This is a genomic window from Pseudoalteromonas atlantica, from assembly GCA_007988745.1.
Lineage (GTDB): Bacteria > Pseudomonadota > Gammaproteobacteria > Enterobacterales > Alteromonadaceae > Pseudoalteromonas > Pseudoalteromonas atlantica.
In genome coordinates this window covers 1-57,671 of sequence record BJUT01000021.1, presented here as the reverse complement: position 1 = coordinate 57,671, position 57,671 = coordinate 1, and the positions used below count along the sequence as shown (strand labels likewise).

Below are 57,671 nucleotides of genomic sequence, written 5' to 3'. Positions count from 1 at the left end.
CAAACTCTATTATACGTTTTATACCAGTTATCACGGTGAGCCTTGTTACCGCGAGTAAAGGTTGAAGTCATAGCACCTAAATGACGAGTACAACCAGAGACGCCAGTTGCAACAACCCCAGCAGCAAACATTTTGAGAACTGAGCGACGAGATATATTTTTATTCATAATTTTCAATCTCACACATTGAATATTGTTAACAGTAAACAAAAGATATATGTTTTCGTTAAAAATATCAGCATTTGTTTTCATAAAAACATTAAGAAATTATATAAACTTCATTCAAATGTAAGATTACATGTTTTGAAGACCCTATTTCACCCGCAATAACACACGGTTCAACATTGATTTAGTCCCTTATATTTAAAACGTTTGCTATTTACTCACGCACCAAGATAAAACATTTAACTAAACGCTGAGCACCCAACTTTATGCTTTGCCTTATTATTGCACTAATTAATGGTTGCTATTTGATCACAAAAAAATGTAACCTAAGTAAATTGTTGACAATTAACATTAAACTTAACTTGTTATGTCATTCCTAAATAACTATAAAATAAAGACACGAATTTTAATGCTAGTGCTTATTCCATTACTAACTACAGGGCTTATATCAGTTGAAAAAGTACGATCTTCTTTGGCGCAGCAGCAGAGGCTCGCTTATCGACAAAACGCGCTAACAAATACTAATCAGTTTAGACAATTCATTACTGAGAACCAGCAGCCAGTTAAGCAATTTCCGACCTTGAATAACCACGTAGAAATAATCGATAAACAATTAAGCGATCTGCAAATAGTCAGACAAGTAGCTGATGAAAAAAATCACCTAAGTAAAGCATACATAGCGCAATTTGGTCGAGAAGTTGAAACGATGTATGAAATTAACAATCTCATCCGCAAACTATTAATGACATTGAGTGAAATTGTGGTCATCACCAGTAGTGTCGAACGCTCATTTCACGATAGCTTTATAAATACTGCAAGCAATACACAATTAGATGTATACACATACGGAGAAATTTTCAGAAGTGCGACCGCAGTGCAAACTTATAATGGCCTATTTTATAATTTTGCCACTGCAAATGCACAATCTGCGTTTACTCAAATGACGCAAAACGTGAGCTATTTAAAGTCTGAAGAAGTGACGCTACAAACCCGTGAAAACATCTATCAAACAATCAATAAACCGCTAAATATCGCTGGCATTTATTGGCCAGAGGTTGTTAAAAATGTGTCAGCCATACAACAGCGCACCATTGAAATGTACTTAAAGAGCTGATCGACATGGCCCTGCAAATTGCCACAGCCACAGAAGAACAAACATCGGTGTCTAATTTCATCAATGAGCAAATAACCTTAATCAACACTGATGCTCAATCTGTAGCAAGTACTATCCAAAGTAACCTACAAACGGTCGATAACTTAGCTAATATTGTTGAAAACTTAGAAAGCTACATTTATGAGTTTACTTTGGCTACGCCTACACCAACACCTTATAAGGAGTATTTTCTATGAGCAATACAGTATTTAAACTCAGTGCTATCTCCATTGCACTTTGCATCACAGCTTGCAGTAATCAAGATACCAGCATGCAAGCTAAACCTAAAATAATGTTCGATGATGTCTCTGTCGAAGTGGGATTAACAACTGATAAAAATTGGAAGTACGGCGGCCCATCCTTATCTGATTTAAATAACGATGGCCTCTATGATTTATTACTAACTAATCATGACTCTACGCCTGTTCAGTTATTCTTATCAAATAGTGATTTTAGTTTTACCAAGCAAGCTGATATTTACTCACGAGTTGACTTACACGGCATGGCCAGTGGCGATTACGATAATGATGGCGATAATGACATTTTATTATCATTAGGCGGCGGTAATGGCCTTAGCCCGCAACCACAGCGGTTATTACAAAACAACCAAGGTCAATTTACTGATGTTACAGCGCAAGCTGGCTTATCAGAAATGGGAGCGCGAGGACGTTCTGTTCGGTGGATTGATCTAGATAACGATGGCGACTTGGACTTTATGCAAGTTAACGCTGAAAAAATGGTGACAGAGCAAAGCCCCCGTAACATTTTATTTGAAAATAACGGCAATGGTAAATTCGATTATCACCCTTCCCCCGTCTTTGAAAATTTAAATAGCGAGCGCGTGCTGATCACTGATTTTAATAACGATAACATTCCTGATATTTTCGGCTTTAATGGTTACAGCCCGTTAGTAATTTTACAAGGCAACAATGATTTTAGTTTTACCGATGTCACAGCTAAGGTGTTGCCACAATCACTCGATACAACGGGTACTTTAACTCTCGCCCATGCCGATATCGATAATGATGGAGATATGGACTACTACCTTGCTAGGGGCAAATTACATTACACCATCGCCAATAATAGTATTTCATACAATGACCAACTAAAGCGTTTAGACTTACGAGACGAAGGCAATAAAAGTCATGATGGCTTGAGCCTAACAACACAGGGGGATTTGATTCTAAGTGATTTTTATCATTTTCCTCGGGGCAAAAAAATGAAAGCTATGCCAGTCTTTTTAGGTGCCGAACAGGTACCCATCAATACGCCAGTTTCAGATCAAAGCATCGCTGCAGATCAAGCCCAAGGATTTGCAAAAAATATCAATAAAACAGGCTGGTATATTGGTCATTTAGGTAACAACAAATGGCGGGTAGAATGGTATTTAGCGGATAATTTAGCATGGGATGTGCGCGCTTCGTTCAAAAATGTCACTAGCTATAACACAGATTGGACACCACAAGATCTGGCATTAAGTGATATTTTACTACGTAACGATAAAGGTCAACTTACGGATATATCAGCGCAATTACCAAAACAAACTATTGATAATAACTGGGGCGTGGTGCCGGGTGATTTTAATAATGACACTTTAATTGATTTCGTGGTGTATCGATTTGGCCATTTAAAACAACGCGTGGCCGATGTGATGCTTATTAACCAAGGCAATAACCAATTTACTAGCCAGCTATTAAATTCAGCCACCAGCGAGTTAAATCAAGATTCTCATGGCGATATGGGCGCAGCATTTGATTACAACCATGACGGTAAGCTTGATCTGCTCAGTGGCGATGACGACAACGGTCGTTGGCACTTGTATAAAAACACCTCAGCGATGCTTAATAACCATTACAGCTTAGTGCGTATCGGATATTCGCCATCAGGGATTGATGCAATGGGGGCTAAGGTTGAAATAAAAACGGCCCAAACGACCCAATATCAAGTTGTCGGTTCGCACAGTGCAAACCACTCACAAAGTTTAATGAACATTACCCATTTTGGCTTAGGGAGTGATGCTAACATCAAGGCGATTAATGTCATTTGGCGTGATGGCAGCAAACAAGTATTGCGTAATCAACCCGCAGACCGTTTAATCGATATAGGTAATATAAAATACTGATAAAAAGCCCCAATTTTGGGGTTTTATAATATTTAACAGCTGTTTTATCCCATAAGGGTTATCACTTTTTCCAACTTAAATTTGAAGTACCTTCAAAGCAATGATGTCGATTATTGATAATAGTTAAGTCTCTATTAAGCAAATAAAAATTACGCTGAGCCTTTGTTAATGCAACAAGGTAAATATCATCAAATATTTTAATTTGGATTTCATAATCAATGCATTGGCTTAATCTTTTACCTTGCCTGTCGCTGCCCATTCCACCCCACGGCGCATAACATTTATAAAGTGCTCATCTTCGAATACTTCAATGCCATGCCCTAACGTCGTGTGAAACACTCGACCTTGATGATACTTGACCGTCATCAGCACAAGCTCATGGCGTCCAAATCCATTGAATTTTTTATCGTCAAATGCACTTGCTAACACAGTTAAAATTGGCAAACACTTGCTCATTGAATTCATAATTTGCGCCTAATTTCCATGTCGTTTGATTACCAAAATCTTTGGTGTTGTCGTATCTAATACCTGAGAAAACCGTTAATCTATCCACTTGCCACTTGGCATCTACAAAGCCTGCGAGGTTTTCTCTATCTATGTCATATTCGCTAGGCAGATCAAACACAACCATTTGTCCCATATCAGTAAAGGTATGCATTTGCGTACTGCCGTTGGTTTCACCCGATTCTGATTTAAAATCAATACCCACAGTGACCAGAGCATGGTTAAACTGCAACCCATTTAAAAATCGTAATTTGTAGTACGAGTAGTCGTTCTCAGAGTAGCTTGGTGGCGCTGAAAAATAAGGTGCTATACCTGGTGATTTTAAACTATCTGACGAGCTGAAAACTTCTGCCTGCAATGCTAACTTATGACTTTGTGAAAGCACTTGATTATGACGTACACTACCTGAATATACTTGGCCTTGTTTGTCATCTTTTATCGAGTCTTGAGCATATAAAATGCCGCCACTTTGGTCTGCAAGCGCTTTTTGTTGATAATCGCTGAAACGAACACTCAACTTAGTCTCACTGTCGTTATTATATCTAATGACACTGTGTGCATTCAGTTCAATAGATTCTTGCTCATCACCAGTAGTCGAGTCGTCACTATTGATTGCCGTTACACCTATTTCTGCGCTATCGAACGCGACTGTCGCCGTCGCGGTTTGTGAACCATTATCAAAGGCACCGGCCGAAACCAAGGTGTTACTGGCATCAGCATCATAGGTAATAAAATTGATCACACCAGCAATGGCATCAGAACCATAAATTGACGATTGTGCGCCTTTAATCACTTCTACACGTTGAATCAAGTCTTTCGATAGCGTACCTAAATCAAAACTGCCGCCACGACTGTCCAATGGGTTATTTATTTGCACCCCATCTATCTGAACAATAACGAAGTTTGTTTCAGCACCACGTAAAAAATTTCTTGGCTTACACCTGATTTTTCAACTCGAATTCCTGGCACCAAGGTTAATATATCGAGTGCCGACAACCCTGCGATAGTGTCTATTTGGCTCTTTTCGAGTACGAATAGTGAACTCGGTTTTTGATTTGCTTTTACGGGATAATAATTACCGTAAACTTGCAGCTGCTCAATCTGCGCGTTAATCGACGCGACAAAGATAAATGACATTATTGTCGCACGCATCATTAATTTCATTTGATAAAACATTACAACCCTATTTTTTATAACTAAACCAAAAAACCCGCAGCAATACTGCGGGCTACGTACTTAGGCAAAATAGTTAGAAATTAATACGGGTATTAAGTCTAAATGTACGTCCGGTATGGTATTGATAAACCGTACGTGATTTAGTGGCTTCACCTTCAAGTGGGCTCCCTTCATCAAAGGTTACACCACCCGCTTGTAAGAAACGGCTAGTGAAATATTGTCTAACGCCTTCATCTGTTAGGTTAGCGACTTGAATAGAAACACTGATATTATCATTCACTTTATAACTAGCTGAGAAATCAAGTGTTTGACGGCCTTCTTCCCAAAGCGAACCATTCTCCCATGAGCGTTGAACTAACTGATCAGTTGTACCTTGATACGATAAACGTAACTGGTGACCGTTTTTCTCCCAAAAGCCGGTTAAGTTGTAGCTATGCTCAGGGGTATAAGCCACCGCAAGTGATGGAGCTTTGATATTACTGTCAATTGACGACACTTCTTGCTCATATTCACTGTCTTGATATGTATAGTTAGCCTGTAGACCTAAACCAGACCAAATCCCAGGGAGTGAGTCATATGTTTGCATGTACTGTAATTCAAGACCTTTGATTGATGCACCTTTACCATTTTTAATACGTGTTGTATTAAACTTGGCACACATTTGCTCTAAATCACCTGAGTACATCCAATCTTCTTGATAATCTGTGCTACCTTGAAAGCGCTTAGGCATACACCCTTCTAAGCTATCTTGACCAGCAATCAGTACGAGATCATTTGGATCATAGGTTTCGCCTTCTGTTAAACCTACATCACGTAAATCATCCATGTAAGTAACGATAGTTTCTGACTCTTCAAAGTTCGTCATATCTTTATAAAATAAAGTAGCCGCTAATAAACCTGAGTCATTAAAATACCACTCATAAGATAAATCGAGGTTAATTGACTCTAAGGGATCTAGCTTAGGGTTAGTCAGGGTGATCGAGTTATTACGATTATCGCCGCCCCATTGGGTTTCGGATACTTTAAAGCCAGGGCGAAGCGAATCAATTTGTGGGCGTGCCATGGTTTTTGATGCCGCGAACCGAATAATAGTGTCTTCACTGTATAAGTAATTAACATTTAAGCTTGGTAAAAATACATCATACTCGTGCTCATCAGTTACACTGAAAGAACGTAAGCTTCGGTCCTCAGTTGGTAATAAATTACCATTTTCATCAAACTTGCGTTCGCCATACACATAGTTCTTCTCTGTTGATACATCAGAATGACGCCATAACCACCATTCAGATTCATTCGGATTACCTTGAATAGCATTTGGATCATGGCATGCACCTTGGTCAGCAATAACAACATCATCTGTTTTGTCATTTGTACCTAATGTATCATAACCTAAACCATCAACCCGTGACCAGCGTGCTTCTTCATCATAGTTAGTACCATAAAAACGCGTAGCTTCACATAGTGGTAGGCTGGTATCACGTAACTCAGCTAATTTAAATGGGTCCATTAAGCGACCAGCATTTGACGGGTCAAACGCAAATTGCACACCTGAAGCGCCTTGTACTTCAACTTCAGTTCTCACATAGCGAACACCCACATCACCAGTAATCTTGCCGTCCATTAACTCAAAGTTTAGCTTTGTATAGAGCGCTAAATTATCTAATTCTGTATTACGGGTATTTGAATCATCTGTATTAAATGCAACTTCGCTACTACCTTGAGCAACTTCAAATGCCTTAAATGCTGAAAACTGATTCCAACCATCTGTAATGCTATCACGGCCATAGCCAAGGCCCGCCATAAAGTCATCAACAGGGAATTCTCCACCATCGGTTATCATTTCCCCAGTAATATCACGCAAGCCGCTTCCCAGTACTGCAGGATTGCCAGTGTAAGGATTCAATACTACGACCCCTTCACCTACCGTACTAAATGAACCTACTTGCGCATCGACATACTTAGTACGATTAGACCACTTAGCACCAAACTCAATCGAACGAAAATTATCTGAATCAAGCACGTAGTCAAAGTCGATAAATAATGATTTTTGTGTATCTTCAACTTCATTTAATGTACGGCTCATATATGAAAGATGCTGGGCTCTTAACTCATCCGGGTTAAAGCCGGTTGTACTATAGTTATCCCACACATTTAGAGGATCACCAAAGTTATCATTTGGGCCATAATCAATTAAACCCTCACCTGAAACTAAAGTACATACCGAGCTACTGGTACAATCATAGCCCACAGGCTCTATATCTTCTGGCGGTACGTTATTTATTATCCACGCATTAATATTGCCAAAATTTTGTAATGCCACATACACAGAGTTATTTGGAATTTGCTCTGTTTTTGAGTAACCAACACCCGCATCCATAGTCAAGGAGTCACTAAAATTATGCTTCATATCTAAAGAGAATATTTGATTCTTGTTTTCAAAATCACCTTCAGATTGTACTAAGCCACCATCTCCAAAACGATTTACAAATTTTGTGAATGTATTGGTTTCTAAATCAATGGTACGCCAATCTGCTTCTGGATCTGTGAATATAGCAGGACCTGTGCCACCTAAGCCTGGATCAACACCTTCCACTAAGTTTCCATACTGATTCGAGCGAGTATTAATGCCATGCATTGAGTTTTTTATATCTTGGTTACCGATAATCGCATTAAAATTAAACTCCGTTTTTTCTGAAGCTATCCACTGCAATCCGATATTAAAATTAGTTCTATTACTTTCACTTTCATGGTATTCATATTGCGTTGTTTGAGGCGCTATACCTACAACATTTTCGACAATATTACCGTTGGTATCTGTTGCAAGAGGCGACTCTGTTGCAAACCACTGTGTTGCAGAGTATTGATCTTTACGATACGCATTGGTTTCTTTGACAGCCGTAAAAACAAAACCAAAAGTATCGTCAAAGAATTTTCTTGAAAATGTGCCCGAGACTTTATAGTTATCTTCTTCTGATAAGTCGTTATAACGACCTTCAAGCGTCATGGTGTTTATTTCATAATTTAAATCAAGTGGCTTGGTTGTGGTCAAATTAATATTCGCACCTAATGCACCTTCTTCATGATCTGCACTTGGGGTCTTTACGACTTCGATTTTTGATAAGATATCTGATGAGTACTGAGATAAATCGACACCTTGGCTATAGCCCGTTGAGCCGAGCTGTACACCATTCATACTAATATTATTTTGCTGAGAGTTAGCACCACGAACAGTCACTCGTGCGCCTTCACCATCTACTGTCTGTACTGACACACCCGTTACACGTGAGAGTGCATCGGCAATGTTTTGGTCTGTCGATTTACCAATATCCTCAGCGTTAATTGAATCAACTACGTTTTCAGCAAAACGTTTATCATTAATTGATTTTTTACACTTGCAGCTAATCCACTTACTTCAATAATTTCAATATCATCTTCAGCTTTTGTTTTTTCATCTTCTTGTTGTTGTGCATAAATCAAATTCGAAGCAAATAGCGCTGCTGTCAATGCGCTGAGTTTAAATGTCTTCTTTATTATCGTCATGTGTGTGTTCCCTGTTGAAGGATTTATTATGTTGTCAGATTGTTATTTTGTAAACATAGTATGAACAGCAACTCATTGTCAACTGTATTTTGTTAACAATATAAAGTTAATTCTAAAAAAGCGAAGCTGCTTTCACGCTTGCTTCGCACTCTTTATCACGGTTTCGCTAAATTAAAGGGATTCAACGTTATTTATAAAGTCAGTTAAATTATTTGTTAAATTTTTTAACATAAGGCCAACCTGCAAATTGTTTACCCGTTGCAGGGTCGGTGCGCCACTCCCAACACTCTAATTGATAGTGTTGCTGCTTGTGATTGACCTTGATAATGCCATAGCCTTCACTTTTGAGCTCTCGGTCGGCCAAAAATTTGCCCCAGCTGTTATTTTGTTTAGCAAACTCTAGGTGGCTAATTTTTGGATTTGCCACCGCTAATACACGCATTTTATTACCAAAGGTATCAATAAATTCTCCCGTATTTCTATCCTTATTGCGTTGATTTGTGAGCGCTGGTTTAGGCTCAAACCAACGCTGCCAAAATGCGGCACTGGCAGGACCGGCAAAAAATAAACTACCATCATCGTAATCTTCAATGCCTTGATAAGCTAACAAGCCTAAATGCTGATCACCGGCAATAACCAACGCATTGGCTTCACTGACCAACTTAACTGCCCTGGTTCTACCATCCGCTGGGTAACCATTTGAATCAAAGTCAATAAGAGCTTCCCCTTTTTCATCTGTCTGTGGTGACCCCCATATTGATGCCGTAATACAAATTTTAGGTTTACCTGGGTGCATGCTTTGCCAAGCTTTTAAAAATTCCTCTTGGCGTTGACCTAATAGTTCACCCGTTGTTGCAAGTTTGTCTGCTTTATAATCCGGTGGAGATTTAAATTTACGATCCTCTACAATGGCAAAACTAATTCCACCATATTCAAATGTGGCGTAAGCCACTGGAATGCCATATTTAATTGGTGTAGGGTCGTACGGATCCGGGTTATGCCCATGTTGAATGCGATAAACCATTCTGATCAAATCTTTATCCCATTTAAAGCCACCATCTTCTTCTTTTGCTTTATCTGAGTTTTCACCACCATCTCCCCACAAGTTACCTTGCAATACGTCGTGGTCATCAGCAAGGATGATGGTTGGTTTGTCTTTTATGCTGTCGGCAAACGCCCAATACCATAAATACCATTTATATAGGGTATCTAGCTTGGCATCAGGTGTGTGGCGGCCATACCGAGTTGGGTAAGTTTCATAGTATTGGTCACCACAAAAGACATACATATCGGGATTATGATAAGCAGTATTTTCTATCAGTTCAGTATGGGGAAATAAAATATTGTCTTTAGTGTAGCGTCCAAGTTCTCGCTCTGTGGCGATAAGCTTAGTGTAATAGGTATTATCAAGGCTTTTCGATGTAGGTATAATGCAAGAATACAGTGCAATAGCAAACTCTTTACTATTTTGAGGGTCCTTCGCCACGGTGCCGTGGTATAAACTATCGCGCGCATTATTTGGGTCAACTATACGGTATGAGTGAGTGTGCAAATAATCCCAGCCAGTGACTCTAAAGCGCGCTACGTAGCCATCTTCAATCTTTGCATTGGCAGCTAATCGCCAATTTTTATCACCTTGCGTTTTATATTCTAAGCTTACGGATGGCAAAGCCTGTGTATCAAGCGGCATTAATTGGCACGTTAACTTTAGTACCTCCTTATTTACTGTATACATGCAACCTACAACGGGTCCTAATGTATTACAAATATTTTTAGTTATTTTTGCTCCACCAGTTTGAATCTCACTAAAACCCCAACGCGCGCCATCTCCTAGGGGTTCAGAGGAGCTTAATAAAGAAATGCCGCCTTGTAATTGCTCGCTTGGTACTTTGTGAAGTAAAGCAAAACCAAGCTCTTGACCACTCTGTGCATCAGTAGCCACTAAACGTATATCAAAATACTCGCTTTCTATGGGATCTATATGGCAATCAAGCGTTATTTTCTTTCCATCTTGATACTGCTTTAAGGTGAACAGGTCTCTATTAATTGTCTCAAATTTAAGTGGTTTATTTTCATCATCAAAGCGACGAAACGAAAGCTTACCACTGCTTTCAAATGCTGCAATTATCCCGCCATTGACTCCTCCCGCTCGCTGAACCACTGCAGCTCCTTTAGCGGTTAACTCCCCTTTTCCAACGCCAAGTAAAAATCCACAGAACCCATTTTCACCCGGGGTTAAATTACGTACGGTGGTTTTTAGGCGAGCGCTTTGTAAAGAGCTATTGAGCTGCCTAGTTAATAACGAGACGGTGCGTGCTTCAAAGCTTTTACCTTCTCGTATACATATGAGCTCATTCCCTTCGCGCTGCCAATCTTGAAGTCTGTTTCCCCAAAAATGCGCTCCTAACCATACTTGCTTACTCAGCATGTTGTTATCTATAGGTGCTGTTGATACTAAATCTCCTCTGTAGGAGGCAAATAGCCCAGCACAGCCATTTAACATACTTGAGCCAATTAAGCCGGCACTGAGTTTTAAAAAACTTCTACGCTTCATTTAATCACCTGTATTATTGCGTGTGAGTTAAACTGCGTTGTATAAAAAGTGTTTATACAAAAGGGAGTTATACACCTAAATAGCCATTAGGATTATTGCTTTGCCAACGCCATGTATCTTTCATCATATCTTCGAGAGTATATTTGCATTGCCAGCCTAAAACAGACTGGGCTTTAGATGAGTCAGCCCAAAAAGATGCTAAGTCGCCATCGCGGCGCTTTCCGATCTCAAAGTTTATATCAACTCCGGTATGTTCAATAAACGCTTTTACTATGCCAAGCACAGAATAAGGAATACCAGTGCCTAAGTTAAACGCTTCATATAAGCTGTGGTGTTGCTCGCCAAGCCACTTAAGAGCTTTAATATGACCATTAGCTAAATCACTAACGTGTATATAGTCACGTTCACATGTACCATCTTCTGTAGGATAATCACCACCAAAAATAGCGAGTTTATCAAGTTTACCTACAGCTACCTGAGCAATAAAAGGCATTAAGTTATTGGGAATGCCTAATGGGTCTTCTCCTATTTGGCCGCTAACATCTGCACCTATAGGATTAAAATATCGCAAACTTGCCACTTGGAGAGCTGTGTTAGAGGCAACGATTTCTTGCAAAATTTGTTCGATCATTACTTTGGTTTGCCCATATGGGCTTGCCGCGCGCCCAAGCGGTAAATCATCGGTATACGGGACAGAAGCACCTTGACCATAAACCGTAGCTGAAGAGCTAAAAACTAGCTTATTAACGTTATATTTAAGCATGCACTGGCATAAGTTTAAGGTAGATACCAAGTTGGTATAGTAATATTCAAGTGGTTTTTTTATTGATTCGCCAACCGCTTTTAAGCCAGCAAAGTGAATAACGGAATCAAACTTGTGCTCGCAAAACGTGGCAGATAACTTGTCAGTATCGAGTAAACTAGCATGAATAAATTCTACTTTGCGCTTTGCTAAGGCCTCTACGCGAGTAAGCGCTTCACGACTTGAGTTACTTAAATCATCTATTACAACTACATCAAAACCATCTCTTAATAAGCTTAAAACAGTGTGGCTGCCAATATAGCCCGCCCCACCTGTTACCAGTACTTTGTCCATTTGGCTCTCCTTATGCACTAATAAGTGATACACCTGTTGAAGGTACGCTTGTGTATATTGTTTCTTTTAATCCAGTTTGCTGCTCGTACTGCGATTCAATAGCGTAAATTACATCCTTTACTAAAACCTTAGGAACAAATGCAACCACACACCCACCAAAACCACCGCCCGTCATTCTTACGCCGCCATATGTATTAATTACATTTGCAATAATATCCACAAGAAAATCAATTTCTGGTGTCGTGATTTCGAACAAATCACGCATGGATTCATGGCTTTGCATCATCAGTTTGCTTAATGCTGTGGTGTCGTTATTACTAAACGCGTCCATTGCCTCTAGAGTTCGCGCATTTTCATACACTATATGCTCAACACGTTTTGCAACATCTGCTTTTAAGGTATGCTTTTGCGCCTCAAACTCCTCAATACTAACCTCACGTAAGCTTGATTTAGCTAAGGCCTCAGCACCTTCATAACACTGCTCGCGGCGTAAGTTGTATTCGCTATCTAGCAAGCCACGCTTAACGTTAGAGTTAATCATCAAAATGCTCATGCTTGGGTCAATACCCACTTCAATTAAATCAAGTGAGCGGCAGTCAATACCCAGTGCTTGCCCCCGCTTACCACATGCTGAAATAAGCTGATCCATTATCCCGCAGTTGCATCCCACAAAATTGTTTTCTGCAGCTTGCGCAATTTTGGCTATCTCTTTTCGCTCAATAGACAAATCACATAAATGATTAAACGCATAGGTAATACCCACCTCAAGGGAGGCCGAAGAACTAAGGCCTGCGCCCTGGGGTACATCACCGCTGATACAGATATCGCTACCACTTAGTGTATAGCCGCTTTTTTGTAATTCATTTACTACACCGCGCACGTAGTTACTCCACGTTTGAGTGCTGTGGCTATTAAGCTCAGTATTAATAAAAAACGAATCTGTTTGATTATTACAATCTAGTGCAAGTACATTTACTTTATCGTCATCTCGCGCCGACACCGCAATAAAAGTGGCGTATTCAATAGCGCAAGGTAATACAAACCCGTCATTATAATCTGTATGTTCACCAATTAAATTGACACGCCCAGGAGCTTTAACTATAAAGTCTGCTTCGCGTCCATAGTGATTAATAAAAGCTAAACGTACGCTATGCTCAACATTCATTTCTTGTTCTCTTTATAATGAGTGAGTGATTGTTTTTTTAATATAGTTGCGGCTTGCTCTGGGGTTATATCGCGCTGCGCTTCAGCCATCATTTCATAACCCACCATAAACTTTTTAACAGTTGCAGAGCGTAACAGTGGCGGGAAGAACTGGCCGTGTAATTGCCAACATGAGTCATCTTGGTCATCATATGGCGCACCATGCCAACCCATTGAATAAGCAAATGAACATTGAAACAAATTGTCATATTTGACTGTGATTTGTTTGATCACCTCAGCTAAACTCGCTTGCTGGACTGTTGTTAAATCAGTCATTCTGGTTATCGCAAAGCGCGGTAATAGAAGCGTTTCAAATGGCCACGCAGCCCAATAAGGCACAACCACTAGCCAGTCATCATTGATGCAGACAACGCGCTCCTGTAATTCCACTTCTCGTTTGGCATAATCAAGCAATAAGTTTGACCCATGCTGATGGGTGTATTGTTGTAAGTTAACCTGCTTACGCTCGACTAAGCTAGGTAGCTGGTGTTGCGCCCAAATTTGGCCATGCGGGTGCGGATTAGAGCAACCCATTACAGCGCCTTTGTTTTCAAACACTTGTACCCAGCGGTAGGTCTGTGATAGCTCTTTACATTGCTGCTGCCACGTTGCCACCACATTGGTAATTTCAGCCAAAGACAATTCAGGCAAGGTTTTCGAATGATCCGGCGAAAAGCAGATTACTCGTGCAGTACCGCGCTCAGTTTGCATACTAAATAATGGATCATCAAACGCAACACCAGGTACATCTTCACGTAGTGCAGCAAAGTCATTGGTAAAAACAAACGTCCCTTCATAATCAGGGTTTACTTCACCATTGATCCGAGTATTGCCTTTACATAAAAAACAGTTTTCGTCATAGGCAGGTTTGATTTCATGATCGACACTCTCTTCTTGGCCCTGCCAAGGGCGTTTAGCTCTATGCGGTGAGACCAATACGGATTCCCCTAATAAAGGGTTAAATCGGCGGTGTGGGTGTTCAGTAGGGTCAAATTGGCTGTTTTGATTATTCATTACTGAAAGCCTTAATTACTATTTTGAAATGTGCCGGCATCAAGCACTTGCTTACGCGGTGTAAAACGGCAAATATAATTCCAATTCCAACTAGCATCATATTTATGACACAGCCCCCAGCTAAGACCTGGCGCAGGGTTTTCATCAAAACCTTTGCTTGGGCGGTATAAACCAATGGCTTCAGGCCCGCCTTTAATATGCGCCATTATTTCAAAGTTAATACCGTCTTTTGCAAATTGAATGGTATTTTTTTCAGGGCCGTCGGTTGTCAACAGGCTGGCAATTCCGCCTCTGAAGTTCCATACCACCACTTCATGACCACTGTTAGAGATAGGGTTAAACTCTGATTTTACATACGGGCCCATTACGTCATCAGCAATTGCAACACCATGTTTGATTTCACGCCCGCCAAAGTTCATCCCCTCTCCTTGCGTTTCACCTTTGTAATACAAGTAAAATTTATTTTGGAAAAACACTAAACATGGATCGTGTACTTTATGGCTATCAAAACTGCCTTTTTTACTAACGGCAAAGCGGTTGTCTTCATACCCAGACCACACACCATCTTTACTTGGGCTAACGATTGGCGCAGCTGACTTGTACCATGGGCCAAAAGGAGAATCGGCCTGAGCAATGGCAATATGCTCGTATTGACGGTTGGTATAAGGTGTTTCAACTGTTTGATAAACCAAATAATACTTACCTAGATGAGCAAATACTTCAGGTGTAAATACGGCACGATCATCATATTCACCGGCTTTACCACGTGCAATAGCAACGCCTTGCTCTTGCCACGTAATACTGTCTTTCGATGTGGCATGCCACACTTGTGTTAAATCCCACGGAAATACTTTTGCCTCGGGATCATTTGCATTAAAACCTAACGTTTCGCCTTCGCCTTTGGTGTACCAACAATGGTAAAGCCCATCTATATATAAAACTGATGACGGATCACGGCGAATAACCCCTTCTTGATAAGCAAAATCACCTTTTAATGGTGTTACATCAAACTCTGTTAACCATTGAGGACCTCGGCTGTCATAGCCTCTTTCGATTGCTCGGCGGCTCGCTAAACTTAATTTTTGTTGATTATCAGACATGTCTATTCCTTACTTTGCACTGTTTAATTTAAGCGCTTGGTAAACCTCAAAAGGTAAAATGGCGCCTTGATGTTGCACAACGTGTGAGGCAACTTTATCAGCCATGTGTAATGCGGTTTGTGGTTCATGAAGAGTCATTCTGGCCGCTAAGTAAGTGCCGGCAAAAGAGTCGCCTGCCGCGGTGCTGTCAACTTGCTGTGGCGCAGGATTAAATGAGCACTGTGCCGTTAAGCTATTTTCGCAAAACACCTGCATGCCTTTATCACCGGCTTTTACTATCACTTCATTAACAGCAAATTGTTGGCAATACTGGACTATTTCGCCAATATCCGTGTGGCCAAATAAGGTGTGGTGGTCATCAAGCCCAGGCAATACGAGATCACTGATTTGGTATGCGCGCTCTAACCAGTCAATTGCATGCTCTTTTGATTGCCACATACGGGCACGGTAATTAGGGTCAAACGCAATGGTGCAGCCTTGTCGTTTTAAACTAGCTAATAAATCGAGCAATGCTTGTTTAGATTCATCATCAAGAATGGCTAAACTAATACCACTAAAAAACACCCAATCATTCGCGCCTAAACCTAAATCAAATGGCTTGGCAGCAAACAGTTGCATCATATGTTTAGCAGCAGATTGATTGCGCCAATAATCAAAACCACGCTCACCTTGTTGATCTGTTGAAATCGCGTAGATCCCCACATTATGCGTAGCCGTTTTTATTACTTGCTGAGCGCTAATGCCTTCTTGTTGCCATTTTTTCAGCATGTTGACACTTAATACGTCTTCACCAACCGCTGTAAATAATTCACAATTTAGCTGCTGTGCAAAACGCTTGGCGTAAACTAAAGCGTTATACGTATCTCCGGCAAACGATTGCTTGCATTCACTGATCCCTTGAGGAACCAGCTCCACCATACATTCGCCTATCGCTAATAAAGTACTCACACACCCTCCAATACTTTTTTAGCTGATACACCGGCTAATTGCTCTTCAATTTCTTCAATCGACTTGTTTTTCGTCTCTGGCATAATTTTATAAAGTAAGACAAAACCAATCACGCCACTAATGCTATAAAACAAAAAGATATTCGCCGCACCAAAGTTATTTAATTGCCAAGGGAAAAACTGCTGAACTAAGTAGCTGACAACACTTGCAATAAAGGCAAACGTTGGAATTGCAACACCACGGATACGGGTTGGAAATATTTCAGAAAAAATCACCCACATTATAGGCCCGATTGAAAAATGAAACGCGGCAATAAAACCTGCAATACCGAGTGAAATAAGTGGAGCATTAATTGTTGCCGCACGTTGAATTAAATCACTTTCAAAACCTTGTAATTGGGTTGCAGAGAACACCGTGGCCAAAGCACGTTTAAACTCAACATCACTGTGATATACCTGACCAATTAATTGCTCTAACCCAGTCACTGTATTTAAGCTCGAAAATTCAGCAATATGCTCTGCTGATAGACTATACTCGGCCTGACTAAAGCCGATATAACACATAAATAAGCTCAACGTTGCTGTTGCTAAACCGCCAATCACTAAAGGTCGACGGCCAAGCTTATCAATCAAAACAATAGCCACCACTGTAAACACAATACTAACCAAACCAATTAACACCGCATTTAAAAATGCCGCATCAGTCCCCACACCCAACTGCTCAAACACGGTTGGCGCATAAAACATAATGGCGTTAATCCCAGTGACTTGCTGTACCAATGCTATTGTTAACGCAATAATCACAGCGGCACGAACACGACTATCAAGTAACTGTTTGAATGAAGCTAGATAGCTACCGCTATCTGAGTAGTCGGTTAAACTCGACTTTATAGTCTGCAGTTGTTCAGCGGCCAGCGTACTACATTTGGTTAAGCGTAATAACACTGCTTTTGCACGTGTTTCGTTGCCTTTCATTACTAACCAGCGAGGGCTTTGCGGAATGGTAAATAACAATAAAAACCAAATAACAGCAGGAATAACTTCAACACCCAGCATCCAACGCCATAAGTTATCTTGCATTGCATAAGTGCTGACCCATTGATAACTACTTTGCGAAAGTTCAACGAGTAAGTAATTTGCGAAATAGGCTGCAGATAAACCGACAACAATATTTATTTGGATCATAGAAACCAGCTTGCCACGATACTTAGCTGGGGCTACTTCGCCAATATACATTGCAGCCACTGATAAAGACGTAAATGCCAACCCTCCAATAAAACGTGCAATCACTAACGCTTCGTAACTTTGCGCTAATACCGAAGAAATAGCTGAAAATATATAAATGAATGCAATGCCAATCAGTGTATTTTTACGACCAAATACGTTACATATGTACCCGGTGATCAATAAAGCGAATAACACGCCAAAACCAGGAGCGCTTACCACAGTGCCTATTTGTATATCAGTTAAATTAAACTCAGCAGAGACAAAACGAACCGTTCCTGAGATCAAAGCAGCATCTAAGCCAAAAATAAAACCGCCAAAGGCGACCACCAAGGCGAAAAAGAACACATTACGGTTGCTACCATTCATACATCTTTATCCAATTTTGTTGTTATCATTGTGTGTATTAATTGAGAAATTAACAATCAAAGTATGCCACCCTTAAAATTGTTAACAATTAACCATGAGCGATTCATTTGAGGTTATTTCATAATTAACTCGTATGCAACATATATTTTGAAAAAACTAGCAAATTCGATTTGTGCTTATATTTTTTTGAAACTTTTAAATCATTTAAAATCAATAAATTATAATAGAATAACGGCAACACAATAAATTGCACTTTGTTAACAATTTTCAATTTGTTGTTTTTCGTGTATGGTGTGTTAAATACTTAAATAAGGTTGGACAACAATGAAACATAAAAAAAATCTAGCTGTAACTGCATTCCTACTCGCTCTCACAGGATGTAATCAGCAGACAAACAGCGTGTCAGAGCCTGTGGCAGCCCAAGCAACAAACACCAGCAAAACCCTACTGCAGCTGTTAGATGATGCCCAGCATACTGCTAACACCGCCGTACAAATAAAAACCAGCGGCGCAAGAGTCACCAATGATGCCGATGTGATTAATGTTGCATTTGATTCAGAGCAAAACCTCTATTCAGGTATCACATTAACCCCAGATACCCCATGGGATTGGAGCCAATTCAAAGATTTCAATATTGCCTTTGAACTTGCAAACCCAGGCCAACATTCAGTACAAATTTACTTAGATATCTCAGATATTGATGGTGCTAATTATACCCGCACAGTGAATGTACCTATCGGCGGCTTTAATACTTATTATGCCAAACTTGATGGTCATGATTTAGCTACTCCTGAAGGAGAAGAAAATGTAGAGCTTAACTTTACCTCAGGCTTACGCTCTAACCCTGCAACATGGCAATCCGATGAAACTCAGTTTATCTCTATGTGGGGCAAAAAGAACTTAAACCTTAAAGGGATCACTAAAATTTCTTTGAGTGTACAAAGCGCATTGCATGATAAAGCTTTACAAATAAAATCAATCGATTTACGTACCAATCCAGAATTCGATACAGAATTTTTAACCCACATTGTTGATAAATTTGGTCAAAATGCAAAACAAGACTTTGCCTACAAAGTAGACTCTGAAGCCGAGTTAATAGCAGATAAAAAACAAGAAGCGCAACAGCTGCTATCACAGCGTCCAGCAGATCGCTCACGCTTTGGCGGTTGGGCACAAGGGCCAAAACTTGAAGGAACAGGCTACTTCAGAACAGCAAAATACAAGGGTAAATGGTCGCTGGTTGACCCAGACGGTTACCTTTATTTGGCAACGGGTTTAGATATTATTCGTCTTGCCAATTCCACTACCTTAACTGGCTATGATTTTGACCAATCCCTATTCAAAAGTGCCAATGAATCAGGTTTAACACCGGAAGATTCTAAAGGCTTAAACCAAGTGAATAAAGAAGCCCTAGCAAGTCGCTTTGTCGCATCAAAAGTACGTAAAGACCTGTTTGAATGGTTGCCCAGTTACGATGAGCCAATGGGTAAACACTATGGTTACCGTAAGAGTGCTCACTCTGGTCCACTCGCTCATGGTGAAACTTACAGCTTTTATTCTGCCAACCTTGAGCGTAAATATGGTCAAAACAATAACGACTATATGCAAAAATGGCGTGAAGTAACCTTAAAACGCATGATCACATGGGGCTTTACTTCACTAGGTAACTGGACAGATCCAAGCTACTACGATAATCAGCAAGTTCCCTACTTTGCCAATGGCTGGATCATCGGCGACTTTAAAACCGTTTCGAGCGGTAATGACTTTTGGGGTGCAATGCCTGACGTATTCGACCCGCATTTTACAGAGCGTGCCAATATTACAGTAGAAAATGTGGCTAAAGAGGTAAAAAACTCTCCTTGGGCAGTAGGCGTGTTTATTGATAACGAAAAAAGCTTTGGTCGCCCTGATTCAGTGCAAAGCCATTATGGTATCGTGATCAACACCCTAGGCAGAGACGCCGCCACAGTGCCAACTAAAGCTGAATTCTCACGTTTAATGAAACAAAAATACACTGACATAAACGAACTCAATAAAGTGTGGCATTTAAATTTAGCCTCATGGCAAGAGTTTGATAAAGGCGTGAAAGTGGATGTTAAAAACAGCGACCAACTGGCTGACTTTTCAATTATGCTAAGCGCTTACGCCGATAAATATTTTAGCGTTGTTGATGCAGCTATGGATAAATACTTACCTAATCACTTGTACTTAGGCGCACGTTTTCCTGATTGGGGAATGCCCATTGAAGTCGTTAGAGCATCAGCAAAGCATGTTGATGTGATAAGCTTTAATGCATACAAAGAAGGCATTAAACCTAAAAAATGGGAATTCTTAAGCGAATTCGACAAGCCAACTATTATTGGTGAGTTCCATGTAGGCGCATCAGATTCTGGCCTATTCCACCCAGGTCTTATCCATGCGTCAAATCAACAAGACCGTGCTAAAATGTACAAAGATTACATGCGTTCAGTGATTGATAACCCATACTTTATTGGTGCTCACTGGTTCCAATACATAGACTCACCTATTACAGGACGAGCTTATGATGGAGAAAACTATAACGTTGGCTTTATTACAGTCACAGATCGCCCCTATACTGAAATGGTCGAAGCGGCAAAAACTATAAACAACGAAATGTACGAGCGTCGATTTAAAAAATAAGCTTAAATAGTGGTCTATTGTAATGTGTTGACAATAGACCATTCGCTTTTTTTTATATACACTAAGTAAAGAAAAACAAAGCATAAAATAAACGTAGGAAAAAATATGGCCGCAACTAAACCAACAAAAATTTTATCTGTAAAAGATCAGATAGCTGAGCAGCTACGTTCAGATATTATTTCTGGTGAGATGCCCCCACAAACTAAATTAAATGAAAAAGAATTAGCAGAACGATTTGGCCTATCTCGTGGCCCTATCCGCGATGTTATACTGCAATTAACGAAAGAAGGTTTATTGATTTCACGTAATAACTGTGGCGCATCAGTAAACAGTGTACTCGACCCTAAACTGCAAAAGCTAATGATCAAACTTCGCCGCAGTATCGAAGAATATGCCGTAACCGAGTTAAACGGCAGTTTAAATGAGCAACACTTTGCAGATTTAGAAGATATCTTAGCTTCGTTACAAGATGCCTTGGAACGTGAAGATTACACTGAAGTCACAAAAATCGATATCTCGTTTCACCAATATTTAATTTACCAAGCCGGTGGTGAAGAGCTGGTTAATATTTGGTATCCGTATGTCATGCGTATGCGTTTAAATTACAAACGTATTACCTCAAGTTCTGAGTGTGTTAACGAACACCGTGCAATTCTTGAAGCCCTAAAAGCCCAAGATAGCGCCACTGCAATCAAAGCGATTAAACACAATATCAAGTAATGAAATAAATTTTATGCTGAATTAAAGCCGCTGCAAAGTGGCTTTTTTAGTTTTAAAGCCAATAAAACCCCTTTAAGTTATTATTCACAAAGAGATTATGAGGCGCTGCGCTTAAGAGAAGACATTTAAACCCACCATATAATTCATTCGCCATCACTACTCATGGTTATAGCATCCGCCAATAAAACCTGAATCTCATAATATTGATTTATCGTTTCGCTCAAAGCTAAGTAGCGTCAAACATTCTGAGCAGTAACCAAATGCTGATAACCATTGGCTATCAACGCTTGCTCCATTATCTCAATGACTGCGCGACTGTTAGCATGAGGTATCACATCAGATTCTAACTTGTTCGTTAAGATAAGCGTTGAAATATGCTCTATCTCAAACTCAAAGCTTTCCCCTGTACTATCAATTTCAATTTTTTGTTTGGCTCCATAGTGTGTGATCTCAATAATTTGCGGGTTCCACCATTTCTCATGGATGATAATCTCAACATTTGGGCCTGATAAAACAGCTTTACTTGGTAAGTTTCTGGTTATTGAAGCTGATAGATTACCTTGTACCTTGGTGTTAAATACAAAGGAGACCATTTCATCAACGGCTGATATTGGATTATCTCGCGTAATATTTACTAAGGGTTTCTGTAGAGGAATATTTAACTGGCGACAAATATCGACATATAGCCATAGAGGATATACCCCAACGTCTAATGTGGCACCTCCACACTTTTTTGGATCAAATAGACGATTAGTATTATTAAACTCATTCTTAGTACCAAATGAAGCCTCAATACGAGTAATTGCCAGATTATGACTTTTAATAAATTTAAGCAGTTCACGATAAGCAGGAAAAGTAACTGATTTCATTGCCTCAATAAGCAAAAGGTTTTTACTCTTTGCTAAATTGAGCATTTCATCCCAATCTTCGACATTAGTAAAGGCTGGCTTCTCTACAAAAACATGCTTATTATGGGCTAAAAATAAAGCTACCAACTCTTTGTGGCATGGATGAATAGTCGCCACATAAACAACATCGACGTGTGGATTTTCTGCAAGCGATTTATAATCACCATACGCAGCCTGACAAGCGAACTCATTGGCAAATTTATCTGCTCTTTCTTGAGAGCGCGATGACACAGCATATAACTCGGCATTATTTACATTATTTTTTAAATCGAAAGCAAAACGCTGCGCAATGCTACCAAGCCCGGCAATTCCCCAACATACTGTTTTATTTTTATTCATCTAGTCCTATTGCCTTTAGCTATAGATTATTAATAGGCTGAAACTTCAATTAATTTAACAAGCCATCAATTGAGCTTTCACCACTATATGCTCGGTTGTTTTAAGGTGTTTCGTTAAGCCAGCCGATTAACTTTTGTATATGCCCTGTTGAAGCGATAATCATATAACAGGCTTGGAGATAGCCCATTTCGTGTAATGACTTAAGCGCGTGTGCGTCAAGCTGTGCCAATGCTTGTTCGTTAATGGCGTATAAGCCACTATAAGTTTGCTTTTCGCCATGTTGAGTCAGGCTCAGTTGTACGGCTTCTAGCAACTCATGCTCTAGCAAGGTTGTAATAAACGCGCTAGTGCGCTTATTACCGTGCATTAATGTCATTAACTGCTCACAAACAGCATTCAAGTAAGCTGTGGGCTCTCCTTGCTGATCAAAAATCCGCTCTCCAGTGTTTTCATTAACCCGTGGGTGATCTTGGTGAATAAGCACCGCTAAATCGTTATCCGTAGGCTCGGTTATCGTGGCATCACGTAGACCTAGTTTAAACGGCTGGCGCTTGATGTGCAGCGGAATGTATTGCGCTCGCCAACGTCCTTGCTGCAAAAATAGGTTCTCTCCCGCTGTAAAGCCGGTTAAAACAAACAGTTCAAACTGGCCTGTCTGTGGGTTTTTCATAAAATACACAGGGTAATCTAGCACCAATTGTTTTAGCTCATCAGCCACTATGGGAATGTAATTAATATTGTCACCAAATTCAGCACTTGGCGCATTGTTTATGTATAAGTTTGCGTGTGTTTTTTTATCTAATAATGTTGCGTTTGTCATCGTAAAGTTGCTCATTTAAATGCGGTGATTTAGCTAAATTTTTTGTAAACCATACTGCTTGATTTGTTTTAATAATGTGCGGTTATCCGGTAATTTACTCACTAATTCAGCCGTGTCTTTGGTATTTTTAGCTGCTAGATTGCGCGCTTTTTTAATCGCGCGAGGATGATTACCATAATGGGTCGTCGCCGTTTTAAAGCCCATGCCATACAGTACGTATTGGTAGCTTGCTGCCGGAAATACCTCGACAGAATAATCAAAGTGGTTGTCATTAGGGATATGTGTTCGCCATAATGCTAGGTTACCTTGTAAGCTTTGCGGGATACTTTGCTCAGCGCAATGTCGCTGCCAAAAAAGGCTATCGGTTCGCTCACTTAACATGTAGTGCAGCTTTAAAAAATCGATAATACGCTGCCAACGATAGCTAAAGGTGCGATTAAATCGTGCGGCAGTTATATCCATGACTTGCCGGTTAGCTGGTAATTGCTCTGCTATAAAGTTAGCGGATATTTCCACCAGCAATAAGGCCGACGCCTCTAATGGCTCTAAAAATCCAGCCGACAAACCAATTGCCACACAGTTTTTGTGCCAAAACTTTTCTCTGTGTCCTGGTTCAAAACTAATTTTTTTCACATTAAAGTCAGCCCGCTTAGCGGGCGAGATGTTTAAGTAATCAAAAAGCTGCTCTTTGGCCTCTTGCTCACTGATATGGCGGCTTGAGTAAACGTGCCCTACTCCACGACGTGTCTGCAAGCCAATATCCCATATCCAACCTGCTGTTTGTGCTGTAGAGATGGTGTGTGAACTAATCACCTGAGTTTCATCGTCATACGGCATGTGTACTGCTAATGCGCTATCAGCAAACAAAATGTCTTTGCATGATTTAAAGCCGATTTTTAAATTTTCACCTAATAGTAAAGATTTAAACCCTGAGCAATCTATATATAAATCGCCGCAAAGCGCCGTGTTATTATCCAAACTTAAGGAGTGTATATCGCCATTAGCGTTATTATTTACCGATAAAACACTGGCCACTACATGTGTTACGTTTAAGTGGTTAATGCAATGATTTTTTAAAAATGTGGCAAATAGGCCTGCATCTAAATGATATGCGTAATTTGCCACACCACTGTATTGTGGAGTTGTTAGGGCTTTAGGCGCTAGGTTGTGCTCACACAATGCGTGTTGTGGGCAAACAAAATTTGCAAAATGGTTATGCGGTGCTGCTGAGTCAGTGTCTTGGCGAAGCCAAGCTGCCGCTAAATCATTATCTGCAAACCCTTGTGGCATCATTAACGGGTGGTAGTAAAAGTCGTTTTCTTTTGTGCTATGCCAGTTGGCAAATTTGGCACCTTGTTTAAATGATACATTACATTGATTAATAAACTGTGCTTCATCAACCCCCATATTTTGTAACGTTCTGCGCATGGTCGGCCATGTGCCCTCACCGACGCCAACCGTTGCTATATCAGCTGATTCAACTAATGTAATGTGATAATTAAGACTGTGATGTTTTTTTAAATAGGCTGCAATAATCCCTGCACTTAACCAACCAGCGGTTCCACCACCGACTATTACAATTGATTTTAATGTGTCATTCATAGCAACCTCTATTATTGCTATATAGCCAATAAAAAGAGCAAGACTAGCAGTGCCTTGCTCTTTAAATTTAGCTTATTACCACTTAGCCGTGAAACCAATGCTATAACGTGGACCATATTGCTCAGCAGAGATCAATTGCTCGCTAAAGCGACCATGACGACGAACGGTTTCGTCAGTCAAGTTCAACGCATCGAAATTAACTGAGTACGATTCATTAATGGTGTAATTAAAGTTGAAGTCTAGCTGACCATAGGCTTCAGTAAACGTAGGCTCTGTTCCAAGCGAAAGTAAAAACTCGTCGCGCCAGTTATAAGCAAGACGCACTTCGAAGTCGTCATTCTCATAAAAACCAACAAGATTACCAGAGTCACTCAAGCCTGCCAGTGCAATAGTTTGATCAAAGTTATACGGATCAAACTCTTCATCACTATTAACTATGGTATAGTTAGCAACAACACCAAAACCTGTATCTTCAATCATGTACTGACCATTTAATTCCCAACCATCTACTTCACGATTTTGTAGGTTATCAGGTGTTGAGATATCAAAGGTAACAACCGGATCAGACGGTTGGCTCAAACAATCTGGGTTAGGCTCATCGCTGCTGTCAGGGCAGCCAGGACGCGGGTTTACACTTGGGTCGCGCAGCGGCTCACCGTTAATGTCATCAAGTGTGCCTTGTACCACCCCTGCGCCTATAAAGTTTTCAACAAACTTTTTAAAGTAACCTACAGATGCATAGCTGCCATCATCACCATACCACTCAAACGAGAAGTCAAAGTTATCTGAGGTAATAGGTAATAGATTTGGATTACCCTGTGAGGCATCAAATGGACCTCCAGGACGTGCATTAATTGTGGTAGATGGGAACATAGCATCAATACCTGCACGAGCTAACGTTCTACTGTATGAAAAACGTGCTTTATAGCCGTTATCTAGATCAGCACTTAAATCAAGGTTTGGTAAAATACGCGTGTATTCACCTTCCAGCTCTTGGGGTGTGGCTTCATCTGCATACACAGGGCGTAGCTCTTCAGCATGGCGATAGTTAAGCGCGATGATCGCTGGTTTCACAGAATAACCGGTTACATCCGTGCTTTCATAACGTACCCCAACATTCATATCAATTGGAATATTATTAAACTCGGTACTTACATCTAATGACACATAAAACGCTAGTGTTTGTTCTTGTACACCATTAGTAGAAACATTAGGCTCTAAAAATAGACCTTCGTTTTTAACAATATCCACAAAGTCATGGGCACTGTATCTTGGCATATAAGGAAATAGCTGATCAGAACCTGAAAAACCATCAGCAAAACCTGCTGCGTCATCAAACGTCAACCCTAAGCTATCTAACGGAATATCTACAAATGAGAATTGCTCGGATAAATAAGTATCAATTTGATAATCCGTGTACATAGCGCCAAAATGAATCGCTGAAATTGCACCGCTGTTTAAGTTTTCCCACATACCACTGGCGTGATATTGCTTGATATTGTTTTTCATCTCGTAGCCGCGGCGCTGATATAAATCAGATACGATATTATCAGGATTATAAGCACCGCCCGATAATGATGAGTCATCAATAGTAATACTGGGCACTTCAGTTGCGAAGTTAGCACCAATCAAATCAACTGAACCAGGCACATTTTTTAAATTTGCAATTGTTTCGGCCGTTGTACCGTCAGGGTTCGAATGAGAGGTTGAATCATGGGTATCAAAGCTTAATTTAAGTGAATCAGATGCTTGCCACGCTAAGTTTAAACCAAAAGAGTCGTTTTCTTTTTTCTCGTAAAGCTCCCATGCCCAAAAGTTAAGCTCATCATTGGCATTGGTGATATCCACTAAAGTACCATTTTGATCTGCTGTACCGCCTGGATTATCAAACCAAAACGACATTTTATTGGTTTCACTGATCTCTTCAAAACGCGATAAAGTGTAGTCAAACGTAGCAGTTATATTATCTGTAGGGGCAAATTGTAATATTAATTGAGCGTTATCACGGGTACGCTCCGTTTCAAAACGCTCCATTTCTGGGGTCCAAGGCACCCAATAGGTCCCTGTGGGGTTTACTGATGTGTCAATAGCGCTGCTATCTACACCATCTGGGTTAGCGCGATTTTTAACCCACCCCTGCGACGTACCAACGCGTTCACGACCACTTTCACGCTCTGAGTGAGAAACTGACAACAATACCCCAAACATATCATAAGCAAATGTTTGGCTGATCATGCCGGATATTTCAGGTGTAACATTGGATTTTTCTGAACTGGTGTCTTTTATCGCTTTAACATTCGCGAACGCTTTAAAGCCGTCGTAATCAAATGGTTTGGCGGTATTAATATCAATGGTTGCACCAATACCACCCGATGCGACATTCGCTTTACCTGTTTTATAAACAGTTACACCAGAGACACTTTCAGCTGCAATTTCTCTAAAATTAAAACTACGTGACACGCCGGCTTCTTGTAATACCGACGAATTCGGCATTTGGCGGCCATTTAAAGTCACTAAGTTAAAGCTAGGACCAAAGCCACGCACTGTTACTTGGTTACCTTCGTTATTGGCTCTATCAATAGATACGCCGCTAATACGTTGTAATGATTCTGCTAAATTAGTATCAGGTAATTTACCGATATCCTCTGCCGAAATGGCATCAACCACACCCGATGAAGTTTGTTTGATTGATGCAGATTTACTAAGAGCACTTCTGATACCGGTTACTTGTATAACTTCTAAATCATTTTGCGCTGCTGTATCGTTTTGTTGCTCAGCATTAGCCAATGTGGATGTGAGTAGCATAGCTGCGCAAATCGCATTTAATTTAAATTGTGTGTGAGTCATTTTTGCACCTAAATAATGTGTTTGTAGAGTGTAATTGTTGTTTAATATTTAACGAGATGCCTTATTGTTACCATAACATTGTTAACAATTAACTTTACAGTAAAGTAACTTTGCTACATAAGTCAAATAAATTGCGTATTTATTTTACAATTTATGGGCGTTTTTTAATCATCGTGAATTAAGAGCAAATACAGAAAGTGCCTTATTGAGCAAATACGGGGACTGGAGGTATAAAAATAAGAAGTTGAGCGCCCAGTAATATTAATAGCGCTAAAAATTAGTGATATAAGCTAGGATTTTTTAATTGAGTAACAAATACTCTTTATAGAGCATGGGTGCTTAATGCTTATGTTTTATTGTTACACAATAAGTAATGAAATAACTTTGCCAAACTGCTTATCACAAAAGGTGTGATATAAGTTAATCGCTTTATCTTATTAATATAGAAGTAATGCTATTAGCGGCCGCTTTTAGCTCAGTAATAATACTTTGCTGGTTAAGCGCATCGTAAAAGGGGGTTTCGAATGACGATATTGTGAGTGCTGCTATTAACGTTGCTTCAGGCTTCCCTATTAAAAAGCTGTAGTCGTTAACACCATTAATAAGTGGGTTGCGTTGTATTATATATCCTTGTTCTTGGATTATATTTAAATCGTTTAAAATTTCATTTTGCTTTTTGTATTCCCTGTAAACGTCATCATGATCAATAAGCATCTCTCGTACTGCACTATTACTATTTGCTAACAGCAGTTTGCCAGGTGTTGATTGACACAACTTAAATAGTGATCCCTCAGCAATGCTTAAATGCATTTCACTGTGGCTACGTGCTTGAGCTACTGTCATGGCTTGGCTTTGATACAGCATAGTTAAGTAACATGACTGCCCTAAATTTACCGCTAAATCTTCCATATAAGGAATGGCACATTGGCGTACTTGATCCACCGGCAAAATAGAGCGGGATAAATTGAAAAGCTTTAGCGATAAACTATACCGGCCAGAAAACTCATCCCGAATTAAATAACCTCTAGACTCTAAACCTACCAAAACCCGATAAATTTCATTGGGACTGCGATTAAGCCCGGCCGCTATTTCACTTTGTGAACATGCACTGCCCTTATGCGCCAAATACTCAAGGATATCGAGACCTTTATCTAACGCGGGTACTGCGTATTTATTTTTTACTTTTGTGTTCATAAACCACCATCAGCACAAAAATTAACCAATTTTTCATCTTCATATATGAATTAAAAAATAATTTTTCTACCGTATTTACAATGAATTTATGTAGAAACAATTAGTTAATTAATTTCACTAGCATTCATATATAAATACCATATTTTCATATAAATTACAGCTTGACCGGTTAAATAAACCGATACATCATTGTCAACAATTTACAACAAATAGTCACTAACAGGACACCCAGTTATGAACAACAGACAACTCACACCACAACAAATTGCTGACTTTCATAGAGACGGCTACGTTATTGCAAAAGGCTATTATAATGAGCAAGAAATTGCGCGCTTACAACAAACCGCATTTAACGACGATTCGTTATACGAGCGAGCATGGCATAAAAAAGATGCTGATGGTGCAGTAAGTAAAGTGTGTTTATGGCAAAAAACGGGAGATGACTTTTACAGTATGTTTTCCCGTGGCCGTCGTTTAGTAGATATCTGTGAAACCCTCATCGACGAAGAGGTTTACCATACCAGCACCAAAATTATGATGAAAGAACCCTTTGTAGGCGGTGCTTGGGAATGGCACCAAGACTTTGGTTACTGGCATCGTGATAACTATATGCTTTACCCTAAAGCAATCAGTTGTATGGTGGCGATTAATAAAGCAACGATTGAAAATGGCTGCTTACAAGTTTTAAAAGGCTCTCATCATTTAGGGCGTTTAGATCACAGCAAAACTGGCGATCAAAAAGGCGCGTGCTTAGAGTTTGTCGAAGAGGCCATGAAATATCATGAGCTGGTTAACGTTGAGCTTGAGCCTGGCGATGTGTTGTTTTTCCACTGTAATTTGCTACATAAATCTAATCAAAATAGAGCGTCTGAGCCACGTTGGTCAATGATTTGTGCCTATAATGCCGTCAGCAATCAATCATTTAAAGAAAATGAAGCGATTTACTATCCTCTCGATCGGGTTGATGATGATGCGATTTTAAATCACCCAGGATAGCCACCCTTTTCTAGCCAAACCAACTCAAAGATTGTTAGCCCTTACTTTGAGTTGGTTTTTTATTTGGAAATTACAATGATCCAACAGCTAACGTTACAACAAAAACAACAAATTGCTCACGCAATACCAAAAAACGGACAAGACCCGCATGGCAAAATAGTGGGTCATGGTAACTACCAATACAAGATAGATGCGCACTGGGGTAAATTAGACCCCAAAGACTACCCTATCGAAAATTGTCACGCCATGGTGATGGACTCGCAAGGGCGTATTTTTATGATCACTGATAACACCCGCAATAACATTTTAGTTTACTCGCAACAAGGTGAGTTACTGGATGCATTTGGTACCCTGTTCCCAGGTGGCCATGCCATTAAAATTATGCAAGAAGGCGAGCAAGAGTATTTATATGTTGTCGATAGTGGCTGGGTCGTTAACCGACATTGGGATGGTCACAGCAAAGAACAATGGGATAGCCCTACCAACAATGTAATACCACAAGCTGGTTTTATTGCCAAAATGACCCTAGACGGCAAGCTCATTTACACAATTGGCCACCCACAAACTTATGGCGCTTATTCACCTGAGCAACCTTTTCGTCCCACTGATATCGCCATTGCACCGAATGGCGATTTGTATGTAACCGACGGCTACGGTAGCGACTTTTTACTTAATTTTGATAAACAAGGCCGCTATATAAAACACTGGGGAGGACACGATAACAGCGATAGCCACTACAACTTACAAAATACGCACGGAATTGAAATTGACTTACGTGATGAAAATAACCCGACTTTACTCGTAAGCTCTCGGTTTGAGCAATGTTTAAAAGTATTTTCTTTAGATGGCCAATACCTTAAAACAATCAGTGCTAATGGCGCTTACATTGGTGGCCCCGTATTCAAGGGATCCGTTTTTTATGCGCCGGTGTGTTGGTCACACGTTGATAATCACAATGCCGATGATTCAGGTTTTATTAGTATTTTTGACGAAACAAATAAAATCATCGCTAACGTGGGTGCACCACAACCTGTTTATCAGGACGGTCAACTACAACCGATGCAAACTGATTGGCAAGTATTTAATCATGTGCACTGTATTTGTGTAGATCAAGATGACAATTTATATGTTGGCCAATGGAATTCGTCCAACAGCTACCCAATGAAGTTAATAAAACAAAATTAAAAGTGATAAATATGAACACGATCATTGTTTATTGTTAACAATGATCGTATGTTATTCATTCTAGTTTACAACAGGACCAAACTATAATGACAGCACCTCGCCCTTCAATGACACTTAATTTAATTGCGCTAAGCTTAGCCTGTGTGTTTGCCAATGGTTGCAGCGATACACATAAAGCGCCTGTGCAAGAGCCATCAGTTAACTCACAAGCAGATCCATTTACTGAGGTAGAAACACTGACCAAGCTGGTTGATTTTTCAGATCAACAACAGCAAAGTTGGCTTTTTGATAGTCACACATCTCATCAACTGATTGAATCAGCAAATAATAAACAATTAGCGTTAAATTTTTCAGCTCAGGGAAATATTTCTGAGCTAAAAATAGCTCCACCGAGCCCGTGGGACGTATCGGCATATAATAACTATAATTTGGCATTTGATATACAAAACATCAGCTCAGACTCTATACATGTTTACTTGTCATTAGAAAACCCACACGGTCAGCTACAAAGTCGCTCAGTGAGTTTACCTGCTAATTACCAAGGGACGGTGTATTTTCCTTTAGCTGGCAAAGAAGCACAAACAAATACCGGTATGTGGGGAGATGCGCCACCTTGGCAAACAAAAGATCGCTTAATGGTGTGGCGCTCTTGGCGTGATGATGGTGGCGACTTTACTAAAATTAGCGCAATGAACTTATTTACCATTGGCATTTTAGAAGATAAGTCGGTATTGATTGGTGACATAAAACTAAGAGAAAACCCACCGTCTGATCCAAATTGGATGGTTAATATCATCGACAAATATGGTCAATACAGTAAACAAACCAATGCACTGACAATCACATCAGATGAGCAGCTTAAACGTTTGGCTGATATTGAACTAGCTGAACTTGCAAAATCCAAAGGCATGAGCGACCGCTCACGATTTGGTGGTTACGCCAACGGTCCTAAGTTAGAGGCTACAGGCTATTTCAGAACTGAAAAAGTAGACGGTAAATGGTGGATGGTCGACCCTGAAGGGTATTTATTTTTCTCTCATGGTCCCGCTAATGTCCGTATGGCTAACCTAACAACAATTACCGGGGTAGACTTTAAAGACGACTCAGTACGTAATCGCAGCAGTGATGAGATCACCCCCGAAGATTCTATGGGCATTGTTAAAGTCTCAGAGCAAGCTCGCCAGAGCCGCTTTATTACTTCTGAGCTGCGTCATAATATGTTCCAATGGCTGCCGGATTACAATGAGCCACTGAGCGAGCATTACAGCTACCGACGCTCAACCCATAAAGGCCCTGTGGCACATGGCGAAACATATAGCTTTTATCGTGCAAATTTACAACGTCGCTACGGCGAAACATCACCTAAATCGTACATAGATAAATGGCATGATGTAACACTTGACCGCATGAAGGATTGGGGGTTTACATCGTTTGGTAACTGGGTCGACCCGGCTTTTTATGATAAAGAATCGGTGCCCTATTTTGCCAACGGTTGGATTATTGGTGATTTTAAAACCCTTTCTGGCCACACCAACCACTGGGGTTTAATGCCTGACGTATACGACCCTGAATTTAAAAAACGCGCCGAAATAACAATCGATGCTATAGCACAAAAAATTAAAGCATCACCTTGGTGTATCGGTATTTTTATAGATAACGAGAAAAGTTGGGGCGAGCGTGAAGGCAGTGTTGAAAAGCGTTATGGGATCATACTCGATGCACTTTCTAAAAATGCAGCGAATAGCCCTGCTAAGCATGCTTTTACTACGCACCTTAAACAAAAATACAGCTCAATTACTGCATTAAATAAAGCATGGCAAAGTGATATCGCTAACTGGGATGAGCTCGACAAGGGCGTAACATTTACCACTTACAGCGATGCACAAATAGCTGATATTTCTAAAATGCTAGAAATGCTCGGCGAGCAATACTTTAAAGTGGTTAATGGCACCTTAGCTAAAAAACTCCCTAATCACTTATATATGGGCGCTCGTATGGCTAATTGGGGTATGCCCGATGAAATTATTAAAGCCTCTGTAAAATACTCAGATGTTTTAAGCTTTAATATTTACGAAGAAGGCATGCAAGATCATTATTGGAAATTTTTAGAAAATGTTGATTTACCTGTTGTTATTGGCGAGTTTCATATCGGAACTGCAACCGACTCTGGCTTGTTCAACCCAGGCATTGTCCATGCAGCGAATCAAACTGACCGTGCAGCCATGTATAAAAAATACATGCAAAGCGTTCTCGAAAAACCTTACATGGTAGGCGCGCATTGGTTTCAGTATGTTGATGAACCAGTATCTGGGCGAGCCTTTGATGGTGAAAATGCCAATATCGGCTTTGTCACGGGCACCGATATTCCTTATCCTAAAATGATTGAGGCGGTAAAAGACGTCACATCGACCATGTACGAAAAACGCTACGGTAAATAGTACAAACGCTGATATAACCGGCTTTTTTTAAGTTAAAGCCGGTTATAAAATATCCCCTCTAGTTACACAACCAAGTGCTGCTTTAGGTAATCTTTCATAGCAACATTCAGTTGCCATTGCTCTGTTATTGGTTTATTAGAATTGAGTTCATTCGGCATATAAGGCCAAGGACCAAACTCTGGGCAAATATAAAATGTTTGCTGACCTCGTGCTTTTACTAAGTCGATGATCGTTTGCCACCATTGTACATACAGGTTTAATGTGTCACGCCATTGGCTACTAAAGGGATCATTTACTTGCGCGGATTGAGTATGCCCGACTCTTGCGTGAATATAGTAGCTCTGCAGCTGCGCTGCTAATAGGGCATCTTGTTGCTCTTCAAGCAAGCTTTCACTTACATTAGTCCAATGGGATAAGTCAGCATTTAATTTTAGCTCTGGAAATTGTTGGAGGTAAGGCTCAGTAGCAAAAGCGGCATAGTTAAAGCGCCCTCTGTGAGTCTCGTGCGTAATGGTCACTGTTAAAGTACGTTCTAACGCTAACGCATCTTTTAGTAATAAGCTGTTTTGCGCAAAACTATAAAAGTCTTTCCCTGTATGTGAATTTATAAACACAGGATTAAGAGTAGCAAGAAAGCGTAGTCGCGCATTAAACCTAGCTCGGTACTGTGCAAACGATTCTGCTTTAGCAGCCAGCCACTGTTGAGCAACCACAGCAAAGTTATCTTCACGAGCCGCACGTTTAATGGTTGCAATAAATTCATCGTCATCAGGGAAGTTAATTTCAGCCCCATCAAAACCCGCAGCGAGTACGCGGGCAACAAACTGCTCTGCGGCTATTCCTTCACAACCCCAGTAAGGGCATAAAAACTTTAATTCCATATTTTCTCCTTTAGGGTATCTAATATTCAATTTGGCTTATCAGACATTGCAGCTTTTAATAAGGCGCGATACACTTCAATTAAGTTTTGTTAACAATAAACCATATGTCTAAGCCTGCAATCTATTGCGAGCCATTTACCATAAAGGATGGCTACGATTTTGAAATTCATCATGTCAGTTACTTGCAGCACGATGCTTATTCCTGTTTTATGCACTTTCATCAGGTCCATGAATTCATCTTTTTTGAGCACATCGATGGCACTTATTTCTATCATCAGGGCGAGTCAAAGCTATCTGATTATGAGGCCGTATTTACACCAGCAATGCAAACCCATGACTTTGAGTTAAACCCGCGGTCTAAATCTTGGTATATAGTGCAATTTATGCCTGAGCAACTAAATGACCCGGCTTTAAACGAATTTACCGAGCTGCTTAAATCGGGTATGCATCTTAGTTTCTGTGTCGAAATACAACAAAAGCTGCACTGCTTATTAGCCTGGATGCTAAGCGAATACAACCAAAACCCTAAAAGCAAAACCTGTAAACAGTTGTTTAATAGCCTTATAACACTCGTTTGCGAGTACGGTAAAAATGGCGCGGCAACGCTCAATAAACCGCGATCTGGCTTAGCAAGCTTTAAAAAGTTAACGCCTATTATTGAACAATTGAAGACCCATAACGGTATTAACGTTTCGTTAGAGCAAGCCGCTGATATGTGTCATTTATCGCCGTCGTATTTTTCTCGGGTTTTTAAAAAACACTTTCGTGTTCCCTACTCCGATTACCTTATTCAACATAAGTTATATAACGCTGCGCGATTATTGGGTCAAACTGATATATCAGTCACAGATATTGCTTATGATTTAGGCTTTTCCAGTCCTTCCTACTTCATTAAACAGTTTAAGTTTCACTTCAAAGTCACGCCGCTACAGTATCGTCAACAACTGCGCTAATAAGCGCAATTATGTGCTCTGTAATAAGGTTTTACTTAATGCTGTTGTGATCCTTAATAACGCTTTATTGACTGATAGCCCTTGTTTTATCGCTTGCGTCCCAAGTACATAAGCTTTGCTACTATTAACTGCTTCAACACATAACAAGGTGTCATCATGAAAATACCAAACAGAAAACTGCTCTGGTGTTTCTTTGTGCACTATTAGCTCATTATATCCATTTGCTAAACCCACAATTTGTAACTTGTATTGATATGGATCAGACCAAAACCAAGGCACAGCCGCGGGCGTGTATTCTTGCTTAGCAATAAACATGGCCGCCGATTTGGCTTGATCAACCGCATTTTGGACTGATTCTAAACGGATCCATCGCTGATAAATTTTGCTAAAATGACGAGTACAATCACCGATAGCAAATATATCAGGATGGGATGTTTGGCAAGCCTCATTTACTTTAATTCCCTGATCGGCCTCTATCCCCGCAGCACTTGCCAATTGGGTATTTAGCTTTACACCCACGCCCACTAGAATAAAATCAGCGGGGTATTGACTGCCGTCGCTGCATACCACGATGTGTTTATTGCTTTGGTGTTTTATTTCGACTACATCCTTGCTGGTTTGTAAATTTACCCCTTTGCTTTGATGTAAATCAGTTAAAAAGTCAGACATCACCGCAGAGGTCACCCGGGATAATATTTTGTCATGCTTTTCAATCACAGTGACATTGGCACCTAATGCAACAAATGACGATGCTGACTCAAGCCCAATATACCCGCCGCCAATAATCACGACTTGTTTATCGCGACTGTTATTAAGCGCAGCTTTTATCGCCTTTGTATCAACAAAGGTTCGCATAGAAAAATACTGATGACTTCCTTGAGCATCAACAGTCTCATTTAAGCCTTTAATCGCAGGAATAAACGCCGAGCAGCCCGTGGCAATAACAAGTTTGTCAAAGGTAATTAACCGCCCACATGCTAATGTAATTGTTTTTGTTTCACTGTTGATGGCTGTAACAGTTTGCCCTAAATACAGCGATAAATTGTTATCTTTGTAAGCTTTTTCTGCTTTCAATGGGCTGGCAATTGTGTCACTTGCTTGCAAGGTTTTTTTTGATAACGGCGGTCTGTGATAAGGTAATTCAGGGTCGCTATCAATCAGTGTAATAGCGCCAAGCCAGCCCTGTTGGCGTAAATTAAACGCGAAGTTAACACCTGCGTGGCTGGCACCTATGACGACTACATTTAAATCAATGTCGTTTTGCTCTGTATTTATATGTTGCATAAGAATTTACCAATTAATTTGCCACCACAAATGTCATGCCATCTATGTCATCAGATACCTCAATTTGACAGCATAACCGACTATATTCAGTCACGTTATCGTCAAGTTCGAGCATGTCGCTTTCAATTTCATCCGCGGCTCCCACTTTCTCAAAATCTTCAGGGGCAACATAAACATGACAGGTTGCACAAGAGCACACTCCGCCACAATCACCATCAATGCCTGATACACCATTTGCCACCGCAAGTTCCATTAACGAACCACCGTTTCCTTCCACTGCAATTGCGCCATTACTTTGGGTCATAAAAATTACTTTAGCCATGATTATTCCTCTACTTTTTACTGACACTTGCTACAGTGCGCTTTGTTATCGATTAATTATTTAGCGGTTAAACGAACGTGAAGGCTGTTAAAGCCGACTTTTCTTGAAAATTCACCAAGCTGTTCAATATTTTCGTCGGCTTTAACTGTCTCTATGCTGGCAACTTTTTTAGCCAGAGATAACACCAATTGACGTAATATTTGTCGCGCATGAGTGGCTCCTAAACAGCTGTGATGACTAAAGCCAAAACTGACGTGAGGGTTTACTTTACGGTCAAAATCTACATGGTTTGGATTTTTAAAGATGTTTTCATCACGGTTTGCTGATGCCCAGCACAAAGAGATACGGCTATCAGCTTTTATCGCATGCTCACAAACCTGTGTATCTTGTGTGGATACTCGCCCCATATGCGTTAAGGGTGAAAAATAACGAAGCAACTCCTCCACCGCACGATTAAGGATTTCTGGTTCATTGCAAATACGCTGTAAATCGCTACTGTGTTCGCTAAAGTAAGCCATTGAGTTAGTGATAGCATTGATGACGGTATCGCGGCCACCTGCAAAAGTTAGGATCATGACCCCTTTAACTTGCTCCTTGGTCATGGTTTGACCATTGACCTTGGCTGCCAGTAATACTGAGTACAGATCATCACTAGGTTGCGCCACTGCTTTATCAATTTGTTGATCTATGTAGTCGTACAGAATGTTGGCTTTATCGCCATCTAGATTACTGTCTTCACTGCGAAATACATGTGTTCCCCAATCAATCCATGTTTGTGCTGTATCCATTGGGGTATTAAGTAACAATGTCAGTGCCTTCGATTGCAGTGGCAGTGCAAATTCACTGACAATTTCAATCGTCTCGGTATTCAGAGCATGTTCAATAGTGTCATCTATGATTTGTTGTAAACGCGCTTGGTATTGCTCTTCTAACGGACGTTTGAACCACGGGTTTAATAACTCACGAACACCGCCATGCTCAGGTGGGTCAACTTCAAAGGGAATTTGCCGGGTTTCTCTAATTGCAACTTCAGAAGGAATAACAATGCGGCCAGGTTTGGCACCTGATTGAAACAGGGTACAATTATGCGCGGCTTTTCGTACTTCTTTTAAACCTAATATCATATTTACGGGATCATTTTGGTCATCCATTTGGCCTATGCCTGTTGCGGTACGTTGCCCTTTAAATGCATCGGCAAATTCACTCACCTTTGTGTTTTTTGTTGTCATGACTTAATACCTTCACCGTAAAATATAAATTTGATGAACCATACTAGTCCGTTATTTTTGCTCAAAATACACAACTAACGCTTAAAAATGGTAATTTCATGTCCTATTTGTTTTTTGTTAAAAAACACACAAGCACAAAAAAGCCGATGCACTGCATCGGCTTTAGGTGGGCAAATGTGAGAGAATCCACCCTGCCTAATTACTTCTCATTTAAATACACTGTTTTCTTCTCAAGGTATTGCTCTAACCCGTACTGGCCGTCTTCACCGCCCATACCGCTTAGTTTCCAACCATTGTGAAAACCTTGATGCTGCTCACCTAAACCACGGTTTACATACACTTCGCCTACTTCCATTTCAGCAATAGAGCGGTGAATGTAATCCAATGTTTTTGTGTATAAATAAGCTGATAGACCGTATTCACTGTCATTCGTGTATGCAATCGCTTCATCAATACTATTGATTTTAATAATAGGTAATATTGGGCCAAAGGTTTCTTCGTGCACTAAAATATTATCTTGGTCAACATCCACAAGTACCGTGGGTTCGTACCAGTTTCCGCCTTCAAATCCTGCCACCGTCGCGACTTTGCCGCCAGTGGCAAGCTTCGCGCCTTGAGCAATGCCTTTTTCAACAATTGAGTGAATATTATTAATTTCACTCTGGTTTACTTTAGGACCCATCTCTGATGTTGGATCCATCGGGTCCCCCACTTTTAAGGCTTTAACCTTAGGGATGAACTTTTCAATAAAGCTGTCGTATACATCACTGTGCACATATAAACGCTCTGCACAGGTGCACACTTGACCACAGTTTGCAAATCGTGCTGTAACAGCATCGTCAACAGCTTTATCTAGATCTGCATCTTCCATTACGATAAACGGTGCTTTGCCGCCAAGCTCAAGCATAACAGGAGTTAAATGCTTACCGCTGGCTTGATGAATAATTTGCCCTGCACGGGTACTTCCGGTCATGGTGATCAGTTTTGTCAGCGGGCTTTCACATAAATGTTGACCCACCACAGAGCCAGTACCATTAACAATGTTAAGTACGCCAGCAGGAACACCCGCTTGGTTAGCAATTTCACCGAGTTCCATAGTTGCTAATGGCGTTTCTTGCGTTGGTTTAATAACGATAGAATTACCGGTGATTAGTGCAGGGCCAATTTTACGACCAGCTAACGCCAGCGGAAAATTCCACGCTGTGATTGCCACAACCACACCACGTGGCACTTTATGAATATAGATTTTTTCGTTTTCGTGATCTGAAGGAATGATATCCCCTTTGATTGTTAAGGCATTATCACATGCATATTCGATAAACGTTGCTGTGACATTGGCTTCCATACGAGCCACATCAATCAGCTTACCTTGCTCTTGTACTAATAACTCAGCTAGGCGCTCATTATTATCACGAATACCTTGTGCAAAACGGCGTAGGATTGTGGCACGTTCACGTGGCGTTTTTTGTGCCCATGCAGTTTGTGCAACAGTCGCTGTTTCAAGAGCTGTTTGTGCATCTTCAACACTGCCTTTAGGAATAACACCCACCTGCTCGCCGGTACTTGGCGAGAGCACGCTGATGGTGTCGCTATTTGATGAGCTTACATACTCACCATTGATAAAGTTTACGTTATTTTTAATTGTCATTTTTTATCGTCCCATCCAGCCGCCATCAACTAGCAATACACTGCCGTTCATGTAGTTTGAGGCGTCTGATGCTAAAAATACAGTTGGCCCTTTAAAGTCATCCGGTGTTCCCCAACGACCTTGCGGAATACGCTCTAAAATCGATTTTGCACGCTCTGGGTCATTTCTGAGTGCTTCGGTATTATCTGTTGCAATGTAACCCGGTGCAATAGCGTTTACATTAACACCTTTACTCGCCCACTCATTGGCAAGTGCTTTAGTTAATTGGCCTATTGCCCCTTTACTTGCCGCATAGCCAGGTACGGTGATCCCGCCCTGAAAGGTTAATAATGACGCAGTAAAGATAATTTTACCTTGGCCACGCGAGACCATTTCTTTTCCTAGTTCGCGACTTAAGATAAATTGTGAGTTTAAGTTAATCTCAATGATTTTATCCCAATATTCATCGCTGTGCTCAACCGCTGGATCGCGCAAGATTGAGCCAGCGTTATTCACTAAAATATCTATTTTAGGGTGATCACTTTTCACTTGCTCAATAAAAGTATACAAGCTTTCTCGTGATGAAAAGTCACATTGATAAGCATGAAATAGCTGACCGCGCTCCAAGACTTGGGTTTCAACATCTGAGCCAGACTTTGCTAGACTTGCTGATACGCCGATGATATCGGCGCCCGCTTCTGCTAATGCCAGTGCCATTGCTTTACCAATACCACGACTACACCCTGTGACTAACGCTGTTTTACCTTTTAGGCTAAATTTATCTAACATAATTTGTTCCATTACTTAGTTTGGCAAGAGACAAGTGCTTTCATACCCGTTGGATTGTTATCCATACTGGCAAATGCAGAGCTAATATCAGCAAGTTCACTCACAGATGTAATAAATGGTGCTAAGTCAATCTTGCCACTGGCTACCAAATCAATTGCCATTTCAAAGTCAGCATCTTCGTATACACGTGCACCAACCAGCTCTAACTCACGCCAGAAAAACTGAAATAGATCGACTGGCGGTTTTTGTGAGTGGATAGCAACCATACAGATACGGCCACGCACAGCTGCAATTTGGGTCATGGCTTCAACTGCAGGCTGCACACCAGATACTTCAAACACAACATCAGCGCCTTTTCCATCGCTCCATTTAGACACATATTCTTGTAAATCTTGTTCCAGCGGATTAATTGTTTCAATATCGTAACGTGACGAAAATTTACGTCGTTCGTTATTAACCTCTGAGATCAATACCTCTGCACCCACACTTTTTGCCACTAATGCGACAAGCTGACCAATTGGGCCACCCCCAATCACTACAGCTTTTTCGCCTGCTTTTAAACGAGAACGCGAAATATCGTGGCATGCAACCGATAACGGTTCAATCAGTGCACCCTGCTCAAGTGATACATTCTCTGGTAGTTTATGGATAGTGCGGGCTTTTACGGTCCATGAATTTTGGAATGCGCCAACTGAATCAATCCCCATAAATTTAAGGTTATGGCACACGTGGCTATGGCCTGCATTACAGGCTGGGCAGTCACCACAATAATCAAGTGGACGTACAACAACACGATCACCTACTTGTAGGTTAGTAACCTCACTGCCAAGCTCGGCGACAACACCTGAAATCTCATGTCCTATGGTGTGTGGTGGGTTTACACGTTGATCCATTACACCGTGGTAAATGTGCATGTCGGTACCACAAATACCAACAAAACCAACATCTAAACGAACTTCATCTGCTTGTGGCTTTATCGCTTGACCTGCAACGATACGAAACGATTTATTACCAATATATTCTGCTGCTTGCATAGTGATACCTTATGATTGTTTTACTAAATGTGGTTTAACTAATTGCGCGTCAAACTCTACGCCAGTACCGATAATATCTGGGGCGCAGGCTTTACCGTTATCATCAAGTTGTAACGGTCGCGTTGTGTATTCATCAATCGGGAACGAGTGAACTTCTAAAAATCCCGCATGAGGTTGTGAAGCCAGAAGCGATACATGTAATTCATGCATACCATGGCTACAAATAGGTAAGTTGTGGGTATAAGCTTGACTTGCTACGTGCAGCCAGCCAGTGATACCGCCAATATTAGAGGCATCAGGTTGTAAAAAGCCTAATTTGGCTTGATCAATTGCATAGCCAAATTCATGTAAAGTGTGCAGGTTTTCGCCCATCGCTAAAGGAATAGATGTCGCCTGTGCTATACGAGCAAAACCTTTGTAATCATCAGGGATGGTTGGTTCTTCAAACCACGTAATATCAAATTTTTCAATCGCTTTGGCAAAACGAATTGCATGCTCTACGTTCATTGAGTAATTAGCATCGACCATTAACGTTCTATCATCACCAATCAACTGCCTGACAGCTTCAACACGAGCTACGTCTTCTTTATTGTCTGCTTTACCAACTTTAATTTTAACGGCGTTGAAGCCACGATCTAGATAGCCTTGAATATTCGCCAGCAGCTTTTTCTGATCAAAATTAAGGTCGATTCCGCCAGCGTAGCACGCTGTTTTATCGCTATGACCACCAGCGACTTGCCACAGTGGTGCTGATAACCGCTTACATTTGATATCCCACAGCGCAATATCAACTGCAGAAATAGCAAAGCTTAATAAACCACCGCGACCAACATAATGCAGATCCCACTGTAATTTATCCCAAATTGACATGATGGCTGATGAGTCGACGCCAATTAAGCCAGGTTTAATTTCATCATTTAATAATGAATAAATAGCACGGCCACCTTTGCCACCGGTGTAGGTATAACCCATGCCTTCATAGCCGTCGTTTGTCATGATGCGCACAGCAATCACTTTAAAATGGGTATGATCTCCATGTTTAGCATCACTTAACACCTCAGCCAGAGGAATTTGATAATACTCCACCTTTACGCTTTTTATTTTTAGTAATGAATTTCTCATCTAGCCACCAAATTAGTTTACATGATACTGTCTATTGTTAACAATCTACAACAATGCAAATTTATTGTAAAGGATATATAGTTAATAAAATGAAAATAACTTAACGCGGAAATTTGCTTTGAAGTAAAGCGCGAGCAAGTTAATCAACTGATTTGACTTGCTCGATGAGTTGTAATGGTGAACCCTACTAGCTTAATTCTTTAATGAGAGCGCCAGCAAGTGTTGATGTGCAGTGATATACACCCGATTTTGCTGAGCATTAAAGGCTAAATTGGCACTGATGTGAGGCAGCCTTACCCGTGCCAATAACGTGCCTTGTTCATCAAATAGCCAAAGTCCATTTGGCCCGGTTGCAAAAATAATCCCGCTAGCTGCGTGTATTTTTAAGCCATCTGGCAAACCATGACTATCTGATGTAACAGCAGGCAATTGATACAGTAACGTTTTATTTATTACCGTCCCGTCTTTATGCAATTTGTATTGATACCATGCAGGCTTTTGCGGATTGGATGCGGCTACATACAAGGTGCTTTCATCCTTTGATAACGCAATGCCATTTGGGTAAATCAGTGTCTTGTCTAACAGCTGTAACTGCCCTGTCGTTGTTAGGCTATATACACCTTGAAAGTTTAGCTCTTTAGCGGGATCGTCCAATTGCTTGGCTAAACCATAAGGAGGGTCGGTAAAAAACAACTGGCCTTGGCGATTAAATACGCCGTCATTAGGGCTATTTAACCGCTGGCCTTTATATTGGCTAACAAGTTGTTGATAGTTTGCCTTAGCTGACGTTAATGGCGCGACCATTTTAACTACTTGACGTGAGCGCGATTGCAACAACACCAGCTCGTTCTGCTGATTCAGCAATAGACCATTTGAATAACCACTGTGTGCTAAATATAGCTGCACTCCTTCGCCTTCTTGATACCGATACACACGGTGCGTGGGAATATCTGAAAACAATAAGTACTGGCCATCATTCACCCACACAGGCCCTTCTAACCAATCAAAGCCTGATGCGAGTGTCTCAATCGTTGCATCTAAATCTAAAACCTGTAACGCTTTTTTATTGTATATCTCATAAGGGCCTTGCTTTATAAGCGGCTTAACCTCGTGTTGCTCTGCATATACAGATAAGGTAATCACTAAAAATAAGCTAAAGGCCAAGCTTTTAGTTATCTTCATGACTAAACCTGCGTTGATATAGTTGCTGATTAACTTCTTTAGCGGCGTTGACAAGCGGCTGATAGGGAATGTCTGCGACATTAACAAAGCCAACATTATAGTTTTCGCCATCATAAGCGCGCCCAGTTAACGGCGAATCTATATATTGAAACCAATGTGCGCCAACAAAGTATGGGTTATCGATCACACTCTTCATGTATTGTTGATATTTAACGCCACGCTCATGTTGTGACTGAGTATGAATAAGGCCTGGGTTTAATAGCCCTGAATCTAACGCCCCATTATGAAACTCTCCAATAATACTGGGCTTATCAAGTGCGGCTAAAAAATCCCAAAAATCATCATTTAAGCCTTCACGGTAATAATTATAACTCATTACATCTGCGTGCTCACTCGCAGCTTGGCGAATTTCAGGTGTCATGCCCCAATCAGCAAATCGCGCGCCCATGTATAGATGATTAGGCAAGTGCTTGGCTGTCGCTTGCTCAACAACGGCAAAGTATTGTTTTGCGTAGTGGTATAACATCACGGAAAAATCAGCTTGTACTGCCTCGTTGATATCATGGATAACCACCCCTGAGGCAAATTCCTGCCAAGATGAAATATTAGTTTTCCAGTTTACATTTAATACTGATATGTCTTGATACTTTTCTTTCATCAGGGACACAAATTCAGCTTTTGTCGGGCTTTGTTTTGCATTGACAGTTAATGTGTTAATCACTAAACCATATTGCGAATTAACTGAGCCCATCATGCCCCAGCTCTTTTCGTTATCTATAAATACACCAACACACCATGGGTTATTTTTAACTTGTGCGGCTAGCGTTGCTAACGTCACATCAGCGCGTTTAATAAAGGCGGGATCAAAGGGGTCTGGTAGTGGGCTCCAGTAATCGTTGCCACTGCTAACGGTTTTAAAGTTACCAATGATCCACGCATTCGCAAAATAGGGTATGCGATCTTCTTGGTAAAAACCCTCATCAATCCAGTTACCGAACGAGGTAAAACCCCAAGTGAGCATACGGTCAATGGTGGTATCTCGCCATTTTTGCATCAATACCTGTTCGTTTTGGGTTTCATATTTGCGTTGTAAATTAGCTCTATAAAAACTGAATGTTTCGCCTTTTTTTAACGCACCACTGTGAACTTCACGGCGATATCCATAATTATCTGCGAGCGGATCATCAACAGCGGGTAGCCAATTAAACATATTTGCTCTTAATTCTGAGCTAATATAACGTGATGGCCATGCCGATTTCGGTGCAGGGTTTAAACCAATCGAATCTTCAGGGGTTAAATCACCGGGCTCTCTTTGTACTATGTATTTTTGATCAAAATCGTAACCTGTAATGGTAGTGGTATTGGCTAAGCGTACATTGGCGATACCGGTTGAAAAAAATAAATAGCCTTGTGGGTCAACTAGGCTCCATTTTCCATTGTACTTGTCGGTTCTAAAGTAGCCTGTAGCCTTAAGTTTTGGCCCATCCTGCCATCCACCAAACTTAGAGCGACCAGCTAAAGGGACTTTGCTAAGGTTGGCTTGCTCTTGTTTTGAAACCGCAATTAACTGCTCAGTTGAAGATACTTTATTGGCAAAATCACGCTTGGCGTTTTGGCCAAACTTATCCACTAAGCCTGCTAGGTACTCAGTATCAAAGTTTGTCGGTTTTATTAGCCTTACATTTTCAATGAGTAAGTGTTTGTCTTCTAATAAGCCCTTTGTGCCAAAGCTCACTTTTGTTACTCGGCTGACATCAATATTTTTTGCACCACCTCGATACAATACCGGTGTGTAGCTGCTTTTCCAACTTGGAGGATTAGAGCGTATACCCGACTCTATATTTAAATCAGCGCCTTTTAATTCAATATAATAAGTATTAGTTGATTCGCTGGGTACCACTACACTGCGGCTTTGTGCTTTGCCAGTTTTATCAATTGTTTTTATATATAACTGGGTAGACACTTTATCAGGGTTTTCAATATCTAAAGCAAAAGCGAAATTACCTAAAGCTTGCCAATTCCAAGTTTGGTTATTTACAAATTCAATATCACTTTCGTGATGCGTTTTTGCAGCAAATGTAACCTTTAATTTATGGTTGCCTTGCTGTTCAATTAGACTTGTAGTGGCATTGTGGCTTTTTAAAAAAGGTTGGTAGTCAGCTTTTTCAAAATCCCACAGCATGTGTTCTTTTTGTGTAGTATTACTAAGCTGTATGCTTTGTTCTGGTTGATTATTAGTACAGCCGACAAGCCCAGTGCTTAACAATAGAGCTATTGGGATATAAATGGTTTTATGTGTGTGTTTCATAGCAAGCCTATTCTTTTATTATTAAAGAACCGCTTTTGTAAAAAAGCGGTTAGGTACTATGTTGAATAATTACACAACACAAAATAAATAACAATTAATTGTCAACAATTTGAATTAGTGTAAAAAACTTTGCTAATTGTATTATTCAATAAATTGAAAACGTTGATTGTCGCCGTTATAACACTGCCACTGTACAATATCAGCACCATATGTTTGCAGTTTACCTGCGATATCAACACATTTATTACTTAAACTTGATTTGAGCTCGAAGTAGTCATCACCCGTGCTATTGAGAGTAAAGCGTTGACTGGCTTTTGCATGATCACAAACCCACTGCTCCAACTTAGCGCCATTACTTGTACTGGCGTTTTCAATCTGCATGCACAAACCACTTAACTGCGAGCTAATTGCATATTCATTATTACTTACTTATTTATTTATTTATTAATGCAGTTTGTTATTTAAAGCCAAATTAAGCCATTACTTAAAGGCGATAATTTTGTTTGATTTATATACTATTTGTTTACAATTTGATTATAATCGCTTAGTGGGTTTTTAAAGTGAGTTTAGGTATGGTGCGGGTTGGTATATTAACAGTATTCTTTTTCTGTGCTTTGTTTAGCCCGCTAACATATGCTTATACACTTAATAACAACATTACCCTAGAGGATGATAACCTGTGGCGCCCTGTCACAGCATTCAATGCGCCTCCTTCTGCACAGCAAGTAATTACATCTTATAAAAACGCTAGTGAAACGAGTAACCTGCTCGGTAAAAGTGGCGCTGTAATAACAAAAATTGCGTTAAATAACCCCACCACTGGAGCTTGGTATGTGCTGCCGCAAGCCAATTTTATCGACGTTGGTTTAGCCTATTGGCAAACCGAACAGGGGGATATAGTTAAGCTTGCTGATTTTTCGCAGTCTCACGTTAATCAACCGGCTATTTTAATGCATGGACAAGCATTTAAACTGCCCTTCTATGCGCCAAGCAGTGGCTATTTATGGATATATTTAGAAGCCAAACACTATCCAACGCCGGTTGATTTAAGTATTTTAAGCGAAGGTGCATTTTTGCATCATCAGTTTTATATAAACTTATTAAGCCTTATTGCAATTTCTGTCATGCTTACTTTAGCAATGATGGCCTTTGTAATGTTTTTAAGAGTAAAGCAAAAAGTGGCCTTGTTTTGTGCTGGGTATGTCGGTTTGCACGGTCTTGGCTGGGCGTTTGCTTCGGGCGCTGTAAATACAATTTATGCCAGCCCCTCTTTTAATAAACATTACTTAGGTATTTATTTGCCTTTGCTGTAAGTTGCGCAGCAGCATTTACCTACTACCTGTTTAACTTCGATAAAGAAAAAGCCAATAAGCTTGGGAGTGCTTTAAAATACTTTACCGTTAGTGCATTTATATGCGGTATCTGCAGCCTATTAATGCCCTTTTATTTAGTGTTTTATATCGCGCACTTTTTAGCAGCCGTATGGGTTATGCTCAGCTTAACCACCGGGTTTGCCATGCTTAGCCTGAACGATTTTAGAGCCAAGTATTTTTTATTTGGAAATATGCTCTATAGCCTGTCATTAGTAGTATTCGTTGCGTTTCATTTTGATTTAATAAATGCGGCCTCATCAGAAATACTTGTGCTGTTAGCCTTAGCAATAGATTGTGTGTGTATTGTGCTGTCTTTGTCTGAGTGGCTAAAGTTAAAACAGCACGAATTTAGTACCTTGTTACATGAATCTCGCTTTGATCCTCTAACCCAAGTTGGCAACCGGCTACTATTAAATGATGAGCTGATTAAACTTGCACACAGTGCTTACATCATTGTGTTTATAGATTGTGATGGAATAAAAAAAATAAACGATGCGCTTGGGCACGCTAAAGGTGATGCTTTTTTAATAAATGCAGCAAAATTAATGACACAGCATCTAGCGCAAGACGGCACCGTATTTAGAACCGGGGGCGATGAATTTATTTGGTTATGTAAAGTCAAAAACAAATCACACCTTCCCCAACTAAAAACCACACTTACCCAGAAGCTCACCGCATTACATCGCACTATTCAGCAGCAATGGCCGCAATCTGGTATTAGTTTTGGCATAGCATCTAGCGATGAGTGCCAAAGCCATACCGAGTGTTTAACCTTAGCGGATCAGCGCATGTATAACTTAAAATCAGCCCATAAACTTAAAGCAAGTTAAGCTACTAACCTTCTCAACCCCCTTTTTTCGCCACTTACCGCCTTTTATTTTACTCGAAGTCTCTGCTAGGTACGCTCATGTATTCGCCAATAACTTCATGCACGTGTGTCGCCCTTTGTTCGCGAGTATGAAATTTATTAAACAGTGTAATAGTACAAAACAAACAAGAACAAAGTTATAATGGCGCTAATTTGTCAGGCGAATAAAGCTATAAATAACACGATTAAATTACACCAATAGGAGTTGTACATGGAACATATTATTTCGGGCGTGGCTAAGTTTCAAAAAGAAGTTTACCCATCAAAAAAAGCAGCGTTTCAAAAACTAGCCAATGGTCAAAACCCAGAAGTGTTATTTATCACCTGTGCCGACTCGCGTATCGATCCTAACTTAGTGACTCAAACTGAACCCGGTGAATTATTTATTTGTCGTAACGCGGGCAATATTATCCCGCCACATAGTAATCAAACCGGCGGTATGACAGCCTCAATTGAATTTGCGGTGGCTGCACTGGGCGTATCGCACATTATTATTTGTGGACACTCGGATTGTGGCGCAATGAAAGGCGCTATAAATACTGAAGGTTTATCGAGCTTACCGCACGTTAAAGAGTGGCTTGGCCACAGCCGCGTAGCAACTGAAGTTGTAAAAGAAAAATGCGGTTGCGCAGAGCTAAACAATAACGACCACCTAGGCTTAGTAATTGAAGAAAACGTAGTACAACAACTACAGCATATAAAAACACACCCTGCTGTGGCTGCAAAAATTGCAACCGGTCAAGTTAAGCTACACGGCTGGGTATATGATATAGAATCTGCAGAAATTAAAACCTACGATGAAGCAACGGGCAGCTTTAAACCTGTTGAAGATACCGATGTAGAAACCCTAGCAAAACAAAGCAAGTAAAGCCGCTTTACAGAATTAATGCGCTTACTGTTATTTTTATTTCAAAATAACAAAGCGCATTTTTTATTTATAGCCTAAACGCCTACCCCTCGTTATTAGTTAACGGCACAAATGCACTTTTGCTGACTAAGCAGCACATTGTAGCCTCATTTTGTGCACTCCCATAGTGCTGGCACCGCACCAAAACAACTCAAATATGCGTAAGTAAAACCATTCAAAATCAATATAGCCATTAAAAAACAAACACTTATAAAAATGGCCGCATTTTTGCTTATATGATAACCATACCGTTCGTTATTAAAACGACACACATTTAGGTTGTTATGACCACAGGCAAAGAAGCCCGCTCGCAGTTGCATTAATTTGTAACTGTGGCGGGCTTTTTTGTTTTTAAATTAAACCGTCATTGAGGGGATACCAATGCAAACACCAACAAAAATACTCATTATTGGGAATGGGATGGTTGGGCACCATTTTGTAGAGCAAATGCGCCAAAGCGACGCTAACGCGCACATTACCGTACTGTGTGGAGAAGCAAATTTAGCTTATGACCGTGTTTACTTATCCAGCGTGTTTGATGGTAAAACAGCCGCCGATTTAGCCCTAACCACCTTTGATAATTATCAGCAGTTAAATATAAATGTGCATACTAACCAGTGGGTTAATGAAATAGATAAAACAAACAAGGTAGTTAGCACTCAAACCGGTGATAAATTTAATTACGATAAACTTATTTTAGCAACAGGGTCGTACCCGTTTGTGCCGCCAATTAAAGGGAATGACCAACCCCATTGCTTGGTTTACCGTACCCTAGAAGATTTAGAGCAAATAAAAGCTAGCGCTGCACAAAGTAAAAGTGGCGTAGTGATAGGTGGCGGCTTATTAGGGCTTGAAGCAGCCAATGCAATTAAGCAACTTGGGCTTGATACTCATGTAGTTGAGTTTGCACCCCAACTTATGGCGGTACAACTTGATGAACAAGGTGGTACGCTGTTAAAAAACAAAATTGAAAAATTGGGCGTAAGCGTGCATACCGCTAAAGCCACCAGCGAAATAGTAAAAGGCGAAACAAGCCGTTACAGATTAAATTTTTCAGATGACACGTTTTTAGAAACCGACTTAATTTTGTTCTCGGCCGGTATTCGCCCATACGATGAGCTTGGCAAAGTGGCCGAACTTGAATTAGGGCAACGTGGCGGCATTGTAATAAATAACCAATGCCAAACATCAAACCCAGATATATATGCTATTGGCGAATGTGCCTTATGGGACAAAAAGCTATTTGGCTTAGTCGCCCCGGGTTATAACATGGCTCGCGTGGTTGCAAGCCAACTTACAGGCGGCGAACTTGAGTTTTTAGGCGCCGATATGAGCACAAAATTAAAACTACTCGGGGTAGAGGTAGGCTCAATTGGCGATGCCCACGCTAAAACCCCCGATTGCAAAGAGTTAATTTATCAAGATCCTATTCGTGATTGTTATAAAAAAATTATTTTAAATGAGGCAGGCAATAAGTTATTAGGCGCAGTGCTTGTTGGCGATACTAGCGATTACGACACACTGTTGCAGTACATGTTAAACGACATGGAATTACCCGCACACCCTGAGTGCCTCATTTTACCTGATAGCGAAGGAGCGCCTGTTTTAGCGGGAATTGCCCTGCCCGATACTGCGACTATTTGTTCGTGCCACAATGTAAGCAAAGGCGACATTGTGGGTGCAATTGATGGCGGCTCATGCGATTTATCTGCAGTTAAAGCTTGTACCAAAGCCGCCAGCGGCTGTGGTGGTTGTGCCGCATTATTAAAATCGGTAGTCGACAGTGAACTTCAAAGCCGTGGGGTTGAAGTTAACAACCATGTGTGTGAACACTTTGCTTTTTCGCGCCAAGAGTTACTGCATTTAGTAAAAGTAGAAAGCATTAAAACTTTTGATGATTTGCTCGCTAAACATGGCAGCGGTCATCACGGCTGTGAAATATGCAAACCTGCCGTGGCCTCTATTTTAGCTTCAACGTGGAATGAGTTTATTTTAGAACCCGCTCATGTTGGCCTGCAAGACACCAACGACACTTACCTTGCAAATATGCAAAAAGATGGCTCTTACTCTGTCGTGCCCCGTATAGCGGGTGGCGAAATTACCCCCGACAAACTTATTGTTATTGGTCAAGTTGCTAAAGACTTTAACCTGTACTGTAAAGTCACAGGTGGGCAGCGTATCGACTTATTTGGCGCACGCCTTGAAGAGCTCCCTATTATTTGGGAAAGACTTATTGCAGCCGGTTTTGAAACCGGTCACGCTTATGGTAAATCGCTCAGAACTGTTAAATCGTGCGTTGGCAGTACGTGGTGTCGCTATGGAGTACAAGACAGTGTTGGCCACGCGATTGCGATTGAAAACCGCTACAAAGGTTTACGCGCCCCGCATAAATTTAAAATGGCCGTATCGGGTTGTACCCGCGAATGCGCTGAGGCACAAAGCAAAGATATAGGCGTAATAGCAACCGAAAATGGCTGGAACTTATACGTATGTGGAAATGGCGGTATGCGCCCGCGCCATGCTGATTTATTTGCTACCGATTTAGATACCGAAACACTCATTAAATACATTGACCGCGTGATCATGTTTTACATTAAAACCGCCGATAAACTGCAGCGCACCTCAGTGTGGATGGAAAATTTAGAAGGCGGGTTAGATTATTTAAAAAGCGTAGTAATAGACGACAGCCTAGGTATTTGCCATGAGCTTGAAACGCAAATGGCGCTTATAACTAAAACTTATGCCTGCGAATGGAAAAAAGCAGTCGAAAGTCCAGAAGCCTCAAAACGGTTCCGCCAATTTATTAATAGCCCAGATGCCGATAGCAATATTTTATTTGTACAAGAGCGCAACCAAATTCGCCCCGCCACTGAGTCTGAAAAACGTAACCAGCAAAATTCGACAAACCGTATCCCCGTAATGGAAATTGAGCAGGAGCAAGCTGATGTATTGGCATAAAATTGGAACAACCGACGACCTAGTTGCTAATAGTGGCGTATGCGCATTAGTAAACAACCAGCAAGTGGCCATATTTTATGTTCCACAAAATAGTGAGCCTGTGTTAGCCATTAGCAACTACGACCCGATAGGCAAAGCCAATGTACTATCGCGCGGCATTATTGGCTCTATTGATGGAAAATTAGTAGTGGCCTCCCCTTTGTATAAGCAACATTTTTGTTTAAATACTGGCGAATGCCTAGAAGCAGAGGCAATACAGCTCCCCGTATTTGAAGCCAAAATAGACAATGGCAATGTCTTTGTTAGCGCTGAGCCAAAAGCCATTACAGCGTTAGCATAAGGAGCAATAAAATGAGTGTTCTTTCGTATTTTTCGGGTATTGAAAGCCCATGGCTAAACAAGTTTGTTAATAAACTCACTCAAGATGCAAAGCACAAAGCTAAACATCAAAAAAACGGCCACGTGTATTTAATAGGGGCAGGCCCGGGCGATGCTGAGCTTATAACGGTAAAAGCGCAGCGCCTGATTGCAGCAGCCGACGTGGTATTGTACGACAGCCTAGTTAGTGAAGCGCTTTTAAATACACTGCCTAAACATGCGCAGCGAGTGTATGTAGGTAAACGCGCAAGCAAGCACTCTATGCCACAAGCTGCCATTAGTGACCTATTAGTAAAATACGCACAACAAGGGTTTAAAGTTGTTCGTTTAAAAGGTGGCGATCCGAGTATTTTTGCGCGTATTAATGAAGAAGCCAACGCCCTATCAGAGCATAATATTAATTTTGCTATTGTCCCAGGCGTTACCACCGCGTGTGCAGCCTCGGCTTATACCGGCATACCGCTTACTGCTCGTGATGTGGCCCGAAGTGTTACATTTTTAACGGCGCAATTTGCCGATCCTAATAAACTCCCTAATTGGCACAACTACACCTATGTACAAGGCTCTAACAACCCCATGCTAGTCGTCTATATGGGTTTAGGACGTTTAAACGCATTAAGTACTGGTTTGCAATCGGTTGGCTGGCCTAAAACAACCCCTATCGCATTGATAGAAAATGCCACCACCAACCAGCAAAAAATAATAACCAGCACGCTTGGGCAAATTATTAGCGAAAGTGCGGTGCATACATTAACAGGCCCTACGCTAATTATGGTTGGCGAGGTAATAAATCATCAAATGGCTATCAGCCCAGCGTTGCTGCAATGTAGCAACGCATAAATTCCCCCTCTGGTGTTTGCTCTGTGCAGTTTACAGAGTAAACACTTTTTTCCCCTAATTCATGAAGGGCGCAATCGAGTGCAAAAACAACTATTTTTGCACCAAAAAGGTTTATTCCTGTAATAAGGACAGATAATTTAAAATGGGAACAAATAACAAGTATGGCTTTAAGCGGCTGTTTTAATTTAATTTTAAATTCAATCGAAAAATTTTTAAATGATTGGAACAGTGGTTGCACTTTATATACAAAAAAGTGTGGAACAAGTCCTATGTTATCGAGCAATCCTCTCACAAAACAGTTTTTATTAGCAGCAAAATACCAAGAAATTCATGCCTTAAAGCAGCTTCAAAAAAGCTGTGCATCGCTTACTAAACTGGGTGATTTTATACATCAGTTACAAAAAGAGCGCGGCATGAGCAATATTTATTTAGCCTCTAATCGCAAACGTTTTGCCTCGCAGTTAAAACAACAAATTAGCTTAACAGAGCAAACCCAAACGCAGTTTTACCACTCAATTAAAACGACCTTTATTACCGATAACGCCGACACGGGCCACACCCGTTTGTACAATTTAATTACCCATAGTTTGCAATCGTTAGAGGCGCTGCCAGAGCTGCGACAACAAATAGCAAATCAAAAAATTACCCCAGTGCATGCAACTCAATCGTATACGCAGCTTATTTCGTGTTTGCTAAATATAATTTTAGAAGCCGCCGATGGCGCAAGCGACCCGCGCGTTACACGATTGCTAGTGGCTTATTTTAATTTTATGCAAGGTAAAGAATACGCCGGACAAGAACGTGCCTGTGGCGCGCAAGCGTTTGCATCAAGTAAGTTTACCGTGGAGCAAAAACAACAGCTTGCTCATTTTGTTCAACAACAGCATCACAGCTTTACGTTTTTTAACGAATACGCCGACGAACACGTATTAAAATGCTATCGCTCGTTAACTGATCACCCCGTAAATAAGCAAGTGGATCAGCTACGCGGGCTTTTACAAAATTTAGATGACGAAAATGCGCAGCCGCTTTCTCAGCTTAGTGAGGTGTGGTACGAGGTAACAACAACGCGTATCGATATTATGCACAAAATTGAGCAAAACCTCAGTGACTACCTTATTGACTCTGCAGCAATGCAAATTGCTCAGGCGCAGCGCACTTTAAATTCAAATAAACAGGTTATAAGCAGCCTTGAAGAACAATACATGCCAATGACCGACGGCCAACTCGCGTTTAAACAAAATACCCCCCAAAATACCGCTGCTAATAAACTCAATAGTAATAAAAGCATGTACGACTTAATCATGGAGCAAAGCCAACATATTAAGCAAATAAATCAGGCTTTAGTTGATGCTAAACGGGTAATAACAGAACAAAAAATAATACATCAGGCAAAGTATATTTTAATAGAGCAGCTAAGCCTTAGCGAAGAGCAAGCTCATAAAAAGTTGCAAAAGCAAGCAATGGACTCGCACTGCTCGCTTTATAATATTGCGCAAAAAATTGTAGAGCTAAGCGATTAACATCGGGCGTGTGGTTAGCGCCCAAAACCGCCTTAAAGTAAGGGTTTTAAAAAGCGGTTTTTACGAGGTAAGTAATAATCGTCGTAATCAAGCGACACAATAATACGCTCTGCTTTGCCAAGTAGTTCGCTGCGGGGGATTAAACCAATAACACGCGAGTCAGCACTGTGGTCGCGGTTATCACCCATTGCTAAATAATAATCTTCAGGAATAGTTATTTTATTAAAACCCGATAGCTGTGAAGGCGTATGCGCAACACGAATGGTGTGTTTGTGGCCATTTAAATCTTCTATTTTATCTAAAGAGTCAATATTGCTTTGCAAGTTATTGTATTTAAGTTTAACGCCATTAATTTCTAGCTCGTTGTTATAAAGCGCTACCGTATCGCCTGGCACACCAATTACGCGTTTAATTAACCGGTTATCAGCAGCTTGTGAGTCAAATACAATAATATCGCCTGTTTGTGGGTCGGCTAATTTAACTAAAGGAATATGCGTAAAAGGGATGCGTATATCATAAGCCATTTTATCGGTTAATATTCTGTCGCCTTCTAAAATGGTCGGTTTCATCGAGCCTGTTGGTACTTCATACCAATCGGCAACTGCGCTTCTAAACACGCTCATCAGCGCAATAAATAAAATTAATGAACGGTTATTTTTCCAAAATTTATAAAGTGGCTTCATACCTAGTCCCTACCTATCATAAGTAATAGTATGACTAGCTTAATACCAAGCAGTTCAATCAATAATGTAACAAAAAGTGTGGTGATTTTAGGTAGAATTACCAAGGCTTATGCCTTGGTAAGGAGTAATTTGTGAAGCTTATTGTTGGTTTAGCTTGTCTTTCGCTTCTTTTACTTTTTCAAAGTCTAGGCCGAGTTCGTCGGTGGCTTCTTTAATTAAGTGCGGCTGAGTCATAACCACGGCCATTAACTGCTGTAGTTTTTCAGGCGGAATACCAAGTTCTTGTACTAATGCCATTGCCATCATTGGGTTTTGTGTAAAGGCCTCGAACAATGCTTTTACTTTTTCGTCGCTTACATTGTGCTCTTTAAGTATTGCTAGTATTGGGTTCATTTTTAACCTTGTGTGTTTTGTACGTATTTTATATTTACTAAATTATATTAGCTGAGCCATGCATTAACAACGCCAACACACGCCTCAGTGTTACATTGGGTGGTTATTCTACAAGTAATACCACTTTACCGGCATTTTCATTACGCTCTAAAATAGCATGCGCTTCGTTTGCATCGCTCCACGGTAGTGTTTTATACACGTTAAAGTCGTACTTTTTAGTTGCAATATCATTGTAAAAACGCGCAACTAAGTCATCGCGTAATTGGCGTTTAAACTCAATGCTACGGTTTCTAAGTGTTGATGCATGAAACGAAATACGTTTGCGTAATAGCGCTGCAAAATCAACCTCAGCAAAACGCCCATCTAAAAAAGCGAGCATAATAATTTGGCAATCCATGGCAGCAATAGCCACATTTTTATTTAAATAACTGCCCGATACGGGATCTACAATTGCATTTGCTGAAAGCTCATTTGCTTGCATATATTCTACAAAGTCAGTTGTTTTGTAATTAATGGCATGATCGGCGCCAAGGGCTTTTGCATGCTCGCATTTTTCATCTGAGCCGGCAGTAATAACCACCGTTGCACCTGCACTTTTAGCCATTTGAATAGCCGCACCGCCTACACCACTTGCCCCTGCATGAATAAGCGCTGTTTGGCCTTGTTGTAATTTACCAAGTTTAAAAAGCGCACCAAATGCTGTTAGGTACACTTCGCTAATAGCTGCACCTTCTACCATGGTTAAATCATCTGGCAATACCATTAATTGTTTAGCATCTATGGCAACGTACTCGCTGTAAGCCCCGCCTGCGCACAAGCTAAAAATACGTTTATTAAGCCAGCTTTTATCAACATCAAAACCAAGCTCAACCACTGTGCCTGCGCACTCTAAACCTAAAATGGGGCTATCCCCAGCTGGCGCTGGGTATTTACCTTGGCGCTGCATGCAATCAGCGCGATTTACACCTATAGCAGACACTTTTACTAGCACTTCGTGGCTTTTTAAAACCGGTTTATCGGTTTCACTAAATGCAAGGGTGCCACCCTCATGAGAAATATATTTCATTAATGCTCCGTATTTAGCCTTTTAATTAGGGCCTGATAACCTTTCAGGATTAAAATTTGTTCAATCTAGGGGCCA

47 protein-coding genes and 1 pseudogene (1 of these 48 running past the window's edge) are annotated in these 57,671 nt (G+C 40.6%); 16 read left to right on the top strand and 32 right to left on the bottom strand.

From position 1 onward, the window contains the following. A protein-coding gene (locus PAT01_RS10680) for an alkaline phosphatase D family protein (protein WP_154945451.1) crosses the window boundary here: on the bottom strand, positions 1–167 show its start. The gene continues 2,197 nt to the left of window position 1, outside the view; 167 of the gene's 2,364 nt are visible here — the first part of the coding sequence; it begins with the start codon at positions 165–167; the stop codon falls past the left edge of the window. 406 nt (positions 168–573) lie between these two features. On the opposite strand from PAT01_RS10680, the gene PAT01_RS10675 reads away from it, so the two are divergent. Genes PAT01_RS10675 through PAT01_RS10665 form a run of 3 tightly spaced genes read left to right on the top strand, consistent with a single transcriptional unit; the run spans position 574 to position 3,439 of the window. After that, entirely contained in the window at positions 574–1,278 is a 705-nt protein-coding gene (locus PAT01_RS10675) for a hypothetical protein (protein ID WP_154945450.1), read from the top strand. 5 nt (positions 1,279–1,283) lie between these two features. Beyond that, complete coding sequence (locus PAT01_RS10670) at positions 1,284–1,514, top strand: hypothetical protein (RefSeq protein WP_154945449.1); 231 nt, start codon at positions 1,284–1,286, stop codon at positions 1,512–1,514. After that, complete coding sequence (locus PAT01_RS10665) at positions 1,511–3,439, top strand: CRTAC1 family protein (RefSeq protein ID WP_154945448.1); 1,929 nt, start codon at positions 1,511–1,513, stop codon at positions 3,437–3,439. The genes PAT01_RS10670 and PAT01_RS10665 overlap by 4 nt, the downstream gene beginning before the upstream one ends. Positions 3,440–3,667: 228 nt before the next feature. Here the strand turns inward: PAT01_RS10665 and PAT01_RS20370 are convergent, their stop codons facing one another. The 12 genes from PAT01_RS20370 to PAT01_RS10610 all read right to left on the bottom strand — a co-directional run bounded on the left by PAT01_RS20370 (position 3,668) and on the right by PAT01_RS10610 (position 18,166). Then, complete coding sequence (locus PAT01_RS20370; RefSeq protein ID WP_404821038.1) at positions 3,668–3,895, bottom strand: ThuA domain-containing protein; 228 nt, start codon at positions 3,893–3,895, stop codon at positions 3,668–3,670. Beyond that, complete coding sequence (locus PAT01_RS10655) at positions 3,849–4,820, bottom strand: TonB-dependent receptor plug domain-containing protein (protein ID WP_154945447.1); 972 nt, start codon at positions 4,818–4,820, stop codon at positions 3,849–3,851. Before PAT01_RS10655 ends, PAT01_RS20370 begins: the two co-directional genes overlap by 47 nt. A 5-nt stretch (positions 4,821–4,825) precedes the next feature. Beyond that, entirely contained in the window at positions 4,826–5,080 is a 255-nt protein-coding gene (locus tag PAT01_RS10650; protein ID WP_154945446.1) for a hypothetical protein, read from the bottom strand. A 112-nt stretch (positions 5,081–5,192) separates the two neighbouring features. After that, positions 5,193–8,459: a TonB-dependent receptor gene (locus tag PAT01_RS10645; RefSeq protein WP_318299748.1), complete on the bottom strand. Its 3,267-nt coding sequence runs from the start codon at positions 8,457–8,459 to the stop codon at positions 5,193–5,195. A gap of 8 nt (positions 8,460–8,467) precedes the next feature. Beyond that, the gene (locus PAT01_RS20235; protein ID WP_318299746.1) at positions 8,468–8,659 is read right to left on the bottom strand and encodes a hypothetical protein; all 192 of its coding nucleotides are present in this window, start codon (positions 8,657–8,659) and stop codon (positions 8,468–8,470) included. A 208-nt stretch (positions 8,660–8,867) separates the two neighbouring features. Beyond that, complete coding sequence (locus PAT01_RS10640; protein WP_154945445.1) at positions 8,868–11,213, bottom strand: alkaline phosphatase D family protein; 2,346 nt, start codon at positions 11,211–11,213, stop codon at positions 8,868–8,870. A 67-nt stretch (positions 11,214–11,280) separates the two neighbouring features. Then, positions 11,281–12,309 carry a UDP-glucose 4-epimerase GalE gene (gene galE, locus PAT01_RS10635; RefSeq protein WP_154945444.1) on the bottom strand — a complete coding sequence of 343 codons (1,029 nt, stop codon included), beginning with the start codon at positions 12,307–12,309 and terminating at the stop codon, positions 11,281–11,283. Between the two features lie 10 nt (positions 12,310–12,319). Further along, a complete protein-coding gene (gene galK, locus PAT01_RS10630; RefSeq protein WP_154945443.1) occupies positions 12,320–13,474 on the bottom strand; it encodes a galactokinase in 1,155 nt (384 codons plus the stop codon). Beyond that, positions 13,471–14,526, bottom strand: a complete 1,056-nt coding sequence (locus PAT01_RS10625) for a UDP-glucose--hexose-1-phosphate uridylyltransferase (RefSeq protein ID WP_138576760.1) — start codon at positions 14,524–14,526, stop codon at positions 13,471–13,473. Before PAT01_RS10625 ends, galK begins: the two co-directional genes overlap by 4 nt. Before the next feature lie 11 nt (positions 14,527–14,537). Then, positions 14,538–15,626 (bottom strand): glycoside hydrolase family 117 protein, encoded by a 1,089-nt coding sequence (locus tag PAT01_RS10620; RefSeq protein ID WP_138576762.1) that lies wholly within the window; start codon positions 15,624–15,626, stop codon positions 14,538–14,540. Between the two features lie 9 nt (positions 15,627–15,635). Then, positions 15,636–16,574, bottom strand: coding sequence for a sugar kinase (locus tag PAT01_RS10615; protein WP_138576764.1), 939 nt, complete (start codon positions 16,572–16,574; stop codon positions 15,636–15,638). After that, on the bottom strand, positions 16,571–18,166 hold the full coding sequence (locus tag PAT01_RS10610) for an MFS transporter (protein WP_138576766.1): 1,596 nt from the start codon (positions 18,164–18,166) through the stop codon (positions 16,571–16,573). Before PAT01_RS10610 ends, PAT01_RS10615 begins: the two co-directional genes overlap by 4 nt. 324 nt (positions 18,167–18,490) lie before the next feature. Here PAT01_RS10610 and PAT01_RS10605 point away from each other — a divergent pair, with 324 nt between their 5' ends. After that, entirely contained in the window at positions 18,491–20,827 is a 2,337-nt protein-coding gene (locus tag PAT01_RS10605; RefSeq protein WP_154945442.1) for a beta-galactosidase, read from the top strand. A 105-nt stretch (positions 20,828–20,932) separates the two neighbouring features. Further along, the gene (locus tag PAT01_RS10600; protein WP_096041592.1) at positions 20,933–21,547 is read left to right on the top strand and encodes a GntR family transcriptional regulator; all 615 of its coding nucleotides are present in this window, start codon (positions 20,933–20,935) and stop codon (positions 21,545–21,547) included. Positions 21,548–21,783: 236 nt separating this feature from the next. On the opposite strand, the gene PAT01_RS10595 is transcribed toward PAT01_RS10600, so the two are convergent. The 5 genes from PAT01_RS10595 to PAT01_RS10575 form a co-directional block, all read right to left on the bottom strand. Beyond that, positions 21,784–22,794 (bottom strand): Gfo/Idh/MocA family protein, encoded by a 1,011-nt coding sequence (locus PAT01_RS10595; protein WP_154945441.1) that lies wholly within the window; start codon positions 22,792–22,794, stop codon positions 21,784–21,786. Between the two features lie 100 nt (positions 22,795–22,894). Beyond that, positions 22,895–23,614 carry a SapC family protein gene (locus tag PAT01_RS10590; RefSeq protein ID WP_154945440.1) on the bottom strand — a complete coding sequence of 240 codons (720 nt, stop codon included), beginning with the start codon at positions 23,612–23,614 and terminating at the stop codon, positions 22,895–22,897. 33 nt (positions 23,615–23,647) lie between these two features. Then, positions 23,648–25,216, bottom strand: a complete 1,569-nt coding sequence (locus PAT01_RS10585) for a tryptophan halogenase family protein (RefSeq protein ID WP_138576774.1) — start codon at positions 25,214–25,216, stop codon at positions 23,648–23,650. Positions 25,217–25,291: 75 nt separating this feature from the next. Next, complete coding sequence (locus PAT01_RS10580; protein WP_154945439.1) at positions 25,292–28,063, bottom strand: TonB-dependent receptor; 2,772 nt, start codon at positions 28,061–28,063, stop codon at positions 25,292–25,294. A gap of 429 nt (positions 28,064–28,492) precedes the next feature. Continuing rightward, positions 28,493–29,257 (bottom strand): IclR family transcriptional regulator, encoded by a 765-nt coding sequence (locus PAT01_RS10575; RefSeq protein ID WP_154945438.1) that lies wholly within the window; start codon positions 29,255–29,257, stop codon positions 28,493–28,495. Positions 29,258–29,491: 234 nt separating this feature from the next. Between PAT01_RS10575 and PAT01_RS10570 the strand changes: the two genes are divergently transcribed. From PAT01_RS10570 to PAT01_RS10560, 3 genes are all read left to right on the top strand, one after another. After that, the gene (locus PAT01_RS10570; protein WP_138576780.1) at positions 29,492–30,253 is read left to right on the top strand and encodes a phytanoyl-CoA dioxygenase family protein; all 762 of its coding nucleotides are present in this window, start codon (positions 29,492–29,494) and stop codon (positions 30,251–30,253) included. Between the two features lie 75 nt (positions 30,254–30,328). Continuing rightward, positions 30,329–31,438, top strand: coding sequence for an NHL repeat-containing protein (locus PAT01_RS10565; RefSeq protein WP_138576782.1), 1,110 nt, complete (start codon positions 30,329–30,331; stop codon positions 31,436–31,438). 86 nt (positions 31,439–31,524) lie between these two features. Next, on the top strand, positions 31,525–33,876 hold the full coding sequence (locus PAT01_RS10560) for a beta-galactosidase (protein ID WP_138576784.1): 2,352 nt from the start codon (positions 31,525–31,527) through the stop codon (positions 33,874–33,876). 62 nt (positions 33,877–33,938) lie between these two features. Here the strand turns inward: PAT01_RS10560 and PAT01_RS10555 are convergent, their stop codons facing one another. Then, positions 33,939–34,757, bottom strand: coding sequence for a sugar phosphate isomerase/epimerase (locus PAT01_RS10555; protein ID WP_138576786.1), 819 nt, complete (start codon positions 34,755–34,757; stop codon positions 33,939–33,941). 104 nt (positions 34,758–34,861) lie between these two features. On the opposite strand from PAT01_RS10555, the gene PAT01_RS10550 reads away from it, so the two are divergent. Beyond that, positions 34,862–35,710: a helix-turn-helix domain-containing protein gene (locus PAT01_RS10550; RefSeq protein WP_249318327.1), complete on the top strand. Its 849-nt coding sequence runs from the start codon at positions 34,862–34,864 to the stop codon at positions 35,708–35,710. A 9-nt stretch (positions 35,711–35,719) separates the two neighbouring features. Here PAT01_RS10550 and PAT01_RS10545 read toward each other — a convergent pair whose 3' ends face one another. The 10 genes and pseudogenes from PAT01_RS10545 to PAT01_RS10500 all read right to left on the bottom strand — a co-directional run. Further along, entirely contained in the window at positions 35,720–36,994 is a 1,275-nt protein-coding gene (locus PAT01_RS10545; RefSeq protein WP_154945437.1) for an NAD(P)/FAD-dependent oxidoreductase, read from the bottom strand. Positions 36,995–37,007: 13 nt separating this feature from the next. Then, on the bottom strand, positions 37,008–37,316 hold the full coding sequence (locus tag PAT01_RS10540) for a 2Fe-2S iron-sulfur cluster-binding protein (protein WP_154945436.1): 309 nt from the start codon (positions 37,314–37,316) through the stop codon (positions 37,008–37,010). A 56-nt stretch (positions 37,317–37,372) separates the two neighbouring features. Then, positions 37,373–38,545 carry a cytochrome P450 gene (locus PAT01_RS10535; RefSeq protein ID WP_154945435.1) on the bottom strand — a complete coding sequence of 391 codons (1,173 nt, stop codon included), beginning with the start codon at positions 38,543–38,545 and terminating at the stop codon, positions 37,373–37,375. A gap of 199 nt (positions 38,546–38,744) precedes the next feature. Beyond that, the gene (gene aldA, locus PAT01_RS10530; RefSeq protein ID WP_096739507.1) at positions 38,745–40,193 is read right to left on the bottom strand and encodes an aldehyde dehydrogenase; all 1,449 of its coding nucleotides are present in this window, start codon (positions 40,191–40,193) and stop codon (positions 38,745–38,747) included. Positions 40,194–40,196: 3 nt separating this feature from the next. Continuing rightward, entirely contained in the window at positions 40,197–40,961 is a 765-nt protein-coding gene (locus PAT01_RS10525; RefSeq protein ID WP_064385154.1) for an SDR family oxidoreductase, read from the bottom strand. Between the two features lie 11 nt (positions 40,962–40,972). After that, positions 40,973–41,995, bottom strand: coding sequence for a zinc-dependent alcohol dehydrogenase (locus PAT01_RS10520; protein WP_096739506.1), 1,023 nt, complete (start codon positions 41,993–41,995; stop codon positions 40,973–40,975). Positions 41,996–42,004: 9 nt separating this feature from the next. Next, positions 42,005–43,117, bottom strand: a complete 1,113-nt coding sequence (locus tag PAT01_RS10515) for a mandelate racemase/muconate lactonizing enzyme family protein (protein ID WP_154945434.1) — start codon at positions 43,115–43,117, stop codon at positions 42,005–42,007. A 192-nt stretch (positions 43,118–43,309) separates the two neighbouring features. Further along, the gene (locus PAT01_RS10510; protein ID WP_138576791.1) at positions 43,310–44,299 is read right to left on the bottom strand and encodes an SMP-30/gluconolactonase/LRE family protein; all 990 of its coding nucleotides are present in this window, start codon (positions 44,297–44,299) and stop codon (positions 43,310–43,312) included. Beyond that, complete coding sequence (locus tag PAT01_RS10505; RefSeq protein ID WP_138576792.1) at positions 44,286–46,607, bottom strand: agarase; 2,322 nt, start codon at positions 46,605–46,607, stop codon at positions 44,286–44,288. The genes PAT01_RS10510 and PAT01_RS10505 overlap by 14 nt, the downstream gene beginning before the upstream one ends. 141 nt (positions 46,608–46,748) lie before the next feature. Beyond that, positions 46,749–47,021: pseudogene (locus PAT01_RS10500) on the bottom strand (RICIN domain-containing protein); the annotation flags it as partial. A gap of 146 nt (positions 47,022–47,167) precedes the next feature. On the opposite strand from PAT01_RS10500, the gene PAT01_RS10495 reads away from it, so the two are divergent. From PAT01_RS10495 to PAT01_RS10460, 7 genes are all read left to right on the top strand, one after another. Continuing rightward, entirely contained in the window at positions 47,168–47,920 is a 753-nt protein-coding gene (locus tag PAT01_RS10495; RefSeq protein WP_154945433.1) for a hypothetical protein, read from the top strand. Between the two features lie 122 nt (positions 47,921–48,042). Next, complete coding sequence (locus PAT01_RS10490) at positions 48,043–48,810, top strand: GGDEF domain-containing protein (RefSeq protein ID WP_154945432.1); 768 nt, start codon at positions 48,043–48,045, stop codon at positions 48,808–48,810. A gap of 249 nt (positions 48,811–49,059) precedes the next feature. After that, positions 49,060–49,716 carry a carbonic anhydrase gene (locus tag PAT01_RS10485; RefSeq protein WP_055255729.1) on the top strand — a complete coding sequence of 219 codons (657 nt, stop codon included), beginning with the start codon at positions 49,060–49,062 and terminating at the stop codon, positions 49,714–49,716. 420 nt (positions 49,717–50,136) lie between these two features. Then, complete coding sequence (gene nirB, locus PAT01_RS10480; RefSeq protein WP_154945431.1) at positions 50,137–52,713, top strand: nitrite reductase large subunit NirB; 2,577 nt, start codon at positions 50,137–50,139, stop codon at positions 52,711–52,713. Next, entirely contained in the window at positions 52,700–53,053 is a 354-nt protein-coding gene (nirD, locus tag PAT01_RS10475; RefSeq protein ID WP_024033472.1) for a nitrite reductase small subunit NirD, read from the top strand. Before nirB ends, nirD begins: the two co-directional genes overlap by 14 nt. A gap of 11 nt (positions 53,054–53,064) precedes the next feature. Then, entirely contained in the window at positions 53,065–53,931 is an 867-nt protein-coding gene (gene cobA / locus PAT01_RS10470) for a uroporphyrinogen-III C-methyltransferase (protein ID WP_154945430.1), read from the top strand. A 269-nt stretch (positions 53,932–54,200) separates the two neighbouring features. Next, positions 54,201–55,454: a nitrate regulatory protein gene (locus PAT01_RS10460; protein WP_029771678.1), complete on the top strand. Its 1,254-nt coding sequence runs from the start codon at positions 54,201–54,203 to the stop codon at positions 55,452–55,454. Between the two features lie 32 nt (positions 55,455–55,486). On the opposite strand, the gene lepB is transcribed toward PAT01_RS10460, so the two are convergent. The 3 genes from lepB to PAT01_RS10445 form a co-directional block, all read right to left on the bottom strand. Continuing rightward, positions 55,487–56,137 carry a signal peptidase I gene (gene lepB, locus PAT01_RS10455; protein WP_004586775.1) on the bottom strand — a complete coding sequence of 217 codons (651 nt, stop codon included), beginning with the start codon at positions 56,135–56,137 and terminating at the stop codon, positions 55,487–55,489. A 138-nt stretch (positions 56,138–56,275) separates the two neighbouring features. Further along, positions 56,276–56,530 (bottom strand): DUF2999 family protein, encoded by a 255-nt coding sequence (locus PAT01_RS10450; protein WP_004586776.1) that lies wholly within the window; start codon positions 56,528–56,530, stop codon positions 56,276–56,278. 103 nt (positions 56,531–56,633) lie between these two features. Then, the gene (locus PAT01_RS10445) at positions 56,634–57,596 is read right to left on the bottom strand and encodes a zinc-binding dehydrogenase (protein WP_154945428.1); all 963 of its coding nucleotides are present in this window, start codon (positions 57,594–57,596) and stop codon (positions 56,634–56,636) included. Between the last annotated feature and the right edge of the window lie 75 nt (positions 57,597–57,671).

What these genes read in the sequence shown, in the direction of transcription:
- PAT01_RS10485 (WP_055255729.1), top strand. Translation starts at nt 49,060, where the DNA reads ATGGAACATATTATTTCGGGCGTGGCTAAGTTTCAAAAAGAAGTTTAC.
- PAT01_RS10555 (WP_138576786.1), bottom strand. Translation starts at nt 34,757, where the DNA reads ATGGAATTAAAGTTTTTATGCCCTTACTGGGGTTGTGAAGGAATAGCC.
- PAT01_RS10515 (WP_154945434.1), bottom strand. Translation starts at nt 43,117, where the DNA reads ATGAGAAATTCATTACTAAAAATAAAAAGCGTAAAGGTGGAGTATTAT.
- aldA (WP_096739507.1), bottom strand. Translation starts at nt 40,193, where the DNA reads ATGACAATTAAAAATAACGTAAACTTTATCAATGGTGAGTATGTAAGC.
- PAT01_RS10540 (WP_154945436.1), bottom strand. Translation starts at nt 37,316, where the DNA reads ATGGCTAAAGTAATTTTTATGACCCAAAGTAATGGCGCAATTGCAGTG.
- PAT01_RS10505 (WP_138576792.1), bottom strand. Translation starts at nt 46,607, where the DNA reads ATGAAACACACACATAAAACCATTTATATCCCAATAGCTCTATTGTTA.
- PAT01_RS10605 (WP_154945442.1), top strand. Translation starts at nt 18,491, where the DNA reads ATGAAACATAAAAAAAATCTAGCTGTAACTGCATTCCTACTCGCTCTC.
- lepB (WP_004586775.1), bottom strand. Translation starts at nt 56,137, where the DNA reads ATGAAGCCACTTTATAAATTTTGGAAAAATAACCGTTCATTAATTTTA.
- PAT01_RS10450 (WP_004586776.1), bottom strand. Translation starts at nt 56,530, where the DNA reads ATGAACCCAATACTAGCAATACTTAAAGAGCACAATGTAAGCGACGAA.
- PAT01_RS10570 (WP_138576780.1), top strand. Translation starts at nt 29,492, where the DNA reads ATGAACAACAGACAACTCACACCACAACAAATTGCTGACTTTCATAGA.
- PAT01_RS10575 (WP_154945438.1), bottom strand. Translation starts at nt 29,257, where the DNA reads ATGAACACAAAAGTAAAAAATAAATACGCAGTACCCGCGTTAGATAAA.
- PAT01_RS10565 (WP_138576782.1), top strand. Translation starts at nt 30,329, where the DNA reads ATGATCCAACAGCTAACGTTACAACAAAAACAACAAATTGCTCACGCA.
- cobA (WP_154945430.1), top strand. Translation starts at nt 53,065, where the DNA reads ATGAGTGTTCTTTCGTATTTTTCGGGTATTGAAAGCCCATGGCTAAAC.
- PAT01_RS10490 (WP_154945432.1), top strand. Translation starts at nt 48,043, where the DNA reads ATGCCCTTTTATTTAGTGTTTTATATCGCGCACTTTTTAGCAGCCGTA.
- PAT01_RS10670 (WP_154945449.1), top strand. Translation starts at nt 1,284, where the DNA reads ATGGCCCTGCAAATTGCCACAGCCACAGAAGAACAAACATCGGTGTCT.
- PAT01_RS10545 (WP_154945437.1), bottom strand. Translation starts at nt 36,994, where the DNA reads ATGCAACATATAAATACAGAGCAAAACGACATTGATTTAAATGTAGTC.
- PAT01_RS10550 (WP_249318327.1), top strand. Translation starts at nt 34,862, where the DNA reads ATGTCTAAGCCTGCAATCTATTGCGAGCCATTTACCATAAAGGATGGC.
- PAT01_RS10510 (WP_138576791.1), bottom strand. Translation starts at nt 44,299, where the DNA reads ATGAAGATAACTAAAAGCTTGGCCTTTAGCTTATTTTTAGTGATTACC.
- PAT01_RS10580 (WP_154945439.1), bottom strand. Translation starts at nt 28,063, where the DNA reads ATGACTCACACACAATTTAAATTAAATGCGATTTGCGCAGCTATGCTA.
- PAT01_RS10460 (WP_029771678.1), top strand. Translation starts at nt 54,201, where the DNA reads ATGTTATCGAGCAATCCTCTCACAAAACAGTTTTTATTAGCAGCAAAA.
- PAT01_RS10595 (WP_154945441.1), bottom strand. Translation starts at nt 22,794, where the DNA reads ATGAATAAAAATAAAACAGTATGTTGGGGAATTGCCGGGCTTGGTAGC.
- PAT01_RS10520 (WP_096739506.1), bottom strand. Translation starts at nt 41,995, where the DNA reads ATGCAAGCAGCAGAATATATTGGTAATAAATCGTTTCGTATCGTTGCA.
- PAT01_RS10600 (WP_096041592.1), top strand. Translation starts at nt 20,933, where the DNA reads ATGGCCGCAACTAAACCAACAAAAATTTTATCTGTAAAAGATCAGATA.
- PAT01_RS10445 (WP_154945428.1), bottom strand. Translation starts at nt 57,596, where the DNA reads ATGAAATATATTTCTCATGAGGGTGGCACCCTTGCATTTAGTGAAACC.
- PAT01_RS10590 (WP_154945440.1), bottom strand. Translation starts at nt 23,614, where the DNA reads ATGACAAACGCAACATTATTAGATAAAAAAACACACGCAAACTTATAC.
- PAT01_RS20370 (WP_404821038.1), bottom strand. Translation starts at nt 3,895, where the DNA reads ATGAGCAAGTGTTTGCCAATTTTAACTGTGTTAGCAAGTGCATTTGAC.
- PAT01_RS10665 (WP_154945448.1), top strand. Translation starts at nt 1,511, where the DNA reads ATGAGCAATACAGTATTTAAACTCAGTGCTATCTCCATTGCACTTTGC.
- galE (WP_154945444.1), bottom strand. Translation starts at nt 12,309, where the DNA reads ATGGACAAAGTACTGGTAACAGGTGGGGCGGGCTATATTGGCAGCCAC.
- PAT01_RS10650 (WP_154945446.1), bottom strand. Translation starts at nt 5,080, where the DNA reads ATGTCATTTATCTTTGTCGCGTCGATTAACGCGCAGATTGAGCAGCTG.
- PAT01_RS10675 (WP_154945450.1), top strand. Translation starts at nt 574, where the DNA reads ATGCTAGTGCTTATTCCATTACTAACTACAGGGCTTATATCAGTTGAA.
- PAT01_RS10585 (WP_138576774.1), bottom strand. Translation starts at nt 25,216, where the DNA reads ATGAATGACACATTAAAATCAATTGTAATAGTCGGTGGTGGAACCGCT.
- PAT01_RS10620 (WP_138576762.1), bottom strand. Translation starts at nt 15,626, where the DNA reads ATGTCTGATAATCAACAAAAATTAAGTTTAGCGAGCCGCCGAGCAATC.
- PAT01_RS10625 (WP_138576760.1), bottom strand. Translation starts at nt 14,526, where the DNA reads ATGAATAATCAAAACAGCCAATTTGACCCTACTGAACACCCACACCGC.
- galK (WP_154945443.1), bottom strand. Translation starts at nt 13,474, where the DNA reads ATGAATGTTGAGCATAGCGTACGTTTAGCTTTTATTAATCACTATGGA.
- PAT01_RS10640 (WP_154945445.1), bottom strand. Translation starts at nt 11,213, where the DNA reads ATGAAGCGTAGAAGTTTTTTAAAACTCAGTGCCGGCTTAATTGGCTCA.
- PAT01_RS10525 (WP_064385154.1), bottom strand. Translation starts at nt 40,961, where the DNA reads ATGTTAGATAAATTTAGCCTAAAAGGTAAAACAGCGTTAGTCACAGGG.
- PAT01_RS20235 (WP_318299746.1), bottom strand. Translation starts at nt 8,659, where the DNA reads ATGACGATAATAAAGAAGACATTTAAACTCAGCGCATTGACAGCAGCG.
- nirD (WP_024033472.1), top strand. Translation starts at nt 52,700, where the DNA reads ATGTATTGGCATAAAATTGGAACAACCGACGACCTAGTTGCTAATAGT.
- PAT01_RS10610 (WP_138576766.1), bottom strand. Translation starts at nt 18,166, where the DNA reads ATGAATGGTAGCAACCGTAATGTGTTCTTTTTCGCCTTGGTGGTCGCC.
- nirB (WP_154945431.1), top strand. Translation starts at nt 50,137, where the DNA reads ATGCAAACACCAACAAAAATACTCATTATTGGGAATGGGATGGTTGGG.
- PAT01_RS10535 (WP_154945435.1), bottom strand. Translation starts at nt 38,545, where the DNA reads ATGACAACAAAAAACACAAAGGTGAGTGAATTTGCCGATGCATTTAAA.
- PAT01_RS10560 (WP_138576784.1), top strand. Translation starts at nt 31,525, where the DNA reads ATGACAGCACCTCGCCCTTCAATGACACTTAATTTAATTGCGCTAAGC.